At 62.5% G+C, this 55764-nt stretch carries 54 protein-coding genes and 2 pseudogenes (1 of these 56 only partly in view); 33 read left to right on the forward strand and 23 right to left on the reverse strand.

What is annotated here, in order from left to right:
* Positions 1–164 precede the first annotated feature (164 nt).
* The 3 genes from E5X88_RS03590 to E5X88_RS03600 all read left to right on the forward strand — a co-directional run bounded on the left by E5X88_RS03590 (position 165) and on the right by E5X88_RS03600 (position 2584).
* Positions 165–338, forward strand: coding sequence for a hypothetical protein (locus tag E5X88_RS03590; RefSeq protein ID WP_292158979.1), 174 nt, complete (start codon positions 165–167; stop codon positions 336–338).
* A gap of 172 nt (positions 339–510) precedes the next feature.
* The gene (gene guaB / locus E5X88_RS03595; protein WP_292158351.1) at positions 511–2013 is read left to right on the forward strand and encodes an IMP dehydrogenase; all 1503 of its coding nucleotides are present in this window, start codon (positions 511–513) and stop codon (positions 2011–2013) included.
* Between the two features lie 31 nt (positions 2014–2044).
* Entirely contained in the window at positions 2045–2584 is a 540-nt protein-coding gene (locus tag E5X88_RS03600; protein WP_292158352.1) for a hypothetical protein, read from the forward strand.
* Between the two features lie 207 nt (positions 2585–2791).
* Here the strand turns inward: E5X88_RS03600 and rnd are convergent, their stop codons facing one another.
* The 4 genes from rnd to E5X88_RS03620 form a co-directional block, all read right to left on the reverse strand.
* Positions 2792–3943 (reverse strand): ribonuclease D, encoded by a 1152-nt coding sequence (gene rnd, locus E5X88_RS03605; protein ID WP_292158354.1) that lies wholly within the window; start codon positions 3941–3943, stop codon positions 2792–2794.
* A 73-nt stretch (positions 3944–4016) separates the two neighbouring features.
* Complete coding sequence (locus E5X88_RS03610) at positions 4017–5264, reverse strand: MFS transporter (protein WP_292158356.1); 1248 nt, start codon at positions 5262–5264, stop codon at positions 4017–4019.
* A 283-nt stretch (positions 5265–5547) separates the two neighbouring features.
* Positions 5548–6054, reverse strand: coding sequence for a DUF3280 domain-containing protein (locus tag E5X88_RS03615; protein WP_292158358.1), 507 nt, complete (start codon positions 6052–6054; stop codon positions 5548–5550).
* Positions 6055–6144: 90 nt separating this feature from the next.
* A complete protein-coding gene (locus E5X88_RS03620) occupies positions 6145–6546 on the reverse strand; it encodes an MAPEG family protein (protein WP_292158362.1) in 402 nt (133 codons plus the stop codon).
* A gap of 245 nt (positions 6547–6791) precedes the next feature.
* On the opposite strand from E5X88_RS03620, the gene aspS reads away from it, so the two are divergent.
* Positions 6792–8582, forward strand: coding sequence for an aspartate--tRNA ligase (gene aspS, locus E5X88_RS03625; RefSeq protein WP_292158946.1), 1791 nt, complete (start codon positions 6792–6794; stop codon positions 8580–8582).
* A gap of 83 nt (positions 8583–8665) precedes the next feature.
* Here the strand turns inward: aspS and E5X88_RS03630 are convergent, their stop codons facing one another.
* Complete coding sequence (locus E5X88_RS03630) at positions 8666–9856, reverse strand: hypothetical protein (RefSeq protein ID WP_292158364.1); 1191 nt, start codon at positions 9854–9856, stop codon at positions 8666–8668.
* Between the two features lie 308 nt (positions 9857–10164).
* Between E5X88_RS03630 and parC the strand changes: the two genes are divergently transcribed.
* On the forward strand, positions 10165–12417 hold the full coding sequence (gene parC / locus E5X88_RS03635) for a DNA topoisomerase IV subunit A (RefSeq protein WP_292158366.1): 2253 nt from the start codon (positions 10165–10167) through the stop codon (positions 12415–12417).
* A 333-nt stretch (positions 12418–12750) separates the two neighbouring features.
* A complete protein-coding gene (locus E5X88_RS03640; protein ID WP_292158368.1) occupies positions 12751–13959 on the forward strand; it encodes an AI-2E family transporter in 1209 nt (402 codons plus the stop codon).
* Here E5X88_RS03640 and E5X88_RS03645 read toward each other — a convergent pair.
* The 3 genes from E5X88_RS03645 to E5X88_RS03655 all read right to left on the reverse strand — a co-directional run bounded on the left by E5X88_RS03645 (position 13947) and on the right by E5X88_RS03655 (position 16348).
* Complete coding sequence (locus E5X88_RS03645) at positions 13947–14843, reverse strand: DMT family transporter (protein ID WP_292158370.1); 897 nt, start codon at positions 14841–14843, stop codon at positions 13947–13949. The genes E5X88_RS03640 and E5X88_RS03645 overlap by 13 nt on opposite strands.
* A 131-nt stretch (positions 14844–14974) precedes the next feature.
* Positions 14975–15739 carry an arginyltransferase gene (locus E5X88_RS03650; RefSeq protein ID WP_292158371.1) on the reverse strand — a complete coding sequence of 255 codons (765 nt, stop codon included), beginning with the start codon at positions 15737–15739 and terminating at the stop codon, positions 14975–14977.
* A gap of 138 nt (positions 15740–15877) precedes the next feature.
* The gene (locus E5X88_RS03655) at positions 15878–16348 is read right to left on the reverse strand and encodes an RDD family protein (protein ID WP_292158373.1); all 471 of its coding nucleotides are present in this window, start codon (positions 16346–16348) and stop codon (positions 15878–15880) included.
* Between the two features lie 306 nt (positions 16349–16654).
* Between E5X88_RS03655 and sthA the strand changes: the two genes are divergently transcribed.
* Positions 16655–18043, forward strand: coding sequence for a Si-specific NAD(P)(+) transhydrogenase (gene sthA / locus E5X88_RS03660; protein WP_292158375.1), 1389 nt, complete (start codon positions 16655–16657; stop codon positions 18041–18043).
* Between the two features lie 13 nt (positions 18044–18056).
* Here the strand turns inward: sthA and E5X88_RS03665 are convergent, their stop codons facing one another.
* Positions 18057–18728 carry an alpha/beta hydrolase gene (locus E5X88_RS03665; protein WP_292158377.1) on the reverse strand — a complete coding sequence of 224 codons (672 nt, stop codon included), beginning with the start codon at positions 18726–18728 and terminating at the stop codon, positions 18057–18059.
* A 201-nt stretch (positions 18729–18929) separates the two neighbouring features.
* On the opposite strand from E5X88_RS03665, the gene opgC reads away from it, so the two are divergent.
* Entirely contained in the window at positions 18930–20117 is a 1188-nt protein-coding gene (opgC, locus tag E5X88_RS03670) for an OpgC domain-containing protein (RefSeq protein WP_292158379.1), read from the forward strand.
* An 11-nt stretch (positions 20118–20128) separates the two neighbouring features.
* Here opgC and E5X88_RS03675 read toward each other — a convergent pair whose 3' ends face one another.
* Positions 20129–21211 carry a LacI family DNA-binding transcriptional regulator gene (locus tag E5X88_RS03675; RefSeq protein ID WP_292158381.1) on the reverse strand — a complete coding sequence of 361 codons (1083 nt, stop codon included), beginning with the start codon at positions 21209–21211 and terminating at the stop codon, positions 20129–20131.
* Between the two features lie 145 nt (positions 21212–21356).
* Here E5X88_RS03675 and E5X88_RS03680 point away from each other — a divergent pair, with 145 nt between their 5' ends.
* Both E5X88_RS03680 and E5X88_RS03685 read left to right on the forward strand, forming a co-directional pair.
* Positions 21357–21500, forward strand: coding sequence for a hypothetical protein (locus tag E5X88_RS03680; RefSeq protein WP_292158383.1), 144 nt, complete (start codon positions 21357–21359; stop codon positions 21498–21500).
* Positions 21501–21562: 62 nt separating this feature from the next.
* The gene (locus E5X88_RS03685) at positions 21563–21712 is read left to right on the forward strand and encodes a hypothetical protein (protein ID WP_292158385.1); all 150 of its coding nucleotides are present in this window, start codon (positions 21563–21565) and stop codon (positions 21710–21712) included.
* Between the two features lie 128 nt (positions 21713–21840).
* Here E5X88_RS03685 and E5X88_RS03690 read toward each other — a convergent pair whose 3' ends face one another.
* Complete coding sequence (locus E5X88_RS03690; protein ID WP_292158387.1) at positions 21841–22215, reverse strand: DUF423 domain-containing protein; 375 nt, start codon at positions 22213–22215, stop codon at positions 21841–21843.
* Positions 22216–22240: 25 nt separating this feature from the next.
* The gene (locus tag E5X88_RS03695) at positions 22241–23500 is read right to left on the reverse strand and encodes a multidrug efflux MFS transporter (protein WP_292158390.1); all 1260 of its coding nucleotides are present in this window, start codon (positions 23498–23500) and stop codon (positions 22241–22243) included.
* Between the two features lie 281 nt (positions 23501–23781).
* Here E5X88_RS03695 and E5X88_RS03700 point away from each other — a divergent pair, with 281 nt between their 5' ends.
* Complete coding sequence (locus E5X88_RS03700) at positions 23782–24447, forward strand: GntR family transcriptional regulator (protein WP_292158392.1); 666 nt, start codon at positions 23782–23784, stop codon at positions 24445–24447.
* A 57-nt stretch (positions 24448–24504) separates the two neighbouring features.
* Positions 24505–24765 (forward strand): DUF982 domain-containing protein, encoded by a 261-nt coding sequence (locus tag E5X88_RS03705; RefSeq protein WP_366664749.1) that lies wholly within the window; start codon positions 24505–24507, stop codon positions 24763–24765.
* A gap of 327 nt (positions 24766–25092) precedes the next feature.
* Here the strand turns inward: E5X88_RS03705 and E5X88_RS03710 are convergent, their stop codons facing one another.
* Positions 25093–25257 (reverse strand): hypothetical protein, encoded by a 165-nt coding sequence (locus E5X88_RS03710; RefSeq protein ID WP_292158398.1) that lies wholly within the window; start codon positions 25255–25257, stop codon positions 25093–25095.
* A gap of 292 nt (positions 25258–25549) precedes the next feature.
* Between E5X88_RS03710 and E5X88_RS03715 the strand changes: the two genes are divergently transcribed.
* From E5X88_RS03715 to E5X88_RS03725, 3 genes are all read left to right on the forward strand, one after another.
* On the forward strand, positions 25550–26383 hold the full coding sequence (locus E5X88_RS03715; RefSeq protein ID WP_292158400.1) for a polysaccharide pyruvyl transferase family protein: 834 nt from the start codon (positions 25550–25552) through the stop codon (positions 26381–26383).
* A gap of 415 nt (positions 26384–26798) precedes the next feature.
* Positions 26799–27452: a methyltransferase domain-containing protein gene (locus E5X88_RS03720; protein WP_292158402.1), complete on the forward strand. Its 654-nt coding sequence runs from the start codon at positions 26799–26801 to the stop codon at positions 27450–27452.
* 117 nt (positions 27453–27569) lie between these two features.
* A complete protein-coding gene (locus tag E5X88_RS03725; protein ID WP_292158404.1) occupies positions 27570–28229 on the forward strand; it encodes a TylF/MycF/NovP-related O-methyltransferase in 660 nt (219 codons plus the stop codon).
* A gap of 110 nt (positions 28230–28339) precedes the next feature.
* Here the strand turns inward: E5X88_RS03725 and E5X88_RS03730 are convergent, their stop codons facing one another.
* From E5X88_RS03730 to E5X88_RS03740, 3 genes and pseudogenes are all read right to left on the reverse strand, one after another.
* Complete coding sequence (locus E5X88_RS03730; RefSeq protein ID WP_292158406.1) at positions 28340–29308, reverse strand: glycosyltransferase; 969 nt, start codon at positions 29306–29308, stop codon at positions 28340–28342.
* A 324-nt stretch (positions 29309–29632) separates the two neighbouring features.
* A complete protein-coding gene (locus E5X88_RS03735) occupies positions 29633–30487 on the reverse strand; it encodes a glycosyl transferase family 90 (protein ID WP_292158407.1) in 855 nt (284 codons plus the stop codon).
* Between the two features lie 330 nt (positions 30488–30817).
* Positions 30818–30928: pseudogene (locus E5X88_RS03740) on the reverse strand (recombinase family protein); the annotation flags it as partial.
* A 223-nt stretch (positions 30929–31151) separates the two neighbouring features.
* Here E5X88_RS03740 and E5X88_RS03745 point away from each other — a divergent pair.
* Complete coding sequence (locus E5X88_RS03745) at positions 31152–31388, forward strand: DUF4158 domain-containing protein (protein ID WP_292158409.1); 237 nt, start codon at positions 31152–31154, stop codon at positions 31386–31388.
* A 115-nt stretch (positions 31389–31503) separates the two neighbouring features.
* Here E5X88_RS03745 and E5X88_RS03750 read toward each other — a convergent pair whose 3' ends face one another.
* The 4 genes from E5X88_RS03750 to E5X88_RS03765 all read right to left on the reverse strand — a co-directional run bounded on the left by E5X88_RS03750 (position 31504) and on the right by E5X88_RS03765 (position 35661).
* On the reverse strand, positions 31504–32379 hold the full coding sequence (locus E5X88_RS03750; protein ID WP_292158948.1) for a DUF3313 domain-containing protein: 876 nt from the start codon (positions 32377–32379) through the stop codon (positions 31504–31506).
* Positions 32380–32486: 107 nt separating this feature from the next.
* The gene (locus tag E5X88_RS03755; RefSeq protein ID WP_292158950.1) at positions 32487–33824 is read right to left on the reverse strand and encodes a HAMP domain-containing sensor histidine kinase; all 1338 of its coding nucleotides are present in this window, start codon (positions 33822–33824) and stop codon (positions 32487–32489) included.
* Positions 33824–34495 carry a response regulator transcription factor gene (locus E5X88_RS03760; RefSeq protein WP_292158410.1) on the reverse strand — a complete coding sequence of 224 codons (672 nt, stop codon included), beginning with the start codon at positions 34493–34495 and terminating at the stop codon, positions 33824–33826. The genes E5X88_RS03755 and E5X88_RS03760 overlap by 1 nt, the downstream gene beginning before the upstream one ends.
* Before the next feature lie 122 nt (positions 34496–34617).
* A complete protein-coding gene (locus E5X88_RS03765; RefSeq protein WP_292158412.1) occupies positions 34618–35661 on the reverse strand; it encodes an aldo/keto reductase in 1044 nt (347 codons plus the stop codon).
* Between the two features lie 271 nt (positions 35662–35932).
* Between E5X88_RS03765 and ppk2 the strand changes: the two genes are divergently transcribed.
* Positions 35933–36853 carry a polyphosphate kinase 2 gene (gene ppk2, locus E5X88_RS03770; protein WP_292158413.1) on the forward strand — a complete coding sequence of 307 codons (921 nt, stop codon included), beginning with the start codon at positions 35933–35935 and terminating at the stop codon, positions 36851–36853.
* A 289-nt stretch (positions 36854–37142) separates the two neighbouring features.
* On the opposite strand, the pseudogene E5X88_RS03775 reads toward ppk2, so the two are convergent.
* The 3 genes and pseudogenes from E5X88_RS03775 to E5X88_RS03785 form a co-directional block, all read right to left on the reverse strand.
* Positions 37143–37349 (reverse strand): annotated as a pseudogene (locus E5X88_RS03775) (dihydrofolate reductase family protein); the annotation flags it as partial.
* A 50-nt stretch (positions 37350–37399) separates the two neighbouring features.
* Positions 37400–38431: a porphobilinogen synthase gene (gene hemB / locus E5X88_RS03780; protein ID WP_292158414.1), complete on the reverse strand. Its 1032-nt coding sequence runs from the start codon at positions 38429–38431 to the stop codon at positions 37400–37402.
* Positions 38432–38713: 282 nt separating this feature from the next.
* Complete coding sequence (locus tag E5X88_RS03785) at positions 38714–39535, reverse strand: DUF2066 domain-containing protein (protein WP_292158416.1); 822 nt, start codon at positions 39533–39535, stop codon at positions 38714–38716.
* 157 nt (positions 39536–39692) lie between these two features.
* Here E5X88_RS03785 and E5X88_RS03790 point away from each other — a divergent pair, with 157 nt between their 5' ends.
* From E5X88_RS03790 to E5X88_RS03865, 16 genes are all read left to right on the forward strand, one after another.
* A complete protein-coding gene (locus E5X88_RS03790) occupies positions 39693–40736 on the forward strand; it encodes an enoyl-CoA hydratase/isomerase family protein (RefSeq protein ID WP_292158418.1) in 1044 nt (347 codons plus the stop codon).
* Complete coding sequence (locus E5X88_RS03795) at positions 40733–41152, forward strand: DUF6163 family protein (RefSeq protein ID WP_292158419.1); 420 nt, start codon at positions 40733–40735, stop codon at positions 41150–41152. The genes E5X88_RS03790 and E5X88_RS03795 overlap by 4 nt, the downstream gene beginning before the upstream one ends.
* 214 nt (positions 41153–41366) lie before the next feature.
* Entirely contained in the window at positions 41367–41882 is a 516-nt protein-coding gene (locus tag E5X88_RS03800) for a winged helix DNA-binding protein (protein WP_292158421.1), read from the forward strand.
* 339 nt (positions 41883–42221) lie between these two features.
* Positions 42222–43475 carry a L,D-transpeptidase family protein gene (locus E5X88_RS03805; RefSeq protein WP_292158423.1) on the forward strand — a complete coding sequence of 418 codons (1254 nt, stop codon included), beginning with the start codon at positions 42222–42224 and terminating at the stop codon, positions 43473–43475.
* A 108-nt stretch (positions 43476–43583) separates the two neighbouring features.
* Positions 43584–45224 carry a Na+/H+ antiporter gene (locus tag E5X88_RS03810; RefSeq protein ID WP_292158425.1) on the forward strand — a complete coding sequence of 547 codons (1641 nt, stop codon included), beginning with the start codon at positions 43584–43586 and terminating at the stop codon, positions 45222–45224.
* 119 nt (positions 45225–45343) lie between these two features.
* Positions 45344–46657 (forward strand): serine hydroxymethyltransferase, encoded by a 1314-nt coding sequence (gene glyA / locus E5X88_RS03815; protein ID WP_292158426.1) that lies wholly within the window; start codon positions 45344–45346, stop codon positions 46655–46657.
* Between the two features lie 70 nt (positions 46658–46727).
* Positions 46728–47333 (forward strand): hypothetical protein, encoded by a 606-nt coding sequence (locus E5X88_RS03820; protein ID WP_292158952.1) that lies wholly within the window; start codon positions 46728–46730, stop codon positions 47331–47333.
* 150 nt (positions 47334–47483) lie between these two features.
* The gene (gene nrdR / locus E5X88_RS03825) at positions 47484–47960 is read left to right on the forward strand and encodes a transcriptional regulator NrdR (RefSeq protein WP_145720843.1); all 477 of its coding nucleotides are present in this window, start codon (positions 47484–47486) and stop codon (positions 47958–47960) included.
* A gap of 2 nt (positions 47961–47962) precedes the next feature.
* Entirely contained in the window at positions 47963–49090 is a 1128-nt protein-coding gene (gene ribD, locus E5X88_RS03830; RefSeq protein WP_292158430.1) for a bifunctional diaminohydroxyphosphoribosylaminopyrimidine deaminase/5-amino-6-(5-phosphoribosylamino)uracil reductase RibD, read from the forward strand.
* 60 nt (positions 49091–49150) lie between these two features.
* Positions 49151–49768 (forward strand): riboflavin synthase, encoded by a 618-nt coding sequence (locus E5X88_RS03835; protein WP_292158431.1) that lies wholly within the window; start codon positions 49151–49153, stop codon positions 49766–49768.
* Between the two features lie 242 nt (positions 49769–50010).
* Positions 50011–50505 carry a 6,7-dimethyl-8-ribityllumazine synthase gene (gene ribH / locus E5X88_RS03840; RefSeq protein ID WP_292158432.1) on the forward strand — a complete coding sequence of 165 codons (495 nt, stop codon included), beginning with the start codon at positions 50011–50013 and terminating at the stop codon, positions 50503–50505.
* A complete protein-coding gene (gene nusB / locus E5X88_RS03845) occupies positions 50502–51002 on the forward strand; it encodes a transcription antitermination factor NusB (RefSeq protein ID WP_292158434.1) in 501 nt (166 codons plus the stop codon). Before ribH ends, nusB begins: the two co-directional genes overlap by 4 nt.
* Positions 50999–52219 carry an MFS transporter gene (locus tag E5X88_RS03850; protein WP_292158435.1) on the forward strand — a complete coding sequence of 407 codons (1221 nt, stop codon included), beginning with the start codon at positions 50999–51001 and terminating at the stop codon, positions 52217–52219. Before nusB ends, E5X88_RS03850 begins: the two co-directional genes overlap by 4 nt.
* A gap of 252 nt (positions 52220–52471) precedes the next feature.
* Positions 52472–53383 carry an ABC transporter substrate-binding protein gene (locus E5X88_RS03855; RefSeq protein ID WP_292158437.1) on the forward strand — a complete coding sequence of 304 codons (912 nt, stop codon included), beginning with the start codon at positions 52472–52474 and terminating at the stop codon, positions 53381–53383.
* Between the two features lie 324 nt (positions 53384–53707).
* Positions 53708–54874, forward strand: coding sequence for an ABC transporter permease (locus E5X88_RS03860; protein ID WP_292158439.1), 1167 nt, complete (start codon positions 53708–53710; stop codon positions 54872–54874).
* Positions 54871–55764, forward strand: partial view of an ABC transporter ATP-binding protein gene (locus E5X88_RS03865; RefSeq protein ID WP_292158441.1) — the 5' portion only. Its footprint extends 45 nt past the window's final position; only the first 894 of its 939 coding nucleotides appear in the window; the start codon lies at positions 54871–54873; the stop codon falls past the right edge of the window. Before E5X88_RS03860 ends, E5X88_RS03865 begins: the two co-directional genes overlap by 4 nt.

Raw genomic sequence — 55764 nt, forward strand, 5'->3', positions numbered from 1 at the left:
CTGGGCTCAGGGCTGACACGGCTGCCGGCGTCGCGCAAATGTGACGGCAAATTAAGGCGACATCCGCCCCAACCCGTGGTAACCGCCCTGCCTGTCGGCTTGTCCCCCTTCGCCCCCGAGGGACCGGCAAGCAATCGCGTTAACTTCAAATCCGGACGCGTTCCATGAACCGCACCATTCCGCTTATCCTGGCGGTCGCTCTCTTCATGGAAAACATGGATTCGACCGTCATCGCGACGTCGGCAGCCGTGTCAGCCCTGAGCCCAGCGAAGAAGGGCGCCCAAATAAAAACCCGCCTCGGAGGCGGGTCGTTGGCGCAAATCAGCACTGTGAATTAATTCCTAGCATAGTTGCCGTCACCTGTCAAGTTGAAACCACCCTCGCGTGCAAGCAATCGGCTTTTCATCGGCGACGGGACGTGTTACGAGCCAGCGCCAATCCTGAAAGGGAAGATACGAGTCGGCGCTGTCCATCCGGTCCAGCGCTTTTCATGCATTCCGAGGGCTGGCCATGGCAAAAATTATCGAAACGTCCACGGGCGCGTTGGCGCTGACCTTTGACGACGTGCTGCTGCAGCCGGGTCATTCCGAGGTCATGCCCGGCGAAACCGACATCCGCACCCGCATCGCCGGCGATATCGACCTCAACGTGCCGATCCTCTCCGCCGCCATGGATACCGTCACCGAGGCGCGCCTTGCCATCGCCATGGCCCAGGCCGGCGGCATCGGCGTCATCCACCGCAATTTCTCGCCGGCCGAACAGGCCGAGCAGGTGCGGCAAGTGAAGAAGTTCGAATCCGGCATGGTGGTCAACCCGGTCACCATCGGCCCCGATGCGACGCTCGCCGACGCCCTGGGGCTGATGCGCACCTACAGCATTTCGGGCATTCCCGTGGTCGAGAATGGCGGCGCTGGCGGGCATAAGGTCGGACGGCTGGTCGGCATCCTGACCAACCGCGACGTGCGCTTCGCCTCCGATCCGGCGCAGAAAGTCTACGAGCTGATGACCCGTGAGAACCTGATCACGGTCAAGGAAAACGTCGATCAGGACGAGGCCAAGCGGCTGCTGCACCAGCACCGCATCGAAAAGCTGGTCGTGGTCGACAGCGACGGCAATTGCGTCGGGCTGATCACCGTCAAGGATATCGAGAAGTCGCAGCTCAATCCGCACGCCACCAAGGACGTGCAGGGGCGCTTGCGCGCGGCGGCCGCCACCAGCGTCGGCGATGACGGCTTCGAGCGCGCCGAGCGCCTGATCGACGCCGGCGTCGATCTTCTGGTGATCGACACCGCGCATGGCCACTCGCAACGCGTGCTCGACGCGGTGACGCGGGCCAAGAAGCTGTCCAATTCGGTCCGCATCCTGGCCGGCAACGTCGCTACATCAGACGGCACGCTGGCGCTGATCGATGCCGGCGCCGATGCCGTCAAGGTCGGTATCGGGCCAGGGTCCATCTGCACCACCCGCATCGTCGCCGGCGTCGGCATGCCGCAGCTTTCGGCGATCATGTCGGCGGTCGAGACGGCGCAGAAATCGGGTGTCTCGGTCATTGCCGATGGCGGCATCAAATATTCCGGCGATCTCGCCAAGGCGCTCGCCGCCGGCGCCAGTGCCGCCATGATCGGCTCGCTGCTGGCCGGCACCGACGAGAGCCCGGGCGAGGTCTACCTGCACCAGGGCCGCTCGTTCAAGGCCTATCGCGGCATGGGTTCGGTGGGCGCCATGGCGCGCGGCTCCGCCGACCGCTATTTCCAGGCCGAGGTGCGCGACACGCTGAAACTGGTGCCGGAGGGCATCGAAGGGCAGGTTCCCTACAAAGGACCTGTGTCCGGTGTGCTGCACCAGCTCGCGGGCGGCCTGAAAGCCGCTATGGGTTACGTCGGCGGTCGCGACCTTGCTGATTTCCGCGAACGCGCCACCTTTGTACGCATATCCAACGCCGGACTTCGTGAAAGCCACGCCCATGACGTCACGATTACCCGCGAAAGCCCGAATTATCCTGGAGGAATTTGATCAGCATGGCTTTGGGCGAAATCTGACGGCAATGATGCTGCGGCTGTCGCGCCACGCTGCAGCGTTATGTTTTGTCTGCGTGGCGGTTTTCATCGTCATGACGGCGATGGAGTTCCTCTATTTCCGCCAGTTGAGCGGTGGCCTGCCGTCGCTCGATATGCGCTTCACCGGTTTCACCCCGGATGAGGGCATGGCCTGGCTGACGGCGCTCGGCCGGCGCGGCAGCGAGATCATTCTCGTCTGGCACTATCTGACCTTCGACCTGCTGTTCCCGGCGCTGCTCTCGCTGACCTTGGCCAGCCTGATCCTGGCCACGGGGCGGCGGCTGAAGAACTTCCGGGCTTTGCCCGCGCAGCTCCAGTTTCTGTTCGCGCTTGTCCTGGTGCTGCCTTACATGCTTGCCGATTATGCGCAGAACATCGCGGTGGCTCGCCTGCTCTCCGATTTCCAGTCGGCCAATCCGGATTCGCTGTCCTTCGCCTCGGCGCTGATCGTCACAAAATTCGCGCTTCTGGCGATACCGGCGATCATCATCGCGGTTTTCCACCTGACCGGTCAGAGACAGCGCTGACTCCCCTTCTCCCCTTGTGGGAGAAGGTGGATCGGCGCGTAGCGCCGAGACGGATGAGGGGTGCTGGAAGAAACGCCGCGTTAAAATATCGAAGAATTTGAATCACTTGCGTCCTCAGCGCCGCGATCCGTCCAGCACCCCTCATCCGACCGAGCTTCGCTCGGCCACCTTCTCCCACAAGGGGAGAAGGAAAGGATGTAGCAGACGCTACAAATCGAACACCGCGATCTTGCGCTTGTCGAACTTGATCGCGATCTCGCCGCGCACCAGTTTGAGCGCGGCCTCGCCGAACACGGCGCGTCGCCAGCCTTGCAAGGCTGGCACGTCGGCGGCTTCGGCCTCGGCGGCGATGCGGTCGATGTCGTCGCTGGAGGCCAGCACCTTCGGGGCGACGCCCTCCTTTTCGGCGACGATCCGCAACAGCACTTTCAGCAGTTCCGCTGCGGCGTTGGAGCCTTCGGGCGGCTGAAAACTCTTCGGCAGCTTCGGCATGTCTTCCCTGGGCAAGGCAAGCGCGGCGTTGACCGCGCCCAGCAGCGCCGTTGCCGTCGCCGAGCGTTCCCAGCCTTTCGGCGTGGTGCGCAGCTTGCCGAGCGCTGCCGCGTCGCGCGGCGCCTGCTGCGCCACCTCGTAGATGGCGTCGTCCTTCAGCACCCGGCCGCGCGGCACGTCGCGTTCGCGCGCCTCGCGCTCGCGCCATGCGGCCACCGCCTGCACGATCGCCAGTTCCTGCGGCTTGCGCAGCCGCATCTTCAGCCGCTTCCAGGCGTCCTCCGGATGCGGATCGTAGGTCGCGCGGGAGGTCAGCACCTCCATCTCCTCGTTCAGCCAGTGGGCGCGGTTTTCCCGCACCAGCTCGGCGCTGAGGTGCTGGTAGACCTCGATCAGATGGGTGACGTCGGCAAGCGCGTAGTCGAGCTGCTTGTCGGAAAGCGGCCGGTGGCGCCAGTCGGTGAAACGCGAGGACTTGTCGAGCCGGGCGCCGGTGATCTTCTGGACAAGCTGGTCATAGGAGACGCTGTCGCCGAAGCCGCAAACCATCGCCGCCACCTGGGTGTCGAACACCGGATGCGGCACCAGATCGCCGAGATGAACGATGATTTCGATGTCCTGGCGCGCCGCATGGAAGACTTTGACGACGGCCTCGTTGGCCATCAGCCTGAAGAACGGCTTCAGGTCGATGTCGGGTGACAGCGGATCGATCAGCGCCGTCACACCGGGCGCCGCCATCTGGATCAGGCACAGAATCGGCCAAAAGGTCGTCTCGCGAATGAATTCGGTGTCGACGGTGACGAAATCCGACTTTTCGAACGCGGCAAGAGCGGTCTCGAGTTCTTCTTGGGTGGTGATGACGTGCATCAAATCGCTTTTGGCAAAAGGTAAGGTCTCCTTCAATTTCAGCCGCGCGGGCTTTCGTCAAGCCGCAGAGCCGTCATCGGTGCTTGCCGGGGCCGTCGGAATCATCGTTGCGCTTGGCCAGCCGGGCGAAAACCGTCGATGTGCGCAAAAGGCCGATGAAACGGCTGCGTTTGCCCGCCGGCACGCCGGATCGCACCTGCATCCGGTACAGGATGACGACGGCAAAGACGGCGTAGACGATGGCGCAGAATACGAACAGCGCGCTTGGCCCGAAATACTGCATCGCCGTCGAGGCGGCGAACGGTCCGCCAATGGCGCCGAAGGAATAGAACAGCATCAGTGCCGCGTTGATCAGCACGAACTCGCCCTTGTCGGCGCGGTCGTTGGAGTGCGCCGCCGACAGCGAGTAGAGCGGCATGGCGAAGCAGCCGAAGAAGAAGACGGTCAGGAAGTTGAGGAACGGATTGCTCCCGGCCAAGAACGCCAGCGCCAGCGCGGCAAACAGCGCGCAGCACGTCGTTATCAGCAGCACGGAACGCCGGTCCCAACGGTCGGACAGATAGCCGAGCGGATACTGGATGATGGCGCCGCCGAAGATGCCGACGCTGACGAAGGTGACGACGTCGGTGACCGACATGCCGATCTGTTCGGCATAGACCGGCGACAAGGTGCGGAAGGCGCTGTTGGTGACACCGACGGCGATACAGCCGAAGCAGCCGAGCGGCGAAATCCGCCAGACGCGCGCCAGGTCGAGCTTGACGTCTTCCGGCGGGGTCGGGTTGGAGCGGTCGCCGAGCGATACAGGCACCAGCGAGAGCGTGATCATGATCGACATGATGGCGAAGATGGCGAAACCGCCGGCGCCGACGATCGGGATCAGGAACTGTGCGCCTGTGACCGAACCGATGTCGACCATCCTGTAGATGGCCAGCACCCGCGCGCGATCCTTGTTGGCGACCCCGGAATTGAGCCAGGCTTCCATGATGGTGAACAGGCCGGCGAAGCAGAACCCGCCGGCAAAGCGCACCGCGCACCACATGACCGGGTCGATGACCAGCACCAAAAGCAATGTTCCGGCGGAAGCGATCGCCGCCAGCGCGGAAAAGGCGCGCACATGGCCGACGGCCTTCATGATGCGGGTGACGGCGAGGCAGCCGAGCAGGAAGCCGGCGAAATAGAACGTGCCCATCAGGCCGACCGACGAGGCCGAAAATCCCTCCTGCGCGCCGCGCAGCGCGATCAAGGTGCTCTGCAGGCCATTGCCGCCGAGCAGGATGGCGGCGGCAATAAGAAGCGGGATCAGCGGGCGGATGGAGGACATGAAGGAAGGCCTGTCGTTGATCCTTCTTGAACCATCGCCCGCGCCAATGCCAGCGGCAATTCCCGGCAATATTGGGCCAGTACCGGCAATCAGCTTTCCAGTTTGATTTTCGGCTTAGGACCGATCTTCCGCGCTCCCGATGGCGCGCTGGGTGGCGGGCGGTCATCGTTCCCCTTACGACAGGCAATCGCAAAGACCCGGATGCTTGGCCCATCGATGAGCGAACGACCGCCGCAGCTCGATTATTCTCTTTCCCGAACGGCTTTGGCGGCCGGTGCGCGCCCTACCGCAGAATTCTGTTTGTCATCAGCCATTTCACGGAGCGGGGCCACGCGTAGTTCGCACCCATGCGAAGATCGGTAAAGCCCTGCGAAACAGGTTTCCCGGTTTCAGCGTCAAGGATACGAATGAACATGGTGTGCTCTGTCCGGTTGACGCGCGTTACGACGCCCAGCAGGGCAAGGGACGCGCCGTGCTCCTTGGCAATTTTACCTTCACAGCCCCCGCAGTTGCGCAATCCGTGCGGCACAGCCGCCGGCTTATCCCCGGCTGGCACATCGACGATTGTAAAGCGTCCGGACTGGGAGAGCATGTCCTTCGCAACCTGTGCTGACTCGGACAGATAGCGCCTGTCGTGTTCATCCGGGGGGATTATTCCTGCCCCAGCGCTCTTGTCCTCCAACTCGAAAGGAAACACCTCGATCGACATCGGCTTTGTCTGCTGGGCGTATGCAAATGCACAGGTGCCGACAAGCAGCGTCATCAGGACAGTCAATGTGCGAATGCGCATGGTAGTCCTCCCATCAATGTGACGGCCATTGTACACGGCTCGACCACCCAAATCACGATCAAAGCAGAAGATCGTGACGGCGTGCCGGCACTATAACTCGGGCCAGACTGACGCCAGCAAAAGCAGGACAATTCCAACAAACGCGACGTTCCAGACGAGAGAACGGAGCAGGGGGACGCCTCCTGCGTAGAGTGGCAGGTAAACCAGCCTGGCTGAAAGATAGAGACCAGCTCCCCATTCGCTGAGCGCGCTCTCACGGCCAAGCACATGGACAAGGAAGACTGCGGCCACAAACACCGGGAACGTCTCGAGGAAGTTTCGAAGGGCTCTTTCCAGCCGGCCCGCGACTCCGGTGAGCGGGGGCATTTCGGCATCACGAGAGCTGGCCGTCCAGCGATAGCCTCGCTGAAGACTGGCTGCGTGGGAGGAGATAATAATTTGGATCAAACAGAGCACGCAGCTTGCTGCAAGCATCACCAGTTCGAAGCTCATTAACCGCACTCCTGTCCGTTCTCCAGACGTTGCCCGAGCCGCGCGCCGCGTACCGGCCAGAGCATCGGCTATATCGCCCAACGCATTTTCACACAGCCTGGCTCGAAGGCCGAAATTCGAACCGAGTTGCTGCGCGAGCGCCGCCTGCCTTGACAAAGGCGGCCTCTCATGTGCTTTTCGCGCAAATTTTCAGGCTGGGCCATCATGCCTTGGCCGCAATCCAACATCCGGACTTACCAATGACAATGCATCGTTATCGCAGCCATACCTGTGCCCAGTTGAGGAAGAGCGACGTCGGCTCTTCCGTTCGCCTGTCGGGCTGGGTGCATCGCGTGCGCGACCATGGCGGCCTGCTGTTCATCGATTTGCGCGACCACTATGGCCTGACCCAGATCGTCGCCGATCCGGATTCGCCGGCTTTCAAGATCGCCGAGACCGTGCGCGGCGAATGGGTGATCCGTGTCGACGGCGAGGTCAAGGCGCGCCTGGCCGAGACGGCGAACGCCAACCTGCCGACCGGCGAGATCGAGGTTTTCGCGCGCGAGATCGAAGTGCTGTCGGCGGCCAAGGAGTTGCCGCTGCCGGTGTTCGGCGAGCCGGACTATCCAGAGGACATCCGTCTCAAATACCGCTTCCTCGACCTGCGTCGCGACACGCTGCACAAGAACATCGTGGCGCGCACGAAAATCATCGCCGAGATGCGCAGGCGCATGAACGAGGTCGGCTTCACCGAATTCTCGACGCCGATCCTGACCGCTTCGTCGCCCGAAGGGGCGCGCGACTTCCTGGTGCCGTCGCGCATCCACCCCGGCACTTTCTACGCGCTGCCGCAGGCGCCGCAGCAGTACAAGCAGCTGATCATGGTGTCGGGCTTCGACCGCTATTTCCAGATCGCGCCGTGCTTCCGCGACGAGGATCCGCGCGCCGACCGCCTGCCGGGCGAATTCTACCAGCTCGATCTGGAGATGAGCTTCGTCGAGCAGGACGACGTGCTGGCGACGATGGAGCCGGTCATGCGCGGCGTGTTCGAGACCTTTGCCGCCGGCAAGCCGGTGACGCAGGCGTTTCCGCGCATCGCCTATGACGTCGCCATGCGCAAATACGGCACCGACAAGCCGGATCTGCGCAACCCGATCGAGATGCAGGCGGTCTCCGATCATTTTCGTGATTCCGGCTTCAAGGTGTTCGCCAACATCCTCGCCAACGACCCGAAGGCCGAAGTCTGGGCCATTCCGGCCAGGACCGGCGGCAGCCGCGCCTTCTGCGACCGCATGAATTCCTGGGCGCAAGGCGAGGGCCAGCCGGGCCTCGGCTACATCTTCTGGCGCAAGGAGGGCGAAAAGCTCGAAGGCGCCGGTCCGCTCGCCAAGAACATCGGCGAGGAGCGCACCGAGGCTATCCGCCTCCAGCTCGGCCTTGCCGATGGCGACGCCGCCTTCTTCGTTGCCGGCGACCCGAAGAAATTCGTCTCGTTCGCGGGTGCGGCGCGCACCCGCGCCGGCGAGGAGCTGAACCTCGTCGACCGCGATCGCTTCGAATTGTGCTGGATCGTCGACTTTCCCTTCTACGAATGGAACGAGGACGAGAAGCGCGTCGATTTCGGCCACAACCCGTTCTCGATGCCGCAGGGTGGCATCGATGCGCTCAACGGCGAGGATCCGCTTGGGATCAAGGCGTTCCAGTACGACATGGTCTGCAACGGTTTCGAGATCGCGTCGGGCGGCATCCGCAACCATTTGCCGGAAACCATGGTCAAGGCGTTCGAGATCGTCGGCCTGGATCGCGAGACGGTCGAGGAGCGCTTCGGTGGCCTCTACCGTGCCTTCCAGTATGGCGCGCCGCCGCATGGCGGCATGGCGGCCGGCATCGATCGCGTCGTCATGCTGCTGGTCGGCGCCAGGAACCTGCGCGAGGTGACCATGTTCCCGATGAACCAGCAGGCCTATGATCTGTTGATGAGCGCGCCCTCGGAAGCCAGCCCGCAGCAGCTTCGCGAATTGTCGCTGCGCGTCGCGGTGACCAAGAAAGAGCCTTAAAAACCTCCTGTAACCGATTCTGTTGATTCACAAAAAGCCCGGCATCGCTGCCGGGCTTTTTTGCTTTCCAGCGACTGCTCCGCTCAGTCCTCGTTCGCCTTGACCGTCACGCCAAGCGTCTTCGGCAGGTCGAGCGGGTTGGACATGGCGCCTGCCATGATCAGTGCGAACGGCACCGCTGCCGGCGGCTCGGCCAAGATCTCGATGCTCTGCGGATCATCGAGAAATTTGCCGACCGCAGCCGACACCTCGGCCGTCAGTTCGGGATTGTTGAGCTGCGCCATGCCGAAAGGCACGATCGCCTTGGCCTGGTTGGCGATGTCCTTGCCGGACATGCCTTGCTGCTTGCCGACATAGTCCAGCACCTTGTTGGTCAGCGAATCGTCGTCGAAGCGGATCGAAGCGCTGTTGAACGAAAGCTGCTGCAAAACGCCGAGCATGGCCATGCCCTCAGCCGATTTGTCGGCGCCTTCGGGCTGAGCCGCCATCTTCTTCTGCATCTCCTGCAGCGACTTGATGACGTCAAGCGTGTAGCCGCCGAGACCGAAGGTCATGCCGAGCGTTCCGGCATTGTCGACGGAAATGTCGTATTTCGACAGCTCCATCTTGCCGTCCGAAGGCTGCCAGGTGCCCTCCATTGCAAGGTTCCCGGTGATGTTCTGGTAGCCGAGCGCGTTGATCGCGTCCTTGGACTTCGGGTCCTCGATCAGCGTCAGGTCGGCATTGAATTTTTCCGTGGTGCCGGAAAACTCCATCGCCTTGCCGTCGGCCGGCGGGGTGACTTTGATGGCGAGCCCGTCCATCGAGAAGGCGGTCTTGTCGGCGACCTTGATCGTCATGTTCTCGAGTTCGGCCGACTTGTACATCATCAGCGAGCCCAGCGGACCGGTGGCGCCGTCGGCGGGAACCGTCATGTCGCGGATAATGAAGGGGCTGAGGTCGACCGTGACGCCGTCCTCGCTGCGTTGGAACGCCGAAGTCGAGACGGTTTCGATTTCATAACCGCCATTGGCTTCGGTCACGCCTTCGAGTTTGACGTCGCCGATCTTGAGCGCCTCGTTCTCGGCCGCCGGTTTGACGGCCACGCCTTGCAGCACCATGCTGGAGGCATCGCCCGTCACCCCGGTCCAGGAGATGTCGACGCCCTGGGCGGCGAGAGCCGTCTTGAGACGGTCGGCGACCGCCGCATCCTGCGCGAAGGCCGCGTTCAGCGGCAGCGTCAGCAAAAAGGTCGAAAAAGCGAGTTTGTTGAGTGTCGAGCGTTTGATCGTCATCGCGAGTTCCCTGAGTGTTTCCTGAAGTGTTTTGAGTATGTCCTAGATTATTCTCGAATTCCTTGCGCCGTCACCCTTCCGTGACGAACTGGACGGGAAAAAGGCGTTCATCCGCACAATGGTCGGAAATAGCGACGAAACGCAAACCCGGTCCATCGCGCCCAGTCCATCGCGCCCGGTCCATCGCGCTTGCCATAGAAGCGGGATGTAACCGGTTGATGTTGGTCGGCGCTGCCGCACGTCCAGTTCGTGTTGCAGAAGGGGCCTTGCCTCTTGCCGCGAATCACCCGCTCGGCTAGTCCCAGCCCATGGGTAAGAGGCTTTTGCCGCCTGGAGATGGCGGCGGCGACAACATCGAGCCGGTCGATCTGAAGAAAGCGCTGGAAGAGCGCTATCTCGCCTATGCGCTGTCGACCATCATGCACCGGGCGCTGCCGGATGTACGCGACGGGCTGAAGCCGGTCCATCGCCGAATCATGCATGCCATGCGGCTGCTCAGGCTCAACCCCGACCAGGGGTTTGCCAAATGCGCCCGCATCGTCGGCGAGGTGATGGGCAAGTTCCATCCGCATGGCGACCAGTCGATCTACGACGCATTGGTGCGGCTGGCGCAGGATTTTTCGATGCGCTATCCCCTGGTCGACGGGCAGGGCAATTTCGGCAATATCGACGGCGATAACGCCGCCGCCATGCGCTACACCGAAGCGCGCATGACCGATGTGGCGACCGAACTGCTGTCCGGCATCACCGAGGACGCGGTCGACTACCGGCCGACCTACAATGAGGAGGACGAGGAGCCGGTCGTGCTGCCCGGCGCCTTCCCGAACCTGCTCGCTAACGGCTCGTCCGGCATCGCCGTCGGCATGGCGACATCGATCCCGCCGCACAATGCAGCCGAGCTCTGCGATGCCGCCCTGCATCTGATAGACCATCCTGATGCGCCGGTGACGACGTTGATGGACTTCGTGCAAGGTCCGGATTTCCCGACCGGAGGCATCATCGTCGACAGCCGGGCCTCGATCCTCGAAGCCTACGAAACCGGTCGCGGCGGTTTCCGCGTCAGGGCGACATGGAGCCAGGAGGACCAGGGCAGGGGCACCTGGAACATCGTCGTCACCGAAATCCCCTATGGCGTCCAGAAGGCGCGGCTGATCGAAAAGATCGCCGAGCTTCTGATGGCGCGCAAATTGCCGCTGCTCGAGGACATCCGCGACGAGAGCGCCGAGGACATCCGCGTCGTGCTGGTGCCGAAGAGCCGTTCGGTCGATCCCGGTATCCTGATGGAATCGCTGTTCAAGCTGACCGAGCTCGAAAGCCGCTTTCCGCTCAACATGAACGTGCTGTCGCGCGGCAAGATACCCAACGTGCTGTCGCTGAAAGGCGTGCTCAAGGAATGGCTGGAGCACCGCCGCGACGTGCTGCTCCGTCGCTCCAGGCATCGCCTCGGCGAGATCGAAAGGCGGCTGGAGATCCTCGCCGGCTATCTGATTGCCTACCTCAACATCGATGAGGTGATCAGGATCATCCGCGAGGAGGACGAGCCCAAGCAAGTGATGATGGCTCGCTGGTCGCTCACCGACAACCAGGCCGAAGCCATCCTCAACATGCGGCTCAGGGCCTTGCGCAAGCTCGAGGAATTCGAGATCCGCAAGGAATTCGATGGTCTCACCACCGAGAAAAAGCAGATCGAAGCGCTGCTTGCGTCCGACGCCAGGCAGTGGGCGACGATCAAGTGGGAAGTCTCCAGTATCCGCGAGAAATTCGGACCGGAAACCGAGCTCGGCAAGCGCCGGACCCAGTTCGCCGACGCGCCCGAACACGACCTGACCGATATCGCCCACGCCATGATCGAGCGCGAGCCGGTCACCGTGGTCGTTTCGGAAAAGGGCTGGCTCAGGGCGATGAAAGGTCACCTGACCGACCATTCGGCTCTGACCTTCAAGGAGGGCGATAGCCTAAAGCTCGCCTTCCACGCCCAGACCACCGACAAGGTGCTGGTCTTCACCACCGGCGGCAAGTTCTACACGATCGGCGCCGACAGGCTGCCGGGCGGGCGTGGCCATGGCGAACCGATCCGCATCATCGTCGACATGGACAATGACCAGGACATCGTCACCGCCTTTGTCCATGATCCCAAGCGCAAGCTGCTCCTGGTGTCACACGGCGCTAACGGGTTCATCGTGCCGGAAGAGGAAGTCGTCGCCAACACCCGCAAGGGCAAGCAGGTGATGAACGTCAAGGCGCCTGACGAGGCCAAGCGCTGTGTGCCGGTCGCCGGCGACCATCTCGCCATCGTCGGCGAGAACCGCAAGATGCTGGTCTTCCCGCTCGCCGAAATACCGGAGATGGGGCGCGGCAAGGGCGTTCGCCTGCAGAAATACAAGGATGGCGGCGTCCTCGACCTCAAGACCTTCACGCTTGCAAGCGGTCTCTCCTGGCAGGATTCGGCCGACCGCACCTTCACCAAATCGCGTGAAGAGCTGGTCGAATGGATCGGCGCCCGGGCCTCGGCCGGACGCATGGTGCCGAAGGGATTCCCGAGGACGGGGAAGTTTGGGTAGAGGTAGTGTCAAGCTTGAATGCCTCAAGCGCTGGCATTCCTTCACACCCCCCTCTGTCCTGCCGGACATCTCCCCCGCAAGGGGGGAGATCGGAAGCTTCGCCCTTTCCGCCCGCTTTCTGACGTTGGCGATTTGCGAAGGCCGACATGACAGCCAATCTCCCCCCTTGCGGGGGAGATGGCCGGCAGGCCAGAGGGGGTGCTGTCCCGCGACGTCGCCAATTGCACCGGCAATTCCATCGCCATTTGGACTATCGTCACGATTGCTGCACTATGATCCTGCATAAGCATCGCTACATGAGGCGGGGCAGATGCGTTTGGGAGAGATGGGCATTTGAAAGAAGCTAAGATCCCGAAACCGGAACGCCAGCAGCGCCTGTTCGGCCTGTCGACGCCGGTCAGATCCGCCGTCATTCCGCCGCTGTCGGCGGCGCGCTGGCTCCTGGTGCTGATCGTCGCCGCCGGGGTCTATTTCTTTCATGGTTTCCTGGTCCCCGTGCTGGCCGCGCTGGTCATCGCCTTTGCCAGCTGGCCGCTTTATCGGCGGTTGCTGGCTGCTGTCGGCGGCAACCGCACGGTCGCCGCGACATTGGCAATCCTGTTCATCCTCACCTTCCTGGTGGTGCCGATCGCGCTCGCCGGCGCCTACGCCACCAACGAAGTTCGCGAATGGGTCGGCTGGGCGATCGTGACCAACCGCGAAGGCGCGGTGACGCCGCAATGGATCGCCACGCTGCCTGTGGTGGGCGACTGGCTCAACGAGCAGTGGACGCGCAATGTCGGCCATCCCGGCGGCATCGGCGAACTGATCCAGCTGATCAGCGGCGCCAACATCGGCAGCATCTATCGCGGCGTTCTGGCCGCCGGCGGCAGCGCCTTCGGGCTTCTGCTGGCGCTGCTGTTCATGATGATCGCGCTGTTCTTTGCCTATCGCGACGGCGAGCATTTCGCAGGGCAGGTCGACCGTCTCGGCGAACGCATCCTGCCGGCCAGGTGGGAGCGGATTTCACGCGTCGTGCCGGCGACGATTTCCTCGACGGTGACCGGCATGACCGTGATCGCCATCGGCGAGGGCGTGGTGCTGGGCGTGGCCTACTGGCTGGCCGGCGTGCCGTCGCCGGTGACGCTCGGCGCCCTGACCGGCATCATGGCGCTGATCCCCGGCGGCGCCCCGCTGTCCTTCACGCTTGTCTCGATCTATCTCGCCGCCAGCGGCTCGCTGATGGCCGGGTTGGCGCTGTTCATCTGGGGGACCGTCGAACTGTTCATCGTCGACAAGACATTGCGCCCGAAACTGGTCGGCGGCCCGATAAAACTACCGTTCCTGCCGACCTTTTTCGGCCTGATCGGCGGCGTCAAGACGATGGGCTTTCTCGGCCTGTTCATTGGTCCGGTGCTGATGGCATTGCTGGTCGCGATCTGGCGCGAATGGCTGCGCGAGGTGGAATTGGCCGACGAACTCGCCCCCGCGGCACCGGCGGAGCCGGAAGGTGCTCCGCCGCAAATCGAAATCGTTGCCGAGAAGACGTCTCAGGCCGGGTGACTGACCGCAAGGGCTGCGCGGCGTTTGCGCCCTTCATGCAGTTGCCACAGCGAATGGGCGACCAGCGCGACGATGAGGATCGCGCCGCCGATCATGCTGTTGCGCGACGGCGTTTCGGCAAAGACCATCCATACCCAGACCGGCGCCAGCACAGTTTCGAGCAGATAGAACATCGCCACCTCAGGCCCGGAAATGTATTTCGGTCCGTTGGCGAGGCAGAAGAACGAGATCGGCATGATGACGGCGCCGTTGAAGATGATCCACCACGGCGCGTTCACCTGAAGGCCTTCGCTCGAGACCATGAACGCCGCGACGCCCAGGGGCAGGATCACGCCGATCAGCGAAGCGAATCCCATATCCTTGCCGCTGGCGCGCGAGAGGGTGATGGCCAGTGCGATGAAGAAAGCCGAGCACAGCGCCATGAAATCGCCGAACAGGTGCCCGGTACCGATCGAATCGCCGACGATGATCGCGACGCCGACGATCATGACCAGCATCGCGACCACCGTGGCCGGTCGCGGCCGCTCCTTCAGGAGCACCCAGGACAGCAGCGCCGCGAACACGGTGTTGAAGGCGAGGATGAAGACCAGGTTGGCGGTCGTGGTGTGGTAGACGCTGGTGACGAAGGTGACCGAGGTTAGCCCGTAGCATATGGCGACAACGAGGCCCGACCAGCCGGGGATGAGCTGCGGCGCGTTCCTGCTCAGCGAGCGCCAGACAGCCCAGATGATCAGCGCCGCGACCAAGGTGGTGCCGGTGCGCAGCAGCAGGATTGTCCACGCCTCGCCGTCGGCGAGCCGGATCAGTGGAATGTCGACGGTCAGCGTCAGCCCGCCGATGGCGGTGATAAGAAGACCCTTCTGGTGGTCGATATGAGACGACATGCGGCAGTTCTCGCAACGAGTTTGGAGGCCGGGCGCAAAATTGGCCAGCGTCTGTCCCTCCAGCCAAACGGCCGAAAAGCCAGCAGCATCCTCCTTGGAACGGTTTTAAGGATGATTGGCGAGAGAGCGGATCAGCGCGAAACCGCTTCGTGGTCGTAGCGTTCCCAGCCTTTCGGGCCGAGATGCTCCTGCGGCATGAAGCGCATCTTATAGTTCATCTTGCGCGAGCCGTTGACCCAGTAGCCGAGATAGACATGGGGCAGGCCCATCGCCCGGGCGCGGGCGATGTGATCGAGGATCATGAAGGTGCCGAGCGAACGATCCTCGAAGTCCGGATTGAAGTAGGAATAAACCATCGACAGGCCGTCGGCCATCTTGTCGGTGAGCGCCACCGCGATCAGCTCGCCTTGGCCCTTGCCGGTGATGAAGGTGTCGGGGCCGCGGCGCCGGTATTCGATGACCTTGGTGTCGACATGCGTGTCCTCGACCATCATGGCGTAGTCGAGCACCGTCATGTCGGACATGCCGCCGCGACGATGGCGGGCATCGAGATAGCTGCGGAACAGCGAATACTGCTCGGTGGAGGGTTGTGCGTCGTGCATGGCGCCGACGAGGTCCGAATTGCGGTGTATCACCCGCTTCATGTTGCGGCTGGTGGTGAATTCCTGGGCCAGGATGCGTACCGAAACGCAGGCGCGGCAGGTTTCGCAGGCCGGCCTGTAGGCGATGTTCTGCGACCGGCGGAAGCCGCCTTGCGTCAACAGGTCGTTCATCTCCGGCGCCTTGTCTCCGACCAGATGCGTGAACACCTTGCGCTCGAACTGGCCCTCAAGATACGGGCATGGCGACGGCGCGGTCAGGAAGAACTGCGGCGACTGGGTAGGATGGTGAGTCATCGAACCTTGGAAACACTCCTGCGAATCTCTCTACCTTTGGCGCGCACGGCGAAAAATTCAACAGGATTGTGAAGGCGAAGCCGACTGGATGCCTCACATTTGTGCACAAACGCTCGCGGGGACTCGTAAAAAACTGTCTCAGCGGTCACTGCGGCTGACCACCGTGCCGAGCAGCAGGTCGTGCAGGGTGCGCTTGCGGTCGGCAAACAGCGTCACCAGAAGGATCAGCGGCGTCAGGATCACGTTGCCGGCCCAGAACAGAACCGAATGCACCACGGCCGTCAGCCCGTCGATGTGGGTGCCGTCCAGACGGTCGAGCCGGATCCCCATCATCTTCATGCCTGTCGTGGCCTGGTCGGCGCTGCCAAGCGTGTTCCAGATGTAGAGGATGGCGACGGCCGGTACGAGGACGGAAAACAGCATCCAGCCGAGGCCTAGCGTCAAAAGGCCGAGGAAGAACACCAGGATCGCGAACGGGATGGTGAGCAACGCGACGATGCAATAGTCGATGATGAAGGCGAGGACACGCCGCGTGCGCACGCCCTCATAGGCCCTGATGTCATCGAGCCTGGTGGTGATGATTTCGCCGTCGAGAACGCGCGCGCTCATGTCATTTCCTCGTAATCAGGCCCGGGATAGAGTGCGGGCCGCCTGGCGTTGAAATGGTGAAGTCTTGCGGCGGAATCAAGATCGAGCCTTTCCACGGTACATGATGGGAAGCAGCGCCGGGCGCAGCCTGAACCGGTTGAATTCGCAGCGCGGATGGCGTTAGTTTGCTGCAGCGCAGCAATGCACTGAGAGCGCCGCGGGTCGTTATGGCTACAGGGACGCTCTGGCATTTTTTGAATCGGCGCATGATCCTCCGGCGAAAACCGAACCGGTTTTCGGGGTCGGGTGGCAGGGCGAGGGGACGACATGGACTATGACATGCTGGTCATCGGCAGCGGGCCTTCCGGGCGCCGTGCCGCGGTGCAGTCGGCCAAGCTCGGCAAATCCGTGCTGGTGGTCGACAGGGGCCGGCGTCTTGGCGGTGTTTCCGTGCACACCGGCACCATCCCGTCGAAGACGCTGCGGGAAACTGTGCTCAACCTCTCCGGCTGGCGCGAACGTGGCTTCTACGGGCGCGGCTACCGGGTCAAGCAGGACATTTCGGTCGGCGATCTGATCGAGCGCCTGCACAAGACGCTCGATCACGAGGTCGAGGTGCTGCAGCACCAGTTCATGCGCAACACGGTCAGGAGCGCGCGCGCTGCGGTCAAGTTTCTCGGTCCCAACAGAGCGAGCCTGACGACGGACACCGGCGACTACAGCGAGGTCGGTTTTGCCAACGCGCTGATCGCGGTCGGCACCCGCCCGCATCGGCCGCGCGACGTCCCCTTCGACAAGACCCGTATCTTCGACAGCGACGAGATGCTGGAACTCGAGCGCCTGCCGCGGACACTGACGGTAATCGGCGGCGGCGTCATCGGCGTCGAGTACGCGACGATCTTTTCCGCGCTCGACGTGCCGGTCACTCTGGTCGAGCCGCGCAACACCATCCTCGATTTCGTCGATCGCGAGATTGTCGACGATTTCATCCATCAGATGCGCGACCGCGGCATGACGATCCGGCTGGGCAGCGCCATCAAGGAGATCGCCTCGAAACCCGACTATGCCGAGGTGACGCTTGCCGACGGCCGCACCATACGCTCGGAGATGGTGCTCTATGCCGCGGGGCGCACCGGCAATGTCGGCGCGCTCGGCCTGGACGTGGTCGGCATCGAGGCCGATTCCCGCGGCCGCATCAAGGTCGATCCGCAGACCTTCCGGACCAGCGCGCCGAACATCTATGCCGCCGGAGACGTCATCGGTTTTCCGAGCCTCGCCTCCACCTCGATGGAACAGGGCAGGGTGGCCGCCTGCCACGCCTTCGGCGAGCCCTTGCCGCCGCCGCCGCAAACCTTTCCCTACGGCATCTACGCCGTGCCTGAGATCTCGACCGTCGGCCAGTCCGAGGAGCAGGTGCGCGAGAGCGGCGGCGCATATGAGGTCGGCGTGGCGCGCTTCCGCGAGACCTCGCGCGGCCACATCATGGGCGTCAATACCGGCTTCCTGAAGCTTCTGTTCTCGATCGAAACGCGCCGGCTGCTCGGCGCGCATATCGTCGGCGAGGGCGCGACCGAACTGATCCATATCGGCCAGGCGGTGATCAATCTCGGCGGCACCGTCGATTTCTTCGTCAACAACACCTTCAACTATCCGACGCTGGCCGAAGCCTACAAGATCGCCGGGCTGGATGCGTGGAACCGGATGGGGCGAGGGTAAAACCTCGGGCTCATCAATTCGCCTGCGCGACGGCGATTGCCGGGCCGGCCAGCCACTGCCTGACGATGTCGGCATCCCGATCGCCGATTTCGTGGCCGGAGGCAATGGTGCGGGCATCGACCTCGGCGCCATGTGATTCGAGCAATGCGATTAACGCCGGTGCGAAGGGCGCGTAGGTCAGGTCGGCTGCGCCGGCAATGATCAGCACGCGCGCCTTGCCGAGGTCGGCCGGGGGCACGTCGTCCAGCACCGGCATCGGGCGCAGCAATGCTGCCCGTCCGATGAGGCCGGAATGCAGCAGCATCACGGTCGAGACCAGATTGGCGCCGTTCGAATAGCCGAGAAAAACCGTTCGGGAGAGATCGAGACCGTGGCGCTTCGCGGCCTCGGCGATGAAGCCCGCGAAAGCGTCCGCCTCCGCGCGGATGCTCTCCTGTTCGAAACGCGTCGGCGTGATCCGCGCGAACCAGCGGAAACCGTCCTCCTGGACGATGCGGCCACGGACCGCCACCAGCACGGCGCGCGGTGCGATCTGCCGCGCCAGCGCCACCAGTGTCGTCTCGTCGACGCCCGATCCATGCAGCAGGAAAAGGCTTTCGCCACTTGGTTCTGCGGGTCGGTAAAGGCGGTAGGAAAACGCCAGGTCGTGCCGCAAAAAGCCATCTTCCGGAGGTTTTTCCACCATAGTTGCATCCTTTTGATTTCATGCGATTTTTCTTAATTTGCCGGCTTCAAAACGGAATATTTTCGAGCCTCTACAAAGTTGATTGAACCGGGCGCATTTCAACCCGTTTTCCGCTGATATTTCTCCTGCGGGAGGAATCGAAGCGGTGCGCCGGGCGGTCGCATTGCCGGCATGAACAACCAGCTTTGAGGCCTTTTATCGATGACCATGCCAATTTCGCCGGATCGCGATACACGTCGCGATACACGTATTGACGTGTTCCGCGCTCTCGCTCTGCTGATCATATTTGTCGATCACGTGCCGGGCACCGTTTTCGAAACCTTGACCTACAAGAATTTCGGCTTTTCGGATGCCGCGGAGGCCTTCGTGCTGATCTCGGGCATGTCCGTCGCGCTCGCCTACGGCTCAAAGTTCCAGCCCGGAAACCGGCTCATGGCGACACTGAAATTATGGCGCCGCGCCGGCGTGCTCTATTTCGCCCACATCGTCACGACGATGGTGGTGGTGGCCATCTTCTGCGCGGCGGCGGTGTTCGCGAAGCGGCCGGAGATGCTGACGATGATCAACATCGGGCCGTTGATCAGCAACCCGCCGCAAGCGTTGATCGGCATCGTCACGCTTGGCCATCAGCTCGGCTACAACAACATTCTGCCGGTCTATTCAGTGCTGCTGCTGATGGCGCCGGCCCTCCTGCTCCTCGTCAGCTACAGGCCCATGGCGGCGCTCGCACTCTCCGGAGTCCTGTGGCTGGTTGCCGGGATCTACCAGATCGCCCCGCCCAATTATCCGGAGCCCGGTTTCTGGTTCCTCAATCCGCTGTCGTGGCAGTTCCTCTTCACCATCGGCATGGCGGGCATGCTGCATATCAGGCGCGGCGGCACCATTCCGGTCAATCGCTGGCTGGTCGGCGCGGCGGCAACCTATGTCGTTGTGGCGTTGGTCTGGGTGCACAGCCCGCTGTGGGGGCGGGTGTCGTGGCTGGATCTGCCCGTGGTGCTGGCCGGTTTCGACAAGACATTCCTGTCGCTGTCGAGGCTGCTGCACATCCTGGCGGTGAGTTATCTGATCGTGGCCTTTCCTTCGGTCTCGAACCTGTTCCGCACAGGCCGCGATCATCCGCTCGCCATATTGGGCAAACGATCGCTGCCGGTTTTCATCGCCGGCACGGTGATCGCCATGGCGGCGCAGGTGATGAAGCTGATCAACCCGGGCGGATTTGCCTACGACAGTTTGCTGATCGCCGCCGGCATCGCCATGCAGTTCGCGCTCGCCTATTATCTCGAGTGGCTGTCGGGTATCGGCGGCAAGAGCAAGCCGGTCCGCGGCGAGGCGCCGCCTGTCCATGCGTCCTTCGGTGTGGGGGCCATGGCGACAGGTGCCAACCCGTAAGCATTCCGGGCTCAAGCTGTTTCGGGCGGCGGCCCGGAAGATGCCCTGACGACAAGCTCGACGCCGAGCGTCTCGCGCCGCACCGTGCCGTCGAAATCGAGGATCGTTCGCGCCGCCCGGCGGCCGATCTCGGCGATCGGCTGGGCGACCGTGGTGAGCGGAGGATCGCAAAGCGCGGCGTCGGGCACGCCGTCGAAGCCGACGATGGAGACGTCGTCGGGGACCGCCATGCCCCGCGCGGCCAACCACTCGATTGCGATCATGGCCATCCGGTCCGACATTGCCAGGATGGCTGTCGGCGATTCTGCAGCGGCGAAGATCGTTTCGAGGCCGGCCTTTGTGCTGGCTTCGTCGTTTTCGGTCTCGTAGACCGGCACCTTGGTGGTATCGACGCCGAACCGGGAAAGCGCCTCGAAATAGCCGACGAGGCGATCGCGCGTGCCGGTGTAAACCGCGGTGCGGATCCGCTCCGGCGAGACAAGGCCGGTGCTGTCGTCGGCGAAAGGCAACGCCAGAACGGCGAAGCGCCGATGGCCAAGCTCGGCCAGATGGTGCGCCGCCAGACGGGCGCCGGCGACATTGTCGACGCCGATTGCCGAAACAGTGTCGTCGTCGAAGCCGAGTTCGAGCGCGACAAAGGGGAGTTTGCGTTCGCGCGTCAGCTCGACGAGGCGTGAGCCGCCCTCGATGCAGAACAGAATGAAGCCGTCGACCAGCGCGCTCTGGATGTTCCAAGCGAGCTTCTCCTCATTGCCGGCGGATACCAGCGCTATTCCGGCGCCGGTGGCGTCACATGCCTCGGAAATCCCGGCCATCATCGTGCGGGCAAAGGGATCGTCGAAGAAATAGGACAGCGGCTCGGTGGTGGCGACGCCGATCGCGTTGACCTTGCCGGCGCGCAGCAGCCGTCCCTTGGGATCCGGACCCGCATAGCCCATCGCCTCGGCCGCCGCCTTGACCCGCTCGCGGACTTCCTCGCGCACGATCTCGGGACGGCTGAACACGTTGGAGGCGGTGCCGTGCGAAACCCCCGCAGCCCTGGCGATGTCGGCCAGCCGGACCGGTCTTCTGTTGCCTTCGGTGGATGACGCCATTCTTTTCTGCCTCCGGATTCCTATCTAGCATCTTCGTTGGATCGATTCAAATTTTTACTTGACATTTGTGGGGTGAGGTCTATTTTTGAATCGATCCAAGTTCAGCGCCAGCGGCTGATTGGATCGATTCAGGAAGGAGAGAGCCATGCACCCCGTCAATTATCTGTTCGAAGACGTCTATCGCAACGACTGGAGCATCACCTCGAACGCAGTGACCCGGAGACGTCGCGGCGGCGCCGGTCCGTGGATTCGCGATCTGCGTTTTCTCGTGGAGCGCAAGCGGAGCTGATCGGCAGCGCTTTTTCAGGCCTGTCGATTGGATCGATTCAAATTGAAGAAGGGAACCAAGTCATGCATCCGATCAATCATCTGTTCGAAGACATCTACCGCAATTATTGGGGCATCTCGCCGGCCACCGACAGGCCGGAGCGGCGGCGCCTGACCAAGCCGGCCGCACATGATCGCGGCCTGCCGGTCCAGCCCGAACGCCGGCAAGATTGATATCGTCGGACTGACCGTCAACTGAACTGGCGGTCGGTTGGCGGAAACGGGCGCGACCGTCTGCCCGCAAGCGCCGCACCTTGAGGCGGGAAGGCTAAGCTCCCCTCGATGGGTGCGGGAGTGACGCCTCAGGAGCGCGGGCGCACCAGTGCGGAGGCTGCAACCGCCAGCCAACCGGCGATGAGCAAGGTGCCGCCGATCGGCGCCGACATCGGGAAAAGCCGCGAGCCGAGGAAGTCCCGGGCGAGGAGATCACCACAGAACAAGACAAGCCCGACAAGAAGGATGAAGCTTGCGGTTCGCAGGATCCGGTTTGCGCCGACGAGGCCGACGGCAACAAGGACCGGCGCATGCATGAGCAGGAAGGACGCTGCCGTGCTGACGAAAGCGCCGCCCAGATGCGCCGCCGCGGCGGAGAGCGCCACGCCGGCCGCGCCGCACAGGCCGCCGGCGAAAACGAGGATGCGGCCGCTGCCGCCTGCTGGTTGCTCGACCGTGCTCATATTTGGGCTACCTCCGTAAACCATGTCAGGATTTGCCGGCTTGCACCAGCATGTCGCGCGAGCGGCGCGACTGGACCAGCCAGTTATACACTGCTCCGCCGGCCATCAGCACCGATGTGCCGAGAAACACCGCGCGCATGCCGAAATGACCGCCGACGAAGCCGCCGAGCAGCGGCCCGGCGACCTGTCCGACATATTGCGCCGAGATCGACAGGCCGAGCACATTGCCGCCAACGCCATCCGGAACATTGTGGCGGATGACGCTGGTGATGCAGGGCAAGAGACCGCCCAGCGCCAGCCCCATCAGGAAGCGCAGGCCGACGAGTTGCCAGCCTTGCGTGACGAAGGCTTGCGGGATCAAGAGCAGCGCCGAGACGGCAAGCGCGCCAATGATGACGTTCCAGTGGCCGATGCGGTCGGCGAGCTTGCCGAGACGCGAGGCCGACAGGATGGCGCCAAGTGCCGCCGCCGACATGACGACGCCGGAGATCAGCGTGACGCGGCTTTGGTCTTCGATGAGCTGCTGGACGTAGACCGTGATGATCGGCTCGATCGACATGGTGGCGAAGCTCAGCAGCATGCCGGTCGCCAGCATGGCGACGATGGGGCGCTTGTCGGGAATTTGAGACCAGCCGCTTTTCGGCTTCTCGGTCGGTGCTGCCTTGTCGGCTGCTGGCCGAGGGTTCTCCTTGATGAGAAATGTGGTTGCCAGGAACGCCAGGAAAATGACGCCGCCGGCGAGCAGGAAGGTGGCACGAATGCCGATCAAGGGCGGCAGCGCGCCGCCGAGCAGGGGACCGACGAGGGCGCCGGCGGTGATGCCGGCCGACAGCACGCCGAGCGCCCAGCCGGACCGGTCCTTCGGCGTCTGCATGGCGACGAGAATGGTCGAGCCTGAGGAATAGCCACCGGCGAAACCGATCAGCAGGCGCAGCAGCACCAATTGCCAGACAGTCTCCACAAGACCGGTCAGCGACATACAGATGGCCATGCCGAAACTGGCGCGCACCAGCATCAGCTTGCGGCCGTAGCGGTCGCCCAGCCGTCCCCACAGCGGCGCCACCAGCGCGGCGGCGAAGAACGTCGCGCCATAGGCGATGCCGGACCACTGCACGATCGCCGCGTGCCCCTCGGCACCCAGCTGCTCGACATAAAGCGGCAGGAAGGGCAACAGCAGGGTCATGGCGACAAGCGTGCTGAACGAGCCGGCAAAGCACACCGCGAGATTGCGCCGCCAATGGATATTGTGCGTGCCTTGCGTGGCAGGGGTACTGTGTTGCGGCATGTTTCGCCCTGCCCGGCTAGACCATTCTGCAGCCAAGCGGAATCACTTGGTGCCGCAGAAATGCTGCTAAAACAAATAGATAGGGCGGGTGCCCAGGTCAATTTCAACGCATCCCGCTCCAGGCGGCATCGATGGCTTGCTGCGGATACCATTTTGGGATACCAAGCCGGTATCCGTCATGGACGCAAGCTCGGCCGCTGTCAATGCGGCCTTCTCAAACATGATCGGTAGACGCTGGCCAACCGCCGATCGCCAGAAGAAATGGCCGGAACGGAACCACTATGTCGCAGATGCAGAATGTCGAAAAACAGCTTCGCGAGATGATCCTCGGCCTAGAGGTCGGTCCCGGCGAGCGGCTGACGGAACGCTGGATCGAGAGCCGCTTCGGCGCCTCGCGTACCCCGGTCAGGGCCGCATTGCTGCGCCTCGAGACGGAAGGTCTGGTCTGCCGCGACGGGCGCGGCTGGACGGTGTCGCCCATCAATCTGGCCGAACTCGAGCAGATCGCCGTCTATCGCGAGGCGGTCGAGGTCGCGGCACTCCGGCTGACCTGCGCCCTGGAGGACAGGAGCGCCGTCGACATCATCGAGGCGATGCTGGACTCCTGTGACGCCGGCACTCCGCGCGAGGAATGGCACCGCGTCGGCATGGATTTTCACATCGAGCTGGCACGCGCGTCCGGCAACGAGTTCCTGTTCAGGGCGGTTCGCGATGCCATGACGCGCCTGTCGCGCGCTCGCTGGCTGGAGGTGCGCGACGAGGCGGCACTCGGCCGTGCCTGGGCCGAACACCATGCCATTCTGGAAGCGGTGCGGGCTGGCGATGCCGCTGAAGCAGCACGCCGGCTTTCGGCCCATATCGTCGGCAGCCGCGATCGGCTGGTGACATCATTGCACAATGACCGGCGCGGCCTGCGCGCCAGGGGATTTGCCGTCGTCGCGGCCTGATTGCGCGGGCAGCCACTTTGGCCTCGCTTCGCGAGCGCCGATGGCGTAAGAGCGGCGATGGAAAACAACCGATTTGAAACCCCCGTGACCGTCAAGTCAGGCACGGCGGGAACCACGCAGCTCCTGCGGACCGCCCGGGAGGCTTCCGACTACCTCCTCAACAATTGGCCCGGCAAGCGCAGCCCCAAGCATCGCGAAGCGCTGCAGGCCTGCCATGATGCGCTGGCCGGCGACAAACCGGCCATGACCGCAAGGCGCGCCTTCATAGCCGCCGCGCGCGAAGTGAACGTTTTCGTCAGCGACAAGGCGCCGGCCTGAAGACACGGCAAGCTTCCGGGCGATCCGATCAGTCTCGCGGGCCGGATGCCGTTTTACTCTGGCAATCGCTCAGGTTTGCGCTGCCCCTCATTGCCCTGCCGGGCATTTCTCCCCGTATAGTGACGGGGAGAAAGACGCCTTCGCAAAGGATTTCACCTATGTCCAGCGTTGCAGAAAGGGTGCCGAGGTTGCGGCCAGCCCCCTTCGCCCCGTCGCTATACGGGGACAAGTGCCGGCAGGCGGATGAGGGGCGGCGCCGACTTCGACAGTGGATCATTCCAACATGAGTCGGAGCTATCTTTTGTCTGAAGCGATTGTCCCGCAGTTCTACTCCGCCGTTTGCGTTTCCGTTTCGGTTTCGGACGTGGTCTCGTCTTCGGGCCTCGAACGTTCCTTGGCTGCGTTCTTGGCCGCCAGCTTTTCCGCCTTCTTGGCGGCCTTCTGCCGGTCACGTTCCTTGCGTTCCTGGCCGTAATTTGGTGCTCGCGCCATATCTCTTCCTTTCACAGACCTGAAGGCTCTTAGCCCCTGCCTAGGAGCATTGGGCTACAAACACAACACCGCAAAGGCCGATCGGCTCCATGGATAGCCGGCAAGCCGTCTGCACGCGGTTCCGCAACGCCATGCGCGATATCGCACCGCAGGCGCTGTTCCGCCGCAGGCTCGCCGGGCTGCATCGGTCCGCGCGTCTTAACTCCGAGCGTGGCAATTGATGTTGATCTCTGCATTCATCAGGCGTAACGGACCTCGGGATTCATTATGCCGCGGGGCCTGAGAACAGAGAATGAATATCGCACTGCTGAACTACCCTAACACCACCAACATCGGAGACAATATACAAACGCTCGCTGTCGCGCAGCACATCGATCAGGAATATAGTCTGGTCGACCGTGACTTCTTGCATCGATACGATGGTGAGCCGTGCGTCGTCCTCATGAACGGCTGGTTCACGCACGAGCCGCAGAACTGGCCACCTGCACCGGCGATCACGCCGATCTTCTTCGGCTTTCATCTGACCCCGAAGGTCGCGTCCGTGTTCGAAAAGCATAAGGCATATTTCGAGCGCTTTGCGCCGATCGGATGCCGTGATCAAGCGACGGCCGACATCATCAAGTCATGGGGTGTCGATGCCTATGTAAGCGGTTGCGCGACGATGACTTTCCCGGCCCGAAAAAAGGAACCTGCCGAGCCGAAGGTGATCCTTGTGGATCAGAAACGGCGCCACTTCGCGCGGTCGGAGCGCAAGCGGGCTTGCCAGATCGGGCACATTTTGCCGTTTCCGATAGCGAGCGAAGTCAAATTTGAGGCGGCAAAGAACCTGCTCGACTTCTATCGACTCAATGCGGGCTTGGTCGTCACCAGCCGCATTCACAGCGCCATGCCTTGCGCGGCGATGGGCATCCCGGTCGTTTACACCGGTCGTAGCGACGGCCGGACTGCGGTCATCGACCTGATCGGTATCCCGTCAGTTCGAACAAAGTGGTTCCCGCGCACGCGCATCGAAAGCTTACCCGTACGCCAACCGGCATTCGATGACGTGAAAAAGCGCATCGCCAGTGACCTTCGCGCACGTTTGGAAGCCCATGGCGTGAAAGTGAAAGTTCCGACGTCGCTTTAGCTGCCAGCGGAGCTTTATGGCGAGTTTGGCGTCTGAACGGCTTTGTTGCGAAGGCGGGCGGCCCCGGTCCTGTCGAGCACCATCTTCTTGTTCACCTCGGCGCGGCTCGTAATCGGCCGGCTTTGTGCCAAATATTTCGCTCAGGCATTTACTATTTGTGATCTGCGCGCGCTCGCCCGCCATCTGGCCGCGAGGATTGGCACGCCCGCGCTTCTTGGTCTCAAAAACCACAAACCACTCAATCCCATTCAGCTTAGCGGGCACTTTATAGTAAGCTAAATTACAGATAGCTGATGACCAGAGTGTTGTTGCCGCGCTCGTTCATGTCGATCGTTTGTTGTATATTTCGTAACCAGCTTGTCTCTGACGCGAACTAGGGCATATGTATCAAGCGATACTGTCTAGGGGGCGAAAGATGCAAACAGATATTGACGAATGGCGCAGCGTAGCAGCCGGGGCACAGCCCGATTGGGAATTCAGGGCAGGTATCATTGCAAAGCTAATCCGAGCGACAGACACCGTTCTCGACATTGGCGCGGGCGATCAGAAGCTGAAGAGGTTCATTCCCCCCGCCTGTACATATGTGCCAGTCGATTGCGTCGATGATCTTCCTGGAACCTTTGTCGTAGACTTCAACAAGGAGTTCAGGCTACCAAACGTGCCTTTCAATGTTGTCGTTTGTGCGGGATCACTCGAATATATCAATGATCTAGCCGGATTTTTTCGGGCACTTGCTGCGCATGCGTCGGGCCGCCAAGTGATCTTCACATACTTTCTTAACCCGAAGAAGTGGCGCCGCGCCTGCATGAAAGTACATAACAACTTCACGACCGGCGACGCCCTCCTATCACACATCAATTTTGCTCTCTCACACGTCGACATCGTGGCGACGCGCGGAGACATGATCTTCGTCAATGCCACGCTGTCGGCTGGTGGCGGTATTCAATGGACCAATGACCGACCGATTGCCGATTTCCTTTTTGCCGAGCGCGGAATCAAGAAACTTATGGCAAAGACCGCCCGATCCGTGCGCAAAAGGCGTAATGCCATCGGCAGGATGCTGAAATAGCGGCCGGTATTTGAGGCAGTCTTCACTGCGCTTGCAAATCTCTAGGCTGCTGCCTAGCCTCACACGATGCTGTCAGGATTGACTCGACGCTTACTGAAGAATGCGAACGGGCTTAGAGTGCCGGCCGTCGCCCGTTCGGTGCAGCGCGCTCGGCTGACGTATCTTTCGGACGCAAAGTTTATCAGCCTTCGCGATGCGATCAGGCAGATAAGGCGCGAAAAGGTCCCCGGCGACTTCATCGAATTCGGTATCGCACTCGGTGGCTCGGCAATCTACATCGCGTCCGAGCTCGACGGCGACCGTCATTTTCACGGCTACGATGTGTTTGGCATGATTCCGAGCCCGACCGAACAGGACGATGAAAAATCCAAGGCTCGTTACGAGACCATCCGATCGGGACGGTCCAAGGGCATTGGCGGTGACACGTATTACGGGTATCAAGGCGATCTGTTCGACAAGGTGAGTGCCAGCTTCACGGACTTTGGCGTCCCGGTCGATGGCGAGAGAATCGTCTTTCACAAGGGCCTGTTCGAAGACACTGTGCGCTTTCATCCGAAAAGCAGAATAGCGTTGGCCCATCTCGATTGCGATTGGCACGATCCGGTCAAGTTCTGCCTTGAGCGGACCCTGGAGGTGCTGAGCCCAGGCGGGCTCATGATCCTTGACGACTACAACGACTACGGCGGATGCCGGACGGCGACCGATCAATTCCTTGCAGGCCGTGCTGACTGCCGTCTGATACGAACGCTCCCTCATGCCGTGGTCCAGCGATTATAGGCCAGCACCGTCACTTCCGTGCTCGGCCTTGCGCGACCCGCTGAAGCGCCCGTGTTCATTGACGGTGTTTGACGGCTAACGGGAGAGGGTGCCGAGGCCGGCGTGCGTTTTTACCTTTCAATTCCCGAAACGCGCTCGGGATATCGCACGGCCATCATCAACCGATCCGCGTGATCTGCAAAAATCCTGCTGGTCTGTTCAGCGTCGAACAGGGATCTTCGTCGGCGTTTCTCGTCGTTGGCGAGGAAACCCATTATGCCATCAAGCTTTCTGGTAAACTGTTTGAAAGCGAACCGCGCGTGCCGGGCGAAATGACCTGCCCAAGGCGTGTCCTTTGCAAGCTGACGATAGATAGCCAACGCCTCCAACTCGACACCGATCGGACGGTTCGACCAGGGCTTCCCACGCGAGAAATGACGCGCAAATGCCTTGTCGAACCGTACCTGGCTGTTGAAATTCGTCATGACGTTCCAGTAGGGGTGCATCGTCTGCCATCTGTCTTCAAACGCGACATTGAGTGCACCCTGGTCCATTTCATCGATGCGCTGCGAGGCGAGTTCTCGAGTCCTCTGCAATAGCCCCTCTCGCCGCACCATGGGCATGTTGAACACCAGCACGCCCGCATTGAATTTCGGCGCGCCGGGCTTCATCGGCAGGCGTCGGCGATACTTCGTGTCGAAATAGCATTGCTCATCATGAGCGGCCAACAATGGCGCCTGCAGTTGTGTGTGGGCGAGGTCGGCTATCGATCGATTGAAGAGCACGTCGCTGTCGGCATAGACGATATGATCGTAGGGCTCGAATTCAGGCAATTGATCTGCGAACAGCCTGATATAGGTCGCCAAGGTCAGATGGCCCGGATTAAAATTCGTCGCTTCCATGAAGTTCGACACGTCAAGGATACTGACCGCTGACCCTAGTAAGCGGTCACCGACCTCTAGGTCTTCTGCGCCGACACCGGTCTGAAGGACAAAGCCCTTGATAGGGCCGGATACGTCCAACACACGGCGCGCGGCCAAGCAGGCGTACGGGAAATAGTTTTGATCGGCAGCGAAAAAGAAACACGGATTTTGCGACATGTATTGTGAGCGCCCCCGGCAGCTATCAGACCTCTATCCGGCCAGCACGTGCAGACGCAATAGCCTTGGGCATAACACGTGCGAAATCCCTGATGGATGGGCCGTTGATGCGGGTTTCACGCGGCTCCGGGTTGCAAGATCGCTGGCACAATGATGTAGGAGAGACCGGGGTACGAATAACAAGCCGACTTTTCTTCCAAGTGATCGATGGCCACTCGCTGTTCCGCCGCAGGCTCAGAGGGCTCCATTACAACAGGGGGCGTGTTGAGCTTCTCGGCCAGGAAGTCGCGCGCCTCGGCCGAGATCACGTCATTGGCCTTGGTCCTATCGACCCAGCGCCGAGGACATTTGCGCGGCCGGGCGCGTAACAAGCGCCCCCTCGGCTCGAGACGTGATCAGATCCGCCCAGGCGGGATCGGCCGCGATCTGTCCGGTCAGAACGAAATATTTGCAGAGGACGAGCAGCGACAGGAGCTGCTCGCGCTCTCTGTCGAGGAACTGGGCGACATGGGCGTGCGCGTTCCGGATAATCTCCATCGCCTCGTCGGGATGGCGCTCGTAGTAGAGGATCTTGTCCTCGAGATCGGCGAAGTCGTCGCGTAGCTCGACATAGTGTCTCCCGGCTTCAAGCCGCCCCTCCATGAACCAGGTCTCGATCTCGGGCTTCGGCTGCAGGCAGAGGGAGTTCGACGCAAGAATCCATTTGAGGTTCGTGGCCATGTCGTTCCCCTCGATGGAGATGATGTATTTGAATTCCGTCTGCTCGGCAGGCAGCAGGAACTGGCGATGTGAAAGGTCATTCTTTGGACCATGGGTATGACCGACGTCGCAGAGCGGATGCGAGTGATAGAGTCGAACAAGTTCGAGGCGTTTCGGATTGTTCTGGCCGCCACGCCAAACCGCGATCGGCTTCTTGTCAGTGAAAGGTCTTGGGTCTGTCGGAAAATAGAAATTCCGAAACTTCACAAGTTTCATGATGACAGAATTTCGGTTGTCTCCTGCGATCGGACGACTCTTGACGATGCTCGGCTTGTCGGGAACGTTCCGCAGGTCACCGAAGAGATGATTTAGCTTCAGGTGCCTCGGGAAATAACGAGCATGCTCCTTCAGATCGTAGTAGTACATGCTCTTGCTCATCGGAATGCTGCTGACAGTAGAGGAGTACGGCCCGCCCTGCACGCTTTCCGAGAGCTTGTTGTAGTAGTTTAATCGCCATGACAGATAATCGGCATCGTACTGGCGCGTTCTGCCAACGATCGCATTCTGTCGGCTCCTGAAAATGATCTGCGGCGCACTGTCTCGCGCGATGTTGCGGAGATAATAGGCGAAACGGCCGACTTTTCGACTGAAAGGCGACTTCATCAGCTTACCTTCTCATGCGGCGAGATCGGCGACGACCGCGTCGAGCCAGCTGGATGTTGGCCATCCGGGCACCAGAGAACATATCTGCCTAGCGCGTGCTGCCGCCAAACTTGCCTTGGTGCGCTCGGAGATCAACTCGCGTTCGGCGTCCCCATGGATCTGGTCGGGAAGAACACCCGCTTTGATCAACGCATCGCGCTGCAAGTCGTGGCTGCCGTCGGCTTTGGATACCCGCGCATATCCGATCAGGGCTGTCATCTATACGTCCGTTTGCGTGACGCCCACAAATCGGTGCGCCAGAATCTTCCAGGTCACATACCCTGTCTTGTAGTGTAAGTCATGTGAAGGGTGCAGAGTTTTGATTTTGTGCTATGCCGCGTCGCTTAATTCTGATGGATGCCGAACGGCACGAACTCCTGGCCCTTCCGGTCGATGACGGACCCTGATCCGCTACTGGACCCTCGATGAAGCCGATCATCGCTTGCTCGATGAGCGCAGGCAGACGGAGACACAGCTCGGCCTGGCGCTCCAGCACTGCGCGCTTCTTTATCCGGGGCGTTTGGTCCAACGCGGCGAAATGATCCCGGAGGTCGCACTGGCCTTCCTCGCCGACCAGCTTGGCCTCGAGCCGGATGTGCTCACGAATTTGCCCGGCGCTCTCCGACCCGCGGTGAACAATTGGCCGTCCTTCGCCGGACATACAGCTTCAAGGATCTGACGCATCCTGACCGGGAGGACCTCCTGGGCTGGGCTCGCGGGGTTGGCCGGTGGGATCCCGAGGTTTGGCGTTTTATCTCGGGCTCGGCCTAGTAGGCGCCTTGGCGAAAGGTACTTCAGTTCGCCGCAAGCGACTTGGGCTTCTTGTCGGTCCATTCCGGCGGCGCACCGTATTTGGAGGCCACGACCCCCATTAATCCCGGCATTCGACCGAATGTGTCACACGCGGCGTATTTCGGTTTTCCGCCAAACCAGGATTGGATCCGCTGTTTCGAAGGAATGGAGATGTCGAATGCTTTCGGCTCCTTGCCAGTGATGAGCGTTCGGGAAAAGTCACTTCCGAACCTCGCGGCGAGACTGTAGGCATCCCCGACCTCCGAAAAGCGGGGGTTGTCCTGGATCGAGTTCGCCCCGCGAGCCCAGACCATTGCCGCGCGCTGGACGCCACCGCTATCAATGGCCTCCGCCTCGACGGCAAGCCCTCCGAGGCCGAAGGGCAGGCGCGGCACGCTGACGGGCACGCTGGAGGGCAAGACAAAACCGCTGCCTACGGTTACGACCGTTGAGACCCCCGCCATCATCTTGTTTGTCGGAACAATATCGGTGACGACGGATCGGATCGTCACATCGGCCGGCTGGCCGGCTGAGACCATTTGATACCTGTCGCTAAGCGCGACACAGAGCGCCCGGTCCAGTGCGTTCGACACCAGTGAGCGGTCGGCTGCCGATTTCACCCGGGATGCAGCGCTGAAGACGAAAGTCGTTGGAACGATCCTCGCTGTCTTCGCAACCGCCAGAGCTTGCCCGTCAACAAACATACGCTTCTTGGACAACTTTCCCTTGGGGGCGCCAAGATTGCTGTAAGAGGTAAGCGTCCCGCCTTCCGTCAGAGGCACCGCGGTACATCCGGCTACCGCCAGGATCAGGGACAAAGCCAGACATCTTAACGGAAATGTCGGCGGGGATCCGACAAGTCGGGGAAATGGTTCAATTGATGGATTGTTGCGCACGCTTTCTGATCTCCGTCGCGGATGTTTCCGGGACGACCGTGCGCGGCTAGGATTGCCGCAGCATTACGGGGCTGCCTCGAAGGCGTCGATCAGAGCCGGATCGCAACCTGCGTCCCGGTCGTGCTGCTTGTCATGCTGACCTGACCCCGGTGGTTTGCCACGATCTGCTTCACCAGGCTCAAACCAAGACCTGCGCCCGTGCTTCGTGGGGTGACACGGTAAAAAGGCTCAAAAACCAGTTCCCGATGCTCTGCCGGTATGCCTGGTCCTTCATCGGCCACGTTGATCTCTCCGTCGGCTGAGACCGAGATCGTGATCATTCCGGTATTGCCGCCGTGGTCGATTGCATTGCGAACCAGATTGCTGATCGCTCTCGGCAAGGCGGAAGGACTGCCGCGCCGTTCGAGGCTTTCCACTTCACTTTGAAAAGAAATCTGGTAGCCGGCAGCGATCGCCAGGGGCGCAAGGTCGGCAACGGCCATTCGCGCGATTTCGACGAGATCGACCGTTTCGTGGAGATCGGTCGCCTGGTCGTTGCGCTCGAAATCGAGGAGCTGCTCGGCCGTCTCGGCCAAACGCGCCACGTCGGCCAACAATCGCCGGCGATGCTGGTCCTCGGGCATCCCATCGATCCGCGTCTGCATGATCGCGATAGGCGTTCTGAGCTCATGCGCCGCATCGATCAGGAAGCGCTGGCGTTTCCGGAACTCATTCTCGAGCCGCTCAAGTGTTCCATTGAACGCAATGACCAGCGGAGCGACTTCTTTGGGAATACCGTCCACCGGAAGGCGTATTCCATGCCGGCGCGGTTCGATCTGCGATGCTTTGTGAGCGACGTCGCTCACACCGGCCAAAGCACGCCTCACAATTCGCGGAACGGCAAGGAAGATCGCAGGCAAGGCGACAAGGAGTAATGGAACATAGATCGGGTAAGTGCTGCCCAGAAGGGTGAGAACGGGCCAGCCCTTGTCAGCAAAGCCGCCAGACAGAATTCGGACCTCACCCACCGGAGTCTCTACGCTTTCGACCGAGGCAATTTCATCTGTACCGACCGATCCCCTGATATCTGCGTCCTGGAACAGCTGCACCAGATGGGTGAGCTCAGCATAGGCCGCGGGAACAGTGCCGTAGGATACCGAAGCACCGTCCGTTGTGGCCGCGACATACCAAAGTCCGCTGTTCTGCGTTTTGAGCGACCGCAGCTTCGGTGTATCGCGCAGTTGAAATTTTCCTTGCGGATCGCGTTCCGCCGCCTCCGCCAACACGGCGCTGATTTTGTCCTCCACGGCGACGTTCGGTGACATGACCGTAGTTGCCCACATGCAAAGCCCGATGATCACCGCGGCAACCACGGCGACAATGACGAGACTGAGCTGCCAGCTCAGCTTCCACCAAAGTGATGGATTCAGCCTGTTGGCCACGCGCATCATTCTTCCTTCAGGAGATATCCGACGCCCCGGATGTTGTGGACCGCGACGCCGGCGCCGGCATCCAGCAGTCGCTTGCGCAGCCTGGAAATATGCGCATCGAGCGCGTTCGACTGGATCTCTTCTTCGTAATTGTAGACCGCCGCTTCAAGTGTCGACCGAAGAACGGTTTTGTCTTTCCGTTTGGCCAGCGCTGCCAGAACCAGAAGTTCGCGTCTGGGCAGATCGAGCGGGATCGCGTCGACGGTCACGCTCAAATGCAGGGGATCGATCACCATTCGACCCACGGTGATATGCAGTTCCGCCAGACTCGCCGGTCGTCGCAGAACAGCGCGCAGGCGGGCCATCAGCTCTTCGACAAGAAACGGCTTGCCCAGATAATCGTCGGCGCCGACGTCGAGGCCTTCGACACGCTCCATCGGCTCGTTGCGCGCCGTCAGCACGATGATCGGCGTGTCGGTTCCTGTCCGCCGCAATTCGGGGATAAAGGTCAATCCCTCGCCGTCGGGCAGGCGGCGGTCCAGGAGGATCGCATCGTAAACATTCTGGCGCGTCAATTCGATTGCGTCAGCGAGATGCATCGTGTGGTCGGTGACGACGCCATGCTTGCCGAGTGCCACCGACAGCGCATCCGCCAGTTCCCTCTCGTCCTCTATCAGTAGAATTCTCATCGCCTTCCCGCCTTTTCCGCACTCGGTGTTTCCACCAGCAAGATTGCAGCAGCATTGCGGAAGGGCAGTCAGCTAATGCTGCTGCAGATGCAGAATCCCGGAACGAGAACCGTGGCGATCCTTCAGATACCATCCCGGTCGAGAACCAGATCGGCCGGACCGAACCGGTCTTTTGCCGTGAACTGCTGGTGCCAATAGGGGTAGAGCACCGGCGGCCTGCTCACCGTGTCGAGCCGCTTGCGGTCGTCGTCGGTAAGCACCAGGCTTGCAGCGGCGATGTTGTCCTTGAACTGCGCTTCGGTCCGCCCGCCGATCACCAGCGAACTGACGGCTGGCCGGCCGAGCAACCAGGCAAGCGCCACTTGCGCCGCCGACACGCCATGGCTCCTGCCGATCTCGACAAGGACATCGACGATCCGCCACAGCCGGTCCTCGTCGCGGATCGGCGGTTCCGACCAGCCGCTGAGCTGGCGCGAGGTCGCCTGGTCGCGGCGGTATTTGCCGGACAGCAATCCGCCGGCAAGCGGGCTCCACACCAGCACGCCAAGCCCTTGGTCGACGGAGATCGGCAGCAGTTCGTATTCGGCTTCGCGCGCTTCCAGCGTGTAGTGGATCTGCTGGGTGACGAAGCGCGGCTGGTGCTGGCGGTCGCTGATCCCCAGCGCCTTCATCACCTGCCAGCCGGAATAATTCGAACAGCCGATGTAGCGGACCTTGCCCTGGCTGACGAGCGTGTCGAGCGCGGCGATGGTCTCCTCGAGCGGCGTCGTGCCATCCCATTCGTGCAGGAAATAGATGTCGATGACATCGGTCTTGAGGCGCTTCAGGCTCTTCTCGCACTCGCGGATCAGATGATAGCGCGACAGGCCTTCGTCATTGGGGCCGGTGCCGATCCGCATGCGCGCTTTCGAGGCGATCAGCACGTCGCCTTTGCGTTTGCCGCCGAGCGCTTCGCCGATGATCTCTTCCGAAAGCCCGTTCGAATAGACATTGGCCGTGTCGATGACATTGATGCCGGCATCGATGCAGAGGTCGATCATCCGGCGCGCCTCGTCGAGATCGGTCTTGCCGACCGCTGAAAATGCACCGGCGCCGCCGAAGGTCATGGTGCCCATGGTCAGCGTCGAAACCTTCAGCCCGGAACGGCCGAGTGTGCGGTATTCCATGTCAGGTCCTCACGGTTGTGTTGAGAGAGGGGTTCCTCGAAGGCAACCCGAACTGAGCCTGCTATTTGTAGGACAATTCGCGCCGCTTGTCGCCCGTGACGCAGGGACGGAGCGATCACATTTCGCGGATTGGAAGTGGTGAACGGCACGCGGACCAGCTGCAATAAAACCGTCATTGCCGGCCTGTATTCAAGTCGGCTCAGGGGTCCATCTCGGCCGGCAGGCCGGGCGGCGGGCGCTTGGCTGGAGCTTGCACGCGGGAGCAGCGCAAATGACCGAATCAAAACAGAATTCTCCAGCCAGGGATTGGCTGGAAGCGGAGCTCGCCGACACGCTCGACGAAGACTACGAGCTGGAAATGTCGGAACCGGCGCTGTCGCTGGAAATCGCCAAGATCTACAAGAACGCGCATCCGCCTTCGATCGATCGCCAGCAATATTTTCGCGACCTGATCGCGCTGCAATCCGAACTGATCAAGCTACAGTCCTGGGTGGCCTATCACAAGAAGAAACTGGTGGTGGTTTTCGAGGGCCGCGACTCGGCAGGCAAGGGCGGTGTCATCAAGCGTATCACCCAGCGGCTCAATCCGCGCATCTGCCGCGTCGTAGCACTTCCGGCACCGACCGAGCGCGAGAAGTCGCAATGGTATTTCCAGCGCTACGTCCCGCATCTGCCGGCAGGCGGCGAGATCGTGCTGTTCGACCGGTCCTGGTACAATCGCTCCGGTGTCGAGCGCGTGATGGGCTTTGCCGAGCCCGATCAGGTCGAGGAGTTCTTCCGCGACGTTCCGGAGTTCGAGCGCATGCTCGTGCGTTCCGGCATCACGCTGGTCAAATACTGGTTCTCCATCACCGACGAGGAGCAGCAGATGCGCTTCCTGATGCGCATCCACGACCCGATGAAGCAGTGGAAGCTGTCGCCGATGGACCTGCAGTCGCGCGTGCGCTGGGAGCAGTACACCAAGGCCAAGGAAGAGACGTTCGCCCGCACCAACATTCCCGAAGCCCCCTGGTTCATCGTCGAAGGCAACGACAAGAAGCGGGCGCGGCTGAACTGCATCGACCATCTCCTGCAGCAAATGCCCTATGAGGAGGTCCCGCACGAGGAGATCACGCTGCCCGAGCGCGTCTTCAATCCCGAATACGAGCGCCAGGTGCTGCCGCGCGAGCTGTACGTGCCTGAGAAGTATTGAGGCAGGGTTCCCTTCTCCCCGTCACTATACGGGGAGAAGGTGCCGGCAGGCGGATGAGGGGCGGCGCCAACCTCGACAATTGAATCCGCCAAAATCACTGCGTCGACCAAACTTATTCTGACGTCATATTGTCCTCGGTGGTATTGTCGGGCGGCATAATCTTCGATCGCTTGCGCCGCCCCTCATTGCCCTCCCAGGCATTTCTCCCCGTATATTGACGGGGAGAAAGGGGCCTCCACCGGGGGCTTCGCCAAAAACGCAGACAAAACGCCCACGCTACTTCCCAATCGCGCTTGATGATAACGTGCGTGGCATTCGGCGTCGCGACCTGCTCACTGCATCGGTAGCCGAGCTTGGACATGTCGATGCCGGCAAAGAGGTTTTCGCCTGAACCGAGCAGCATCGGCGATATCGCCAGATGCATGTCGTCGATGAGCTTTTCCCTGAGATATTGCCGGATCGTGGCGACGCCGCCGCCAAGCCGCACGTCCTTGCCATCAGCATCGGAAGTGTTGTTGTATTCGTGGCGCAAAATGCCGCGGCTACCTAGCCCTTCAGCATCGCCGCCACCTCGGGCGCGAAGTAGGTGAGGATGCCGTCGCAGCCGGCACGCTTAAAGGCCAGCAGCGATTCCAGCATCGCCTTGTCGCCGTCGATCCAGCCATTGGCGGCGGCCGCCTTGATCATCGAATATTCGCCCGACACCTGATAGGCGAAGGTCGGCATCCGGAATTCGTCCTTCAACCGGCGGATGATGTCGAGATAGGGCAGGCCGGGCTTGACCATCAGCATGTCGGCGCCCTCGGCGAGATCCTGCTCGGCCTCGCGCACGGCCTCGTCGGAATTGGCGTGGTCGAGATAGTAGGTCTTCTTGTCGCCCTTGAGCAGGCCGGCGGTGCCGACCGCCTCTCGATACGGACCGTAGAAGGCGGAGGCGAACTTCGTCGCGTAGGACATGATCGCCACGTCCTGAAAACCATTGGCGTCGAGCGCATCGCGGATGGCGCCGATGCGGCCATCCATCATGTCGGACGGGGCAATGATATCGGCGCCCGCCGCAGCCTGGGTGACGGCGGCCGCCGTGACCTGCTCCACCGTCTGGTCGTTGACGATGATGCCGTCCCGCAAGATGCCGTCGTGGCCATGCGAGGTGAAAGGATCGAGCGCCGCGTCGGTGATGATGCCGATCTCGGGCACCGCGTGCTTGATGGCGCGCGTAGCGCGGTTGATGACGTTTTCCGGATCGAGGATGTGCGATCCGGTCTGGTCGCGCAGGCCAAGCTCGACATTGGGGAAGGTGGCGATCGCTGGAATGCCGAGTTTTGCCGCGCGCTCGGCCTCCTTGACGGCAAGGTCGAGCGACAGCCGGAAGACGCCGGGCATGGCAGCGATCGGTTCGCGGATATTTTTCCCATCGACGACGAAGATCGGCCAGATCAGGTCGTCGACGCTCAGCCGATTCTCCTGGACGAGGCGGCGCGACCAGTCGGCCTTGCGCATGCGGCGTAAACGGCGGCTGCCGGTGATCTCGTCGACGCTGCGCGCGCCGGCAGCTTTTGCAGGGGTGAATTTGTTCATCGCCAAAACTCCGGATCGGGCAGCTTTACCACGCGCCTTCGCCGCTGACCAATGCGACACGATTGTGCCAGCTTTCCAGCTGGGGTTCCTCGCCCCCACGAGAGTGGGGGAGAGGTGGCTCGGCGAAGCCGAGACGGAGAGGGGGAACTGCGCCCTGCGAAAAGGCCCCCTCTCCGACCGCTTCGCGGCCACCTCTCCCCCGCTTTGCGGGGGCGAGGAACCCAAGTCTTGCAAGGCATCTCCTTGTCTCTTCTCTGTGGGAGCCACAGGGGGAGTTGCGTTTCAAGGTTGCCCATTGCCAGAAAGAATCTGCGCGGCGCCACGCATGGCGACGCGGAAAGCCTCGTCAAAGGAAACCCCGCGCACCTGCCAGTGATAGGTCTCGCCGCCCTTGGCCAACTGCCAGTCGGCGATCCAGCCCAGTTCCTTATCGCTCCACACGATACTGCCGGCCAAGACCTGGCGGCTGCCGACACTTGTTGCAACGCTGCCCAGCAGTTCAGGTGAGATAGCACGCACTTCTTCGAAAATGAGTCCGGCTTTGGCGAGCGTGGCCTTGTTCGGAACGACAATCGAAATCGCCATGGGGCCGGCCGCCGATTGAAGGGACTCCACCATGTACGGGTTCTCGTCTCCATCGCTGGCAAGGACGAAGTACCGGCGTGAATCGTCCACAGCCAGGACGACCGATAGCGTTGGCCGCTCGCTAAGCCAGGGCTTGCTGCCGAGTCCCGCAAGCACCTTGTCGATCACATCAGGCCTGTAGAGGCAAGTTAGATCGTGCGGCCGGTCGTGTGTGCCCTGTTCGTCGTGGATCGGAATGCCTTCCATCCGGTCGCGGTAGCGGAAGTCGGCGACGAAACTGCCAGCCTTGTCGCGCAGCGCCGCCATGGCACGCCTTTTCGGCAACCGCTGATCGCCGGAGACCCTGACCAGAACCGCATCCAGGCAGGCCTTGAAGCCGATCCGCCGGTTTTCCTCGCCCTGTCCAGTGACGATGGTTTTCGCGCGATAGAGATCGTCACCGGCCAATGCGGGACGAGCGGTCGCGCATGCCGCCATCAGGCCGATCGCCACAAGGGTAGGACGCAAAAATCCAGGCATGGCTCAACGTCCGGTTCGAAAGCCCGTCATCAAGATGGTTCTAGCATCGGGCGCCGGCGGCGGCCAAGGCGGCAGGATTGCGCCGCCGGCATTGACGCACCCATAGGCCACGTTTTAGCACTTCAGTCCCGCAAGCGCGGGGGAGGATTCTCTTACGATGGATTTTGGCGGCGGCGACGAGATCCGCTTCGAACGATTGGGCAGGGCTGGCATCGTCACGCTGACGCGGCCGCGGGCGCTCAATGCCGTCACGCATCGCATGGTCAAGGCGCTCGACAGAGCCTTGCGCGCCTGGGAGCGGGATCACGAGATCGACGTTGTCGTCGTCAAGGCCGAGGGCAGGGCGTTTTCTGCGGGCGGCGATATTCTCCACATCTACGAGGCCGGCCGGGCGGGAAAGCCGCCGGTCGATTTCTTCGCCGACGAATACCGGCTGAACGCGCGCATCGCGCGGTTCGGCAAACCCTATGTCGCGCTGATCGACGGCATCGTCATGGGCGGCGGCGTCGGCATCTCGTTCCACGGCTCGCATCGGGTGATGACCGAGAACGCCCAGTTCGCCATGCCGGAAGTCGGCATCGGTTTTTTCCCGGATGTCGGCGCCAGTCATCTCCTGCCGGGCCTTGGCGGCAGTTTCGGCATGTATCTGGCCCTGACCGGAAACCGCATCCGCTATGGCGACGCTTTGTGGTCGGGCCTGGCGACGCATACGATCAAGGCGCAGGACCAGGCCGGCATTCTCGACCGGCTGGTTGCGACCGGCAACCCCGACCTGGTGCTGCGCGGTTTTTCCGTCCCGGCCCGGCGCGAGACGGACAGTCCGACGCTGGAAGCGATCGCCCGACATTTCGCGCAACCGTCGCTGCGAGACGTCATCGGCAGCCTGGAGCGCGCCGCACCTGCCGAGGAATTCGCGGCAAAGACGCTGGCGACGATCCGCACCCGCTCACCGACCAGCCTGCATGTCGCCTGGCGCCAGATCAACGCCGGGCTGACGCTGTCGATGGACGCGTGCATGCGGATGGAATTCCGCATCCTCAACCGCATGCTTGCGGGCCACGATTTCTACGAAGGCATCCATGCCACCATCATCGACAAGGGTTCGACGCCGCAATGGCGGCCGGCAGGCATCGAGAAGGTCAGCGCTGCCGACGTCGATGCCTATTTCGCGCCGCTCGGCGAACGGGAACTCGAGCTGTGAGCGAGGTCACGTCGAGACGCGTCGTGCTCCAGCCCACAATGGTCGAGGTCATCTTCGCCTGGTTCCAGCGCGCCATATCGGGCTACTGCCTCTTGTTCGGGATCTTGTACTGGATCCGGCTGATCGGCTTCTACCCCGGCCCGTTGTGGCGCTTCGACCTGATGCCGGTGCATTGGCAGGTGGCAGCGGTGATGCTCGCCGTCTTCTTTCCCTTCGCCGCCGCCGGCCTGTGGATGCTGGCCTCCTGGGGGCCGGTAATCTGGTTCATCTGCGCGGTGACCGAAACCATCATGTATGCCGGCTTTCCCGAGCTCTTCGGCCGCCGCCCGCTGATCGTCGCCTCGCATGCGGCGGTGGCGCTGCTCTACATCGTGTTTCGCGTTGTGATCTGGATGCAGAAGCGTCGGACCCGGTGACAGGGGCTGGTGACCACCGCCCGAAATCATTGGCTAAATCTTTAGGTTAATCATCCTTGTTCGGGTGACCCTTCATTAAGCCTCTTTCGAAAGCTATTACCGGTAAGCTCTTGTTAGCCCTAGCGTTTAAGTCGAATTTTATGAGTATTCGATAGTGTCGCGATCAAGGTGAAAAACAAAAAATCACCAGGGCGACAAACGAGAGGCAAAGACAATGATCAATTCGCGTCCGGCGGCGAAGACCGCCAACGTATCCGACGACCGCCGCGAGGCAATCCGTTCGCTGTACATGGAATCGCTGCAGCTGGTGGAGCGGCTGCACCGCCGTCTGCTTGACGTGATCAAGGACGAATTCGACCGCAACGGCCGTTCCGACATCAACGCCATCCAGGCGCTGCTGCTCTTCAACATCGGCAATTCGGAGCTGACCGCCGGCGAACTGCGCTCGCGCGGCTACTATCTCGGCTCGAACGTCTCCTACAATCTGAAGAAGCTGGTCGATCTCGGCTTCATCAACCACCAGCGCTCGCGCATCGACCGCCGTTCGGTGCGGGTCTCGCTGACGCCGAAGGGTGCCGACGTGGCGGAAGTCGTCGCCGGCCTCTACGAGCGCCATGTCGGCTCGATCGAGCAGGTTGGCGGCATCAACACGGAAGAATTCAAGCAGATGAACCGCGCCCTGCAGCGGCTGGACCGCTTCTGGAACGACACCATCGCCTACCGCATGTAAGGCAGATCCCCTACAGGGAACCGCGCCGAAGAAGCGCAGCCGCAGAGCAAGTCCACGACCTGAAGACCGGTGCCGAAAAGCATCGGTCTTTCCGTTTCGTATGAGCCAGCCGATCCAAATCGCGGTCGGGGCCACGTTGCCGCCATATTCCCGGTGAAAGCGAGAATGCGAGTGATGTTGCGGCAAGAGCCCAAGCGTCCCCTGAACGCGCGTCGCGCCCGGCGCGTTCTTACACCGAATTGGTAGGGCCATGGTTGGCTAATTGTTAAGGATGCCAACACTAGAGTGCGGGCGGGATCGCCCGCTGAAAGAATTGTTACAGGAATGTCTGGAGCGTACATGAGAACCAGTCGCCGTTTCTTCCTTTCCGGAGCCTCCGCGTTGGCAGCGACGATGGTCGCCGGTGGCGCCAGCGCGCAGGACGTGATCGCGGATATCCTGAAATCCTCGGGCCGCAGCAACTGGGACGACCAGTTCGACGCTCGCGCCAGCCAGGGCGGCAAGGTGGCCTCGACGCTGCCGATCGTCAGCCTGCAGACCGTTGCGTATACCGAGCAGGCGATCGCGCAATATCAGAACATTGTCGCGCAGGGCGGTTGGGGGCCGGTTCCGGACACCAAGAAATTGCAGCTCGGCGTCATCGACCCCGACGTGGTGCCATTGCGCAGGCGTTTGATGGTTTCGGGTGACCTGGCGGAGGGCGCCGGCATTTCAGAGGCCTTCGATTCGTATGTCGACTCGGCGGTCAAGCGCTTCCAGGCGCGTCACGGCCTGCCCGCGGACGGGACCCTTGGCCAATATACGTATGCGGCGATGAACGTTTCGGCGCAGGTCCGGCTTGGCCAGCTGCAGACCAATCTGCAGCGGCTGAACGAGCGCGCCGGCACGCTGGGCAACCGGTATGTGTTGGTCGATATCCCGGGCGCCCAGATCGAGGCGGTCGAGAACGACCGTGTCGTGCTGCGCCACACTGCCGTTGTCGGCAAGATCGACCGCCAGACGCCGATCGTCGATTCCAAGATCAACGAGATCATCGTCAATCCCTACTGGAACGCGCCCGTCTCGATCGTGCGCAAGGACATCATTCCGCTGATGCGGAAGGACCCCAACTACCTCAAGGACAGCAACATCCGTCTGTTTGCACCCGATGGCAGCGAGGTCGATCCGCTGACCGTGGACTGGTCGACCGACGACGCGGCGAAATACCGCTTCCGCCAGGATCCGGGCGCGGGCAATGCAATGGCCTCGGTCAAGATCAATTTCCCGAGCCCGGACGGCGTCTACATGCACGACACGCCGCAGCAGAGCCTGTTCGGCAAGATGATGCGTTTCGATTCCTCGGGCTGCGTGCGCGTCCAGAACGTGCGCGACCTCGTCACCTGGATTCTGCGCGACACGCCGGGCTGGACCCGCCAGCATTTCGAGGCTTCGATCAAGAGCGGCGAGAACATCCCGGTGCAGGTCACCAATCCGGTTCCGGTCTATTTCCTCTACATCTCGGCCTGGTCGACTGGGCCTGGCGTCGTGCAGTTCCGCGACGACATCTACGGGCTCGACGGAGCCAACGAGCTGCAGATCACCTCTGCGCTCTAAGCGACTGATCTTTTTGCTGAAAAGGCCGCCGGTGAGGGCGGCCTTTTTGTATCCGGCTGGAGGGCGCGCTTTGCGCAGGATCCGGAAAGCGCCGTTCGGTACAGAGCCATGCAAGTCGCCATCTTCATCCTGATTGTGCTCGCCTTCGTCGCGGTTTCCGGTGCGCTGGTCCGGCTGGTGCGGGTGCCGCTGCCGGTGCTGCAGATTGCCATAGGTGCCGCACTCGCCTGGCCGGTGCGCGGCATCCATGTCGAGATCGATCCCGAGCTCTTCCTGCTGGTGTTCATCCCGCCGCTGCTGTTCAGCGACGCGGTAGCAGCACCCAAGCGCGAGTTGCTGGCGATGCGCGGGCCGATCCTCGACCTTGCCATCGGGCTGGTCTTCTTCACCATCGTCGGCTTCGGCTACGCCTTGCACTGGCTGGTGCCGAGCATCCCGCTGGTCGTCGCTTTCGCGCTCGCAGCGGTGCTGTCGCCCACCGACGCCGTGGCCGTGTCCTCGATCGTCGACAGGAATGTGGTTCCGGCCCGGCTGATGCACATTCTGGAAGGCGAGTCGCTGCTCAACGACGCGTCCGGCCTGGTCATGTTCCGCTTCGCCGTGGCGGCAGCGCTGACCGGCAGCTTCTCCTTCGCCGCAGCATCGCTGAGTTTCCTCTATGCCGTGGCGGCCGGCATCCTGGCCGGCGTGATGGCGTTGATCGTCGCCGCCAAGACGCTGCAGCTTTTGAACCGCATCGGCGGCGTGCCGGCCGAGGCGCAGGTGCTGGTCATGATCCTGATACCCTTCATCGCCTATCTCGGCGCCGAACATGCCGGTGCCTCCGGCATCCTGGCGGCGGTTACAGCCGGCCTCTTGACCGGAGGTTCCAGGATTTTCCGGTATCTGAGCGTCTCGGCCCGCATGCAGACGATGTCGCTGTGGACGACGCTGTCCTTCGTCTTCAACGGCGCGCTCTTCATCCTGCTCGGCCTGCAGCTTCCCGACATCATCCGCAAGGTGCCACCCGAACTCACAAGCCGGCATTGGCTCATCGAGCCGGTTGCCACGGTGCTGGTCTTGACGCTGTGCCTGATCGGCCTGCGCTTCCTGTGGATTTGGGTCGGCGACATCGCGGCGCGCCTTGCCGCGCGGCTCGGCAAGCGCAAGGCCGAGCCGTTCGGCCTGCGCGTGCGGCTCGCCGGTTCGGTGGCCGGCGTGCGTGGCGCCATCACGCTGGCCGGTATCCTGTCGCTGCCGCTCGCCATGCCCGACGGTTCACCCTTTCCGGCGCGCGACGTCGTCATCTTCCTCGCCGCCGGCGTCATCATCTGCTCGCTGGTTATCGCCAGCCTTGCCTTGCCGAAGATCGCGCGCGGGCTGGTCGAGCCGGGCGAGGATCCAGGGGCGGCCGAGGAGCGCCTGGCGCGTGTCGGCGCGGCCAACGCGGCCATTGCCCGCATCGAGAGCATTGCCAATGACGGCAGCGAGGGGGAGGAGGCCGGCGCCCGGCTGGCGATAGCCGACAGCATCGTCGCCGGTTACCGGCGCCGCATCGCAGCTTCCGACGAGGCCGATGAAGCGCGCGCCGAGGCCCGCGAAGCCGGGCGGCTTGAGCTTGAATTGAGGCTCGCTGGCATCGAGGCAGAGCGTGCAGCCGTGCGCGCCATGTTTCGCAGCCGCGAAATCAACGATCATACGATGCAGGCGCTGTTTACCGAGATCACCCTCACCGAGGCCCTGCTAAAGGGCCGACAGACAAGAAAATAGGAGCCGCAGACCCGCTCTGCCGCAATCCGGCCAGCAAATTTCGCGCTGCAAACGTGGCGGGGCGGGAGCAACTGTGTTAATGGCGCGGCAGACCCCCCGGACCTCAAGGATATCAAGCCATGGCAACAGCAACGGCAGTGTCGAACAAATTCGAATCCTTCTTCGAAACCACGCTGGCCGATGCCGATCCTGAGATCTTCGGCGCAATCCGTAACGAGCTCGGCCGCCAGCGCCACGAGATCGAGCTGATTGCGTCGGAAAACATCGTGTCCCGCGCCGTGCTGGAGGCGCAAGGGTCGATCATGACCAACAAATATGCCGAGGGCTATCCGGGCAAGCGCTACTATGGCGGCTGCCAGTTCGTCGACGTGGCCGAGGAACTGGCCATCGAGCGCGCCAAGAAACTCTTCGGCTGCAACTTCGCCAACGTCCAGCCGAATTCCGGCAGCCAGATGAACCAGGCGGTGTTCCTGGCGCTGCTGCAGCCCGGCGACACCTTCATGGGGCTTGACCTGAACTCGGGCGGGCATCTGACCCATGGCTCGCCGGTCAACATGAGCGGCAAATGGTTCAAGGTTGTCTCCTACGGCGTGCGCAGGGACGACCATCTGCTCGACATGGATGCGATCGAGAAGACCGCCCACGAGACCAAGCCGAAGCTGATCCTGGCCGGCGGCACCGCCTATTCGCGTGTCTGGGACTGGAAGCGCTTTCGCGAGATCGCTGACTCGATCGGCGCCTATTTGATGGTCGACATGGCCCACATCGCCGGTCTCGTCGCTGGCGGCGTGCATCCGTCGCCCCTGCCATATGCCCATGTGGTGACCACCACAACGCACAAATCGCTGCGCGGCCCGCGCGGCGGCATGATCCTGTGCAACGACGAGGACATCGCCAAGAAGATGAATTCGGCCGTGTTTCCGGGTCTGCAGGGCGGGCCGCTGATGCATGTCATCGCCGGCAAGGCGGTGGCGCTCGGCGAAGCACTGAAGCCAAGCTTCAAGATCTATGCCGAGAGCGTCGCCGCCAACGCCAAGGCGCTGGCCTCCAGTCTGCAGGAGACAGGTCTCGACATCGTCTCCGGCGGCACCGACAATCATCTGATGCTGGTCGACCTGCGCCCGAAGAACGCCACCGGCAAGCGTGCCGAGGCAGCGCTTGGCCGCGCCAACATCACCTGCAACAAGAACGGCATTCCCTTCGACCCCGAAAAGCCGTTCGTCACCTCGGGCGTGCGGCTCGGCACGCCGGCCGGCACCACGCGTGGCTTCGGCCAGGCCGAGTTCCGCGAGATCGGCAAACTGATCGCCGAGGTGCTGGACGGGCTCAAGGCCGCGAATTCCGACGAAGGCAATGCAGCCGTCGAGGCAGCGGTGAAGGCGAAGGTGGCGGCGTTGACGGATCGTTTTCCGCTCTATCCCTATCTCGGTTGACCTGACGCAGGCAGTCATCCCTTATCGGCCGGACACAAGTGCGCGGTCCGGACAAGGAGCCTTGACGATGATGCGAATTTTCCGTCTTGCCGGCTTCGGCGCTCTTGCTGCGCTCGCCACAGTGAGCCTCTTGCCGCTATCCGGGTTCGCCTTGGCGCAGGCCGCGTCCACCCAGGCCGCGCCTGCCCAGGCGGCGCCCAAGATGGAGACCTTCGGCGCGTGGTCCACCATCGTCGACGAGGTCGACACCGGCGAGGATGTGCGCAAGACCTGCGCCGCCTCGACCGCCTTTCTCGACCCGAGCGGTACCAGCGGCACCCTGACGCTCGCCATCTCGAACGGTGATGCACTGCCGCCCGACGGCTATCCGACCCTTGTCATCGCCATGAAAAACAAGGAACTGCCGACTGGCGAGAACATTCCAGCGGTGTTCGGTGACGCCAACGGCAAGGTCAAGGCGACCGTCAATGCCATTTCGGATGGCGGCGGACAGTGGATGATGAACAACAAGACCGAGACCAGCCTGGCGCTGCTGCGGGCCATGCGCCGTGCCAGCGCACTCGATGTCACATTCGCCGACAAGCCGGTCGCGACGGTATCGATGGACGGCTTCACCAAGGCCTATCGCAGCCTCGGCGTATCATGCGGCTTCCCGACCGGTGACGTCGCGCCGTAATCGCCGGTATTGCCGTCTGGGATGATGCTGGCAATTTTCCGCGCGCCTCGCTATCTCTGGGGCGCGAGAGGCTTGTCCCCAATACTTTGCCATCGCGGCAAAAACCTCTAAGCCTTTCGCTCCACGAGAATCGCGAACCGAAGGCCTTCCATGCGCTGTCCCTACTGCCAGTCCGAAGATACGCAGGTGAAGGATTCGCGCCCCGCCGAAGACGGCGCGGCGATCCGCCGGCGGCGCGTCTGCCCCGATTGCGGCGGTCGCTTCACCACCTTCGAGCGCGTGCAGTTGCGCGATCTCGTCGTCGTTAAAAAATCCGGCCGCAAGGTGCCGTTCGATCGTGACAAGCTGCTGCGCTCGGTGGAGATCGCGGTGCGCAAGCGCAATGTCGATCCCGAGCGCATCGACCGCGCGGTGACCGGCATCGTGCGCCAGCTCGAAAGCTCGGGTGAGACCGAAGTCGCCTCGGGCGAAGTCGGTCGCCTGGTGATGGAGGCGCTGAAGTCGCTCGACGATGTCGCCTATGTGCGCTTCGCCTCGGTCTATCGCAATTTCCGCGAGGCCAAGGATTTCCACGACGTGCTGGGTGAACTGAAGGGTGACGAGCTCAAGGAAGAGGACGGCGGCTGAGCATGGCGGGGTCCGGGCGCAGCCAAGCCGAACAAGAGGTTCTTGATCGCCGCTTCATGGCGGCGGCCCTCAGGCTGTCGCGGAAGAACGCCGGGCGGACCTCGACCAATCCCTCGGTCGGCACGCTGATCGTACGCGACGACGCCACCGGACCGATGATCGTCGGCACCGGCGTCACCGCTGTCGGCGGCCGGCCGCATGCCGAAACCGAGGCGTTGGCCGAGGCCGGCGAGCTCGCACGCGGCGCCACCGCCTATGTCACGCTGGAGCCCTGCGCTCATCACGGCCGCACACCGCCTTGCGCCAACGCACTGGTCAATGCCGGCGTCGCGCGGGTGGTCGGGGCTGCGAGCGACCCCGATCCACGCGTGTCCGGCAAGGGCTACGCCATCCTGCGCGCCGCAGGTGTCGAGGTGGTCGAAAAGGTGCTCGCGGCGGAAGCCGCCGAGCAGATGGCCGGCTATATGATTCGATCTCTTAAAAAGCGCCCGGAAGTGATTCTGAAACTTGCACTTTCCAGCGACGGCAAGATCGGCGTGGAAGGCGAGGGGCAGGTTTCAATCACCGGCGACATCGCCCGGCGCGAAGTCTATCTGATGCGGGCCGAGGCCGACGGCATATTGATCGGCATCGGCACGGCGCTGGAGGATGATCCGGCGCTGACGGTGCGATTGCCGGGGCTGGAGAACCGTTCGCCGGCGCGCATCGTGCTCGACCGCCAGATCAGGCTGCCGGAGACGTCGAAACTGGTCGCCGGCGTCGACCGGGTTCCGCTCTATGTCGCCGCTTGTGCCGAAGCCGATCCGCACCGGCGGGCCGCGCTCGAACGCGTCGGCGTGCGCTTCATTGGCACCGAGACGTATGAAGGCGATATTGCGCTGCCGGAATTGCTTGAGGATCTGGCAGCGCTCGGCATGGCAAGCGTGCTGGTCGAGGGTGGCGCCAAGGTGGCCAAGGCTTTCCTCGCCGAAGGGCTGGTCGATCGCATTGTGCTGTTCCAGGGGCAGGAGCCGATCGGCAAGGGCGGCATTGCATCGCCCATCGACGCCAATCATATCCCGGCAGGATTTCGCAAATTGCGCGACATGCGTTTCGGCGAAGACAGCTATGCCGAGTGGATAAGACCATGATCCCAAAAAGTGGGAACCGGTTTTGGACAGGATCATGGTCAAACTGAAAGATAGGGTCTGATGTTTACCGGAATTGTCACCGATGTTGGCACCGTCGCTGCCGTGAAGCCGCTCAGAGAAGGCGTCGGCTTGCGCATCGACACCGCCTATGACCCGCAGACGATCACTATCGGTGCCTCGATTTCCTGCGGCGGCGTCTGCCTAACGGTGACGGCGCTGCCGGAACGCGGCGCCAATGCGAGGTGGTTCGAGGTCGAGGCCTGGGAAGAGGCACTCAGGCTGACGACAGCCATGGGCTGGAAGTCCGGCACGAGGATCAATCTGGAGCGGGCGCTGAAGATCGGCGACGAGCTCGGTGGCCACATCGTTTCAGGCCATGTCGACGGCATGGCCGAAATCGTGGCGCGCAAGGAGGAGGGTGACGCCGTGCGCTTCACGCTGGAAGCGCCGCGCGAACTGGCCAAATTCATCGCGCCCAAGGGCTCCGTCGCGCTCGACGGCACATCGCTCACCGTCAACAAGGTCGAAGGCACCCGCTTCGACGTGCTGCTGATCCATCACTCGCTGACGGTGACCACCTGGGGCGAACGCCAGGTCGGCGACCGCGTCAACCTGGAAATCGACACCATGGCCCGCTACGCGGCGCGCTTGGCGGAGGCGGCGAAAGAGGGGCTTTGATAGAGCAGAAGGACTTCCACAGAGAGCAACTGACGCGCGAAGCTCTGGCCGATGTTGATGCCGGTCATGTGATTGACCACCGTGTCGTGCAGGCATGGGCTTTGAGCCTCGACACCGGTGATCCGCTTCAGACATCGCGCCGGAAAATGAGATAGTTGGGCAGACCTCCCGCGCCTCCAACAATCTTCTGCTTGCGATCAAACCGGCTTCGGCCTAAGTCACCGGCGTTCCCGGAGACATCAATGGCTGGCACATCCCAACACGGCAAAGCGTTCATCCGCCCGAAGAAGAAGGCCCACCTTCTTGTCATCGAGGCGCGCTTCCACGACGATCTTGCCGACGCGCTGCTGGAAGGCGCGACAAGCGCGCTCGAGGAAGCGGGCGCGACATACGATGTCGTCACCGTTCCGGGCTCGCTCGAAATTCCCGCGGTGATTTCCTTCGCACTCGACGGCGCCGCCGAAGGCGGGACGAACTACGACGGTTTTGTCGCCCTCGGCACCGTCGTGCGCGGTGACACCTATCATTTCGACATCGTTGCCAATGAATCCAGCCGTGCCCTGATGGACCTTTCCGTGCAGGACTCGGTCTGCATCGGCAACGGCATCCTGACCACCGAAAATGACGAGCAGGCCTGGACGCGGGCCAGGCGTTCGGAGGGCGACAAGGGTGGCTTTGCCGCGCGTGCGGCGCTGACTATGATAGCCCTGAAGCAACAGCTGGGAGAGCGATCGTGAGCGAACCCGCATCACCCGGCCAACCCGCGGTACGCCACGCCAACAAGCGCGGTGCTGCCCGTCTGGCCGCCGTGCAGGCGCTCTACCAGATGGATGTGGCCGGCAGCGGCATCTTCGAGATCACCGCCGAGTACGAGGCCTTCAGGCTTGGCAAGGAAGTCGACGGCGCGCTTTATCGTGAGGCGGACGCGCAATGGTTTCGCGCCATCCTCGCCGGCGTGGTCGAGAACCAGAAGACCATCGATCCGATCATCCGCCAGGCGCTGACCGAGGACTGGCCGTTGTCCAGGCTCGATTCGACGCTGCGCGCCATCCTGCGCGCCGGCGTCTACGAACTGATGAAGCGAGAGGACGTGCCGGTGGCCGTCATCGTTTCGGAATATGTCGACATCGCCAAGGCGTTTTACGAAGAAGACGAGCCGAAGCTGGTCAATGCGGTGCTCGATCGCGTGTCGCGCCGGGTGCGCGGCGAGGGGCGTGGCAAGGACGCTTCATGACAGCCATCGTTATCATCGAGGCTGGCAGGGAAGCCCGCCGCACGGCGCTCATCCTTGCCGCTTCGCAGGCAATCATCGGTTCGGCCGCACCCATCGCCATTTCCATGGGTGGGTTGGCCGGGCACTATCTGCTCGGCTCCGACAAGTCGCTGGCGACGGCGCCAATCACCGGCTTCAACGTCGGCGTGGCGCTCGGCGCACTGCCGGCCGCCGCCATCATCCGCTGGCTCGGCCAGCGCGACGGCTTCATGACCGGCACGATTGTCACCGCGCTCGGTGGTCTGGTCGCCACGCTGGCGCTGTTTCAAGCCAGCTTTTGGCTGTTCGCCTTCGGCCTGACCGTGATTGGCATCGGCGGTGCCTTCGTCCAGCAATTCCGCTTCGCCGCCGCCGACAACGCGCCGTCTGAATTCAAGGCGCGCGCGATCTCCTTCGTGCTGGCCGGCGGCATCGTCACCGCCATCCTTGGGCCGCAGATCGTCATCTTCACCCGCGAATTGTTTGCACCGGTGATGTTTGCCGGTTCGTTCGCATCCATCCTGGTTTTGGCGGCGGTCGGCGCCGCCATCCTGTCGTTCCTGCGCATCCCGGCCAAGGCAGCCGGTAAAGTGGAAATCGCCGATAGCGACGCGCGGCCGCTCTCCGAGATCGTGACCAGGCCGCGTTTCGTTGCGGCGCTGTTTTGTGCCGTCGGCAGCTACGCGCTGATGAGCTTCGTCATGACCGGCGCACCGCTGGCCATGGTCGGCTGTGGCCTGTCGACGGATGATGCCACGCTCGGCATTTCCTGGCATGTCATGGCGATGTTCGCCCCGAGCTTTTTCACCGGTTCGCTGATCCATCGCTTCGGTGCCGAACGGATCGTCGCGACCGGACTTGTGTTGCTGATCGGCTGCGCCGTGATAGCGCTCTCGGGCTTGGCGTTGTGGCAATTCTGGACGGCGCTGATCTTACTCGGCCTCGGCTGGAATTTCGGCTTCATCGGCGCCACCGCCATGGTGGCCGACAGCTACCGGCCATCCGAGAAGGGCAAGGTCCAGGGTTTTCACGACTTCGTCCTGTTCGGCTCCGTCGCCTTCGCCTCTTTGATGTCGGGTGCCGTCTACAATGCCTGGGGCTGGGACATGCTGAACTGGATCATCTTCCCGGTGACGGTGCTGTGCTTCGTGGCGCTGGGAGTGTTGAAGATGACGAGCGCGCGGCCGACCAACGCATGACCCCGAACCGAAGGTCGGAAAGGATCATGCGCAAAAATCAAAAGTGCTACAGCGTCCTTTGCGCGTCCAAACGGACGCGCGGCGCTGTAGTGACATGACGCTGTCGGGACGAGGCGGCAGCGGCCTCACCCGCGTTCGAACAAAATTATTGCGCCTATCCCTCTTCTTATGAAACCGTGTGCCCCGACGGGGCATTGAAGCCATGCTCATATGCGGCAGCCGTAGTCCGGTTCTCAGCAAGGGATTTGTGAAATGTTTTCAGTCAAGGTTTTGACCGGCGCGGCACTGGCGCTCGGCATCACCGCGGCCTCGGCGAGCGCCCAGGTGGTGGTCTCGTCGAAGATCGATACCGAAGGCGGCGTGCTCGGCAACATCATCCAACTGGTGCTGAACGCCAACAACATCCAGACCACCGACCGCATCCAGCTCGGCGGCACCCCGGTGGTGCGCAAGGCGATCACCGCCGGCGAGATCGACATCTATCCGGAATACACCGGCAATGCCGCCTTCTTCTTCGAAAAGGCCGACGACCCCGTGTGGAAGGACGCCGCGAAGGCCTATGAGGCGGCCAAGAAGCTCGACTATGACGCCAACAAGATCGTCTGGCTGTCGCCGTCGCCAGCCAATAACACCTGGGCGATCGCGCTGCGCAAGGAGGTCGCCGAGACCAACAAGCTGGCGACGCTGTCCGACTTCGGTAAATACGTCTCGGGCGGCGGCCAGGTGGTGCTGGCGGCCTCGGCCGAGTTCGTCAATTCAGCTGCTGCCTTGCCGGCCTTCCAGACCACCTATGGCTTCACGCTGAAGCCGGACCAGCTGATCACGCTGTCCGGCGGCGATACCGCGGCGACCATCGCCGCCGCCGCGAACCAGACCAATGGCGCCAACGCCGCCATGGTCTACGGCACCGACGGCGGCATCGCGCCGTCCGGCCTGGTCGTGCTCGACGACGACAAGGGTGTGCAGCCGGTCTATCAGCCGGCGCCGATCATCCGCGAGGCGGTGCTGAAGGAGCATCCCGAGATCGAGACGTTGCTGAAGCCGGTCTTCGCCAAGCTTGATCTCGTCACCCTGCAGGAACTGAACGGCCGCGTGCAGGTCGGCGGCGAGCCGGCCAAGGGCGTCGCCGAGGACTTTTTGAAGAAGAATGGGTTCTTGAAATAGTCACCCAGCTTTGAAAATGACGCTGGTGAGAGGCGCCCCGTTGCAACTGCCGATCTCCCCCCTTGCGGGGGAGATGTCCGGCAGGACAGAGGGGGGTGCTGTCCCGCTGGCCTATCGGCCCGTCACAGCCACGTCCCTCGGCAGATGTCTTTATGGACGAGCTGACGCTCGAAAGTTGGCGATCCTTCCCACCCCCCTCTGGCCTGCCGGCCATCTCCCCCGCAAGGGGGGAGATCGGATGTCGTTTTGGCTTTCGCCAATCTCCAACGCCGCCGGACGGGCGCTCTTCACGAAGCTACCAATCTCCCCGCTCGGGGGGCTTCGATGACCAGCCGCTTCGACAAGCTCGGCGTGGTCATCGCCGCGATCGTTGCCTATGCGGCTTTCGCGGCGCCTTTCGCCACCTTCCGTGCCAACCGCATCGTGCCCGGCGAAGCGCGGTCGATTCTGGAGGCGTTGCCACCAGAGATCGGTCCGCTGCTGCTGGCGATCGTCGTCGCCGCGGCGCTCATCGCGCTGTTGAAGACGCCGCTGATCCTGCGCCTTGCCGCCAGTGTGGTTGCGCTTGCAGCACTGACGCTGCTGATCGGTGTCGCCGGCAGCTTTCTGACGCCTGAGGGCAATACCTTTGCCCGCGTCTCGCCGGCCTCGGGTTTCTGGCTGCTCATCTTCGCCTTTACGCTTTTGCTCGCCGATGTGCTGACAAGGCTGAACCTGTCGCCATCGGCGCGGATCGGCGTGCTTGTCGTCGCGGCAGCGGCGGTCGGCCTGCTGCTGGTCTCGGGAAGCTGGGACAATCTGTCGATCCTCAAGGAATACGCCAACCGTGCCGACAGCTTCTGGAGGGAAGGCTCCAAGCATGTGACGCTGGCGCTGGGTTCGCTGGCGGCAGCTGTGGTCGTCGGCCTGCCGCTCGGCATCCTCTGCCACCGTGTCGAAAAATTGCGGGCCGGCGTGCTCAACGTCCTGAACATCATCCAGACCATTCCCTCGATCGCGCTGTTCGGCCTGTTGATCGCGCCGCTCGGCTGGGTCGCAACGCATGTGCCCGGCGCAGCCTCCCTCGGCATTCGCGGCATCGGCACCGCACCCGCCTTCGTCGCCCTGTTCCTCTATTCGCTGCTGCCGGTGGTGGCCAACACCGTGGTCGGCCTTGCCGGCGTGCCGCGCGCTGCCAACGACGCAGCGCGCGGCATGGGCATGACCGACAGCCAGCGCCTGTTCGGCGTCGAGTTTCCACTGGCCTTTCCGGTGATCCTCACCGGTATCCGTATCGTGCTGGTCCAGAACATCGGCCTTGCCACCATTGCCGCGCTGATCGGCGGCGGCGGCTTCGGCGTGTTCGTGTTCCAGGGCGTCGGCCAGACGGCGATGGACCTGGTGCTGCTCGGCGCCGTGCCGACGGTGGCGCTGGCCTTTGCCGCTGCCATCATCCTCGACGCGGTCATCGAAATGACCTCCACCAAGAGACGCGAGGCACAACCCGCATGATCGAGATCGAAGGCATTACCAAGCGCTACGACGCGACAGCGGTGGTTGACGATGTATCGATGGTGATCGAGCCGCGCACCATCACCGTCATCGTCGGCACCTCCGGCTCCGGCAAGACGACGCTGCTTCGCATGATCAACCGGCTGGTCGAGCCGACCGCGGGCGTGATCAAGCTTGACGGCGCCGACAACCGCTCGCTGCCCGGTTACGAACTGCGCCGCAGCATCGGCTACGCCATCCAGGGCCATGGGCTGTTTCCGCATCGCACGGTGGCGCAGAACATCGCCACCGTGCCGGTGCTGCTCGGCTGGGATGCGGTCCGCATCAAGCGCCGTGTCGACGAGTTGATGACGCTCTACCAGCTCGATCCGGAGGCGTTCGGGCCACGCTATCCGCACGAGCTCTCCGGCGGCCAGCAGCAGCGCGTCGGTGTCGCCCGCGCGCTCGCCGCGGAACCCAACGTGCTGTTGATGGACGAGCCGTTCGGCGCGCTCGATCCGATCATCCGCAACAAGGCGCAGGAGGATCTTTTGGCGATCCAGAAGCGCTTCGGCACCACCATCATCCTCGTCACCCATGACATGGAGGAGGCGGTGCATATGGGCGACAAGATCGCGGTGATGGATGCCGGCAAGCTGGTGCAATATGCCAAGCCCGCCGAGATCCTGGCGAAGCCGGCCAGCGCCTTCGTCGAGACCTTGGTCGGCGCCAGCGAAAAACCGTTCAGGCTGCTGTCGCTTGGCCGGGTGAGCGACGCAGTCGAGAAGGGCGCCGCCGAAGGCGAGGCGATCCCCGGCGACGCCAGCCAGCGCGATGCGCTGGCCGAACTGCTGTGGTCGGGCCGACCGGCGCTGCCGGTGAAAGGCGCCGACGGCAAGCCGCTCGGCCGC

It is taken from the genome of Mesorhizobium sp., assembly GCF_004962245.1.
GTDB lineage: Bacteria > Pseudomonadota > Alphaproteobacteria > Rhizobiales > Rhizobiaceae > Mesorhizobium.

What these genes read in the sequence shown, in the direction of transcription:
- E5X88_RS03590 (WP_292158979.1), top strand. Translation starts at nt 165, where the DNA reads ATGAACCGCACCATTCCGCTTATCCTGGCGGTCGCTCTCTTCATGGAA.
- guaB (WP_292158351.1), top strand. Translation starts at nt 511, where the DNA reads ATGGCAAAAATTATCGAAACGTCCACGGGCGCGTTGGCGCTGACCTTT.
- E5X88_RS03600 (WP_292158352.1), top strand. Translation starts at nt 2,045, where the DNA reads ATGATGCTGCGGCTGTCGCGCCACGCTGCAGCGTTATGTTTTGTCTGC.
- rnd (WP_292158354.1), bottom strand. Translation starts at nt 3,943, where the DNA reads ATGCACGTCATCACCACCCAAGAAGAACTCGAGACCGCTCTTGCCGCG.
- E5X88_RS03610 (WP_292158356.1), bottom strand. Translation starts at nt 5,264, where the DNA reads ATGTCCTCCATCCGCCCGCTGATCCCGCTTCTTATTGCCGCCGCCATC.
- E5X88_RS03615 (WP_292158358.1), bottom strand. Translation starts at nt 6,054, where the DNA reads ATGCGCATTCGCACATTGACTGTCCTGATGACGCTGCTTGTCGGCACC.
- E5X88_RS03620 (WP_292158362.1), bottom strand. Translation starts at nt 6,546, where the DNA reads ATGAGCTTCGAACTGGTGATGCTTGCAGCAAGCTGCGTGCTCTGTTTG.
- aspS (WP_292158946.1), top strand. Translation starts at nt 6,792, where the DNA reads ATGCATCGTTATCGCAGCCATACCTGTGCCCAGTTGAGGAAGAGCGAC.
- E5X88_RS03630 (WP_292158364.1), bottom strand. Translation starts at nt 9,856, where the DNA reads ATGACGATCAAACGCTCGACACTCAACAAACTCGCTTTTTCGACCTTT.
- parC (WP_292158366.1), top strand. Translation starts at nt 10,165, where the DNA reads ATGGGTAAGAGGCTTTTGCCGCCTGGAGATGGCGGCGGCGACAACATC.
- E5X88_RS03645 (WP_292158370.1), bottom strand. Translation starts at nt 14,843, where the DNA reads ATGTCGTCTCATATCGACCACCAGAAGGGTCTTCTTATCACCGCCATC.
- E5X88_RS03650 (WP_292158371.1), bottom strand. Translation starts at nt 15,739, where the DNA reads ATGACTCACCATCCTACCCAGTCGCCGCAGTTCTTCCTGACCGCGCCG.
- E5X88_RS03655 (WP_292158373.1), bottom strand. Translation starts at nt 16,348, where the DNA reads ATGAGCGCGCGCGTTCTCGACGGCGAAATCATCACCACCAGGCTCGAT.
- sthA (WP_292158375.1), top strand. Translation starts at nt 16,655, where the DNA reads ATGGACTATGACATGCTGGTCATCGGCAGCGGGCCTTCCGGGCGCCGT.
- E5X88_RS03665 (WP_292158377.1), bottom strand. Translation starts at nt 18,728, where the DNA reads ATGGTGGAAAAACCTCCGGAAGATGGCTTTTTGCGGCACGACCTGGCG.
- opgC (WP_292158379.1), top strand. Translation starts at nt 18,930, where the DNA reads ATGACCATGCCAATTTCGCCGGATCGCGATACACGTCGCGATACACGT.
- E5X88_RS03675 (WP_292158381.1), bottom strand. Translation starts at nt 21,211, where the DNA reads ATGGCGTCATCCACCGAAGGCAACAGAAGACCGGTCCGGCTGGCCGAC.
- E5X88_RS03680 (WP_292158383.1), top strand. Translation starts at nt 21,357, where the DNA reads ATGCACCCCGTCAATTATCTGTTCGAAGACGTCTATCGCAACGACTGG.
- E5X88_RS03685 (WP_292158385.1), top strand. Translation starts at nt 21,563, where the DNA reads ATGCATCCGATCAATCATCTGTTCGAAGACATCTACCGCAATTATTGG.
- E5X88_RS03690 (WP_292158387.1), bottom strand. Translation starts at nt 22,215, where the DNA reads ATGAGCACGGTCGAGCAACCAGCAGGCGGCAGCGGCCGCATCCTCGTT.
- E5X88_RS03695 (WP_292158390.1), bottom strand. Translation starts at nt 23,500, where the DNA reads ATGCCGCAACACAGTACCCCTGCCACGCAAGGCACGCACAATATCCAT.
- E5X88_RS03700 (WP_292158392.1), top strand. Translation starts at nt 23,782, where the DNA reads ATGTCGCAGATGCAGAATGTCGAAAAACAGCTTCGCGAGATGATCCTC.
- E5X88_RS03705 (WP_366664749.1), top strand. Translation starts at nt 24,505, where the DNA reads ATGGAAAACAACCGATTTGAAACCCCCGTGACCGTCAAGTCAGGCACG.
- E5X88_RS03710 (WP_292158398.1), bottom strand. Translation starts at nt 25,257, where the DNA reads ATGGCGCGAGCACCAAATTACGGCCAGGAACGCAAGGAACGTGACCGG.
- E5X88_RS03715 (WP_292158400.1), top strand. Translation starts at nt 25,550, where the DNA reads ATGAATATCGCACTGCTGAACTACCCTAACACCACCAACATCGGAGAC.
- E5X88_RS03720 (WP_292158402.1), top strand. Translation starts at nt 26,799, where the DNA reads ATGCAAACAGATATTGACGAATGGCGCAGCGTAGCAGCCGGGGCACAG.
- E5X88_RS03730 (WP_292158406.1), bottom strand. Translation starts at nt 29,308, where the DNA reads ATGTCGCAAAATCCGTGTTTCTTTTTCGCTGCCGATCAAAACTATTTC.
- E5X88_RS03755 (WP_292158950.1), bottom strand. Translation starts at nt 33,824, where the DNA reads ATGCGCGTGGCCAACAGGCTGAATCCATCACTTTGGTGGAAGCTGAGC.
- E5X88_RS03760 (WP_292158410.1), bottom strand. Translation starts at nt 34,495, where the DNA reads ATGAGAATTCTACTGATAGAGGACGAGAGGGAACTGGCGGATGCGCTG.
- E5X88_RS03765 (WP_292158412.1), bottom strand. Translation starts at nt 35,661, where the DNA reads ATGGAATACCGCACACTCGGCCGTTCCGGGCTGAAGGTTTCGACGCTG.
- ppk2 (WP_292158413.1), top strand. Translation starts at nt 35,933, where the DNA reads ATGACCGAATCAAAACAGAATTCTCCAGCCAGGGATTGGCTGGAAGCG.
- hemB (WP_292158414.1), bottom strand. Translation starts at nt 38,431, where the DNA reads ATGAACAAATTCACCCCTGCAAAAGCTGCCGGCGCGCGCAGCGTCGAC.
- E5X88_RS03785 (WP_292158416.1), bottom strand. Translation starts at nt 39,535, where the DNA reads ATGCCTGGATTTTTGCGTCCTACCCTTGTGGCGATCGGCCTGATGGCG.
- E5X88_RS03790 (WP_292158418.1), top strand. Translation starts at nt 39,693, where the DNA reads ATGGATTTTGGCGGCGGCGACGAGATCCGCTTCGAACGATTGGGCAGG.
- E5X88_RS03800 (WP_292158421.1), top strand. Translation starts at nt 41,367, where the DNA reads ATGATCAATTCGCGTCCGGCGGCGAAGACCGCCAACGTATCCGACGAC.
- E5X88_RS03805 (WP_292158423.1), top strand. Translation starts at nt 42,222, where the DNA reads ATGAGAACCAGTCGCCGTTTCTTCCTTTCCGGAGCCTCCGCGTTGGCA.
- E5X88_RS03810 (WP_292158425.1), top strand. Translation starts at nt 43,584, where the DNA reads ATGCAAGTCGCCATCTTCATCCTGATTGTGCTCGCCTTCGTCGCGGTT.
- glyA (WP_292158426.1), top strand. Translation starts at nt 45,344, where the DNA reads ATGGCAACAGCAACGGCAGTGTCGAACAAATTCGAATCCTTCTTCGAA.
- E5X88_RS03820 (WP_292158952.1), top strand. Translation starts at nt 46,728, where the DNA reads ATGCGAATTTTCCGTCTTGCCGGCTTCGGCGCTCTTGCTGCGCTCGCC.
- nrdR (WP_145720843.1), top strand. Translation starts at nt 47,484, where the DNA reads ATGCGCTGTCCCTACTGCCAGTCCGAAGATACGCAGGTGAAGGATTCG.
- ribD (WP_292158430.1), top strand. Translation starts at nt 47,963, where the DNA reads ATGGCGGGGTCCGGGCGCAGCCAAGCCGAACAAGAGGTTCTTGATCGC.
- E5X88_RS03835 (WP_292158431.1), top strand. Translation starts at nt 49,151, where the DNA reads ATGTTTACCGGAATTGTCACCGATGTTGGCACCGTCGCTGCCGTGAAG.
- ribH (WP_292158432.1), top strand. Translation starts at nt 50,011, where the DNA reads ATGGCTGGCACATCCCAACACGGCAAAGCGTTCATCCGCCCGAAGAAG.
- E5X88_RS03850 (WP_292158435.1), top strand. Translation starts at nt 50,999, where the DNA reads ATGACAGCCATCGTTATCATCGAGGCTGGCAGGGAAGCCCGCCGCACG.
- E5X88_RS03855 (WP_292158437.1), top strand. Translation starts at nt 52,472, where the DNA reads ATGTTTTCAGTCAAGGTTTTGACCGGCGCGGCACTGGCGCTCGGCATC.
- E5X88_RS03860 (WP_292158439.1), top strand. Translation starts at nt 53,708, where the DNA reads ATGACCAGCCGCTTCGACAAGCTCGGCGTGGTCATCGCCGCGATCGTT.